Consider the following 57,671-nt stretch of genomic DNA (forward strand, 5'->3'; position numbering starts at 1 on the left):
TCATTCGGATGGTTTTGGGGCTCAAACATATCAAGCACGTGGGGCCTGAATGCCTGGCTGGATTTCACTATGTATGATCCTGCCGGATAACTTTTACCTTCTACTGTAAACGCGGTATTGGCTTTATGAACCAGGATCCCGGATTTAATTAAAGCATTAATAAACTTAACTGCAGTTGGAAAATCGGCCTGATCCGATGAAATGATGAAACCTCGGGGATCTCTCAAGACGGGATTTGTGTAAACCGTATCATAGAGATTCTGAGGAATGATGTTGGCTCCAAATCTGGCATTAGCAATACTGTCTGTGCGGGGACGTGCAGCAGCAGCTTTTTTATACGCTTCAAACCCGGATGTAACTGCTTCTGAGAACTTAGGATATAATGTCCAGTAGTCTTTGTTGCCGCGTTCAATGGAATTGCGCCCCATCTTGTAAATATTATACAAAAGCACATCACCATTCCGCATAGCATAATTGAGGATGCCATAGTTAAGTGAAACAGAATAATCAATTGACCTGCGAAACTGCCATTTTTGCGGCATCACGGGGAAGGGCGTCGCGTTGTTGGGTATAAGCCTATCAGGTACCAGCGGAATCGTGGAGGGTGTAGGATTACCGGTAATTTCCGTCAGGATACCAATCATATTATGGAAGTAAGGCGTAGTCCTCAATCCGCCGTTCCACCAGGTTGAATACGCCGAGCCCGAAAGACGTGTATACCCCGGTTTGTCTTCTACGTTAAGGCGATTGATCATGGCTGCTGCAACACCGTCTATTCCTGTGATCAGCAATGGATCCAGCACATGGTTAAATGGGTCCCTATATGGTGGACCCGCCACAACCGCACCGGCTGGTGAGGTTTGGTGATGGTTATAAATGATCTGAGGAAGCCACTCCACGTACTGCTGCAAAGATGTATTGGTGGTCTCTTTCATGTTCATCATGAAAAAGTCCCGATTGTTGTCATGACCGATATACTTTTGGTACAGTCTCGGAATGTTCATGTTTCTTTTCTTAGGATCTTTCTCACTCATATACCAACCAGATACCAGTTCGTGACCATCAGGATTTACCTGAGAAAGCAGAATGATCACGTTGTCCAGAATCTTCATTGTTTCCGGATCTTTTCGACTTACAAGTTGATAAAGTGTTTCAATCAACTGGTGTGAACCCACAGTCTCAGTTGCATGCAATCCCCCATCAATCCATACAACAGGTTTCCCCTCTGCAACCAGTGCTTTTGCCTCTTGTTCACTTACCTCCGCCCTGCCAAGCTTTTGAGAGATCTCTTTATAACGATCAATTTTTTTGAGGTTTTCAGGGGATGTGATAATCATCATAGGTTGCCTGCGGCCTTCTTCCGTTGGACCTATATCCACAAACTTTACTCTATCAGATACAGCAGCCACTTTTTTGAAATAAGCTTCGGCCTGTGTAAAAGTTGTGAGCATGTAGTCGTCGCCGATATCAAAACCGAAATGTTCTTTGGGTGTCGGGATAACCTGCGCCTGAACAAGCGAAATAGAAAACAGCAGAAGTAGGGCAAATAGACGTATACAAATCATAGAAAAAGCATCGGAGTAAGGAATAGAATCTTTTTACTGCAAACAAATTATCAAAACATTCATGAATATATTATTGATCTGACAATTATAATATACTGAATATAAAAGTTATAGTTTATTATTAGATAAGCACTAAAACACCCATTATTATACATTAGCTCATTCATAAATACAATAACAATGAATGAAATAGAAAGCTGGAACAATGAAGTTCCAGACTACATCGGTACAGTATTTTTGTACAAACTGATTTGAAATAACTCCTAATAAACAAACCATGAAAAACAAGGAACTTGGAAGATATGCTACGGCTGCGATTGTTATCGGAGGAATTGTTGGTACTTACTTTTTTAGCAGGCCACGGAAAAACGCAGTAAAAACCTATCTGGATATAAAGCGACAAAAGAAAGTGGATCGGAACCTGCTTACGCCTGCTAATGCCACATTTGGAATTGTTTGGTCTACTATCTACGCAGGAACTATTGCACTGGCCGTTCATCAGGCGCTTCCAGATCAGCTCAACAACCCACGTTATCAGAAAGCACAGCCATGGCTCAGACTCAATTATTTATTGACAATGATTTTTGGTTTTTTCTTTTCCAAATCAGAAAAAAAGCATCGGATAGGTGCTGCCATCACTACAATTTCAATGTTGCCTGCGGCAATCGGTCTGCATAGGGCGTTGGATGCAGGCGGAGTATCTGTAGCAGAACCGGAAAATACTTTGCGTAAGTTTATTGGAATATATACAGGATGGCTTACAGCTGCGTCAGCTATAAGCACTACCACTCTATTGCAGGAAAGTGGTTATCTGAAAAAACCTACAGAAATTAAACAATGGACCAGCGCCGCGTTGCCGCTCACAAGCGGTATTGCAATATGGGCCTCAAGGCAACTGAATGATCCAAGTTATCTGCTTCCTATTGCAACAGCTCTGGCAGGAATTGCAGCAAAACAGAAAGATACCAATAAAGAAGTCAGTATGCTGGCAGCGGGATTGGCAGCTGCGTTGGCGGGAGTTATCATCCACGATACGCAATCTGTATAATATCACTCAAACAAAATACATCAGTAAAGTCCGGCTGAATGGTCGGACTATTTTCCAAGTTTGGCTGCAGCCTGCTTCAAAAGTTGCTCATCCTCTGTAACCCTTTTGTTTACTTTTGCGGCCTCCAGGTAAACGCTAAGCGGATATTTCCCATCAAAGTCCGGGTCAATCTCAACCATGGGTACCTTCAAGCGGACGTGCTTTATACTTTCAAGATGCGTGATAGATACGTAGCTTAGCTCAGGAGTACCCTGCCCCAGGTCACAGATGCCATAGGCTATATGATTTGCTGCGTCCATCTCTGACAAAAGCCAGATACCTTTGCCATATTTGGAGTGTAATTTCACAACTGGTTCATGATCTTTACCAAGTCCGGTTTGAGCTTCCGTGGCATTGTGAATCATGATTTCCTCTAAATTTTCGGGGATCATTTTTGACATATTGCAAAGATACTGCTTGTACAACGCTCTGCAAACCCGAACCCCTAATTCGCACTAAGCTTCCTCCTCACTTTACTTAGAAATTCCGGAGAAAAGCCCAGATAAGATGCAATGTAATGCTGTGCTACACGCTGCGGGATAGCCGGATAACGATTGAGAAAATCGAGGTATTTTTCAACTGCTGTCGTAGATATCGTTCTGAAAAGTCGCTCCTGAGTCTGTGCAAGATTGCGTTGCACCATCAACCTGAACATACGTTCAAATCCGGGGACTCTGGCAAGTAACTTTTCTTTGGTTTCAAGCGTAAGTATGAGCAGCTCACAATTTTCGAGCGTTTCAATATAGACCATACTCGGCTTCTGTTCTGTAAAACTGGTAATGTCACTCACCCACCAGTCTTCCACTGCAAATTGCAAAGTAACTTCAGCGCCGGCGTGGTCGATGTGGTAGGTTCGGATACAACCTTTCAGTATAAATGCCTCAAAATTACATACCTCTCCTTCCTGCAACAGGAAAGTCTTTTTACGCTGCTTTTTGAACTGAAGTACAGAATTAAAAAATTCCAGATCTTCATCTGTAAATGGCAGACATCGCTTTGCGTAAGCATTAATTTCTTCAAACATATCAGCAATCAGTATTTAAACAAGCAAAAAACTCATCTTCCAAACTGGTAGATGAGTTTTAAAATTAGTGTCAGTATCTGATATTATCAAAAACACACCGATCAATACATCGCCTTACTTTAATATTTTTCTGTTAATGATAGCAATCTCTTCTTCTGAAATCGTATGCGGACGCCCCGGATAGATTGCAGAATTCACCTGTGCATTCAGATTTTTCAGCACTGTAATACTTTCCTCGACGCGACTTACCGGCACGTGCGGATCAAGATCACCGGTTGATATAAATACAGGTGTTCCCCCAAAGTCACCGGTATAGTTTGATTTCAGTAGCACTTCACCAATAAGCCCCCCGGTAAGTGCGATAATCCCTGCATACTTTTTGGCGTGACGCGCCGTGTATTCCAGCGTGAGACAAGCACCCTGTGAAAATCCTGCAAAATAAATCTGATCAGCCGCTATACCTGCTGCTTCTATTTCCTTTACAGCATCATCAATAAGCGTCAGCGCCGAATCCAATGAAGGCTGGTTTTTTTCAACTGGCGCCATGAAACTGAAGGGGTACCAACTATTATTGGTAGCCGCGGGAGCAATAAGGGCTACATTATCCAGATTCAGATAACGTTTGAGAGAAATGATATCCTCTGGTGCAGCACCTCTGCCATGAATCATAACGATGGCCTTTTTGGCATCCTGCAAAGCTACTCCGGCTTTCACGATCTGTTTTGTATGCTGGTACATTTTCAATTACTGATAAAATGAAAAATCATTTAGAGCAAAGAGCTGGTTACTTCCAGGCCTTTGCTGATATGCTGTTTATTTCAAAACAGGCAGCACTTTTTCAATCTGAGCTCTGCGTGGCTCGTACTGAGGAGGCAACATTAATCCACTGCCTAATTCAGCTACAGTTTCGTCAGTGGCAAAGCCAGGATTGTCACTTGCGATTTCAAAAAGTACGCCACCTGGTTCACGGAAATAAAGTGAATAGAAATAATTTCTATCAATTTTATCAGTGATCTGATGACCTGCTTCCACGACTTTTTTACGGAATTCCATCAAAATATCATCGTTAGCCACTCTGAATGCCACATGGTGTACCGAACCTCCCGCAACATGTCCTGCACGCTCGCCAGGCACTTCCACAAGATCCACAATAGACGCCTGCTCCACCGCATCGGTTATAAATCTAAATCGGTTCACATGCTGTTCCACCAATTTATATCCGAAAATGTCCGTCAGGATTTTAGCTGTTTCTTCAATTTTATTGCTGGTAATCGTGATATGGTGAAATCCTCTGGTGGCGTGTTCCGCTTTTACTTCATCCGTTTCCCAAGGTTTGCGATTGTCTGCTTTTTTAGGAACAGTCAATTCAAATTTCAAACCATCAGGATCAAGGAAAGTAAGATATTGCTCACCGAATTTTTCAGCTACTTTGTTATAAGTCACTTTGTTGTCGTGCAATCTTTTTTCCCAGAAATCCAGGCTTCCCTCAGGAACAGAATAACCAATTTCGGTTACCTGACGTGTACCTCTTCTTCCTGCCGGAATCTGATCTCCCCATGGAAAGAAGGTAAGTATAGTACCAGGTGTTCCGTTTTCATCTCCATAATAAAAGTGATAGGTGTTAGGATCATCGAAATTGACGGTTTTTTTGACCATTCTTAATCCAAGAATACGAGTGTAAAAATCATAATTTCTTTTAGCGTCTCCGGCGATAGCAGTGATATGGTGGATGCCGTTTATTGTATTTTCCATTTTCGTATCTGTTTAATTGTTCTCGTTTTGATGATACAAATGTACACTGCCCTCATGGGCGAAAACATTGAACTAGGACAAGAAAAACGAGTCATACTATTTTTTGCTGTATTGATGAAAATACGAAGCTGTAGTGAGGCGTAAAGTCTTAAAGCCAGTTGAAAACAACAAATAGAGTCATCAATTCAAGCTAATTGTATAAACTTCATAGTTTTACCAAAACGAAAATGATATTTTTGTCATTTACCAATCATGATCACAATGCCCGAACAGATTGCCTTTCTTGAAGAATGGGGAACTTATGGACTGGAATTCTTAAAAAAGGAAAATAACGGAGACGCTACTTCCACTCACTTTATTGTTACAGCCCTGCTCCTGTCAAAGAAAGATGTGGAGCAAGCAAACCATATGCTGGGTGTAATAGCCAGGAAGCATTTTGAAGATGGAATCATTAATTCGGCAGCCGTACACAATGATCATGAGAAAAGAAAACAGCTATTGACTGAGGTACTTTCGGCACCTTTCAGAATATTCGCTCTGGTGGTAGACAAACGGCAGCTGATTGGTGAAGGCTTGCGTTACAAAGGATCCTTGCATAAGTTCTTACACGGTTTAGCAGATCGGGAGTTACATGGGCTTTTTAACAACCTCGAACTCGTAGCAAATCCTAAAAACAGCGACAGTTTTATGGAAGGCTTTATCAAATACACGCATCAGAATCACATCCCCAACCTGTTCAACGAATCGACTTTTGGTTTCGTGAAGCCACATGGTGATTTTATACTTCAGGTGGCCGATTTCATAGCCGGAACCATGGCGCGCTGTTATGATGAACACTTGCTTACAGACCAACGTCAGGATTTCGTTGAACTGATACAGCCCTCTTTACTGACCATGAAGTTCTGGCCCGATGTATTTGCGCCGTATCTGGTGAAGGTAAATACGAAAGAACTTCGTTATAATGAAGAACTGGCTAATCTGAGTGTGAAACTTGCCAACGATTTCATTAACCGAAAATCCGGTATTCAGGCTCCTCATATATCGGATCAGCTTGCATGTCTGGGATTTTTACTTTTTCATTTCAGACACATCAGCCCTACCCGTTACATCTCCAGTTTCGAGATAATAGAACATATACGGGTTCGGAGAGGTCAGTCTGTTTCACTTCATTATTTCCAGACCAAAGTAATTGCACCGCTCAGGGATGCCGGTGTACTTATTGCCAGTAGCTCGCGCGGATATAAACTGCCAGCTAGTGAAGGAGATTTGTATGACTTTATTAATCATAGTAATACAATCGTAGAACCTATGCTTTCGCGTATTAAAAAATTCAGGGACCAGATCAGCCATGCTACGAATGGAAAACTGGATGTTCTTGACAGGGATGAATATGCGGTGATCCGAAAAATACTGGATTAGGTACTGATATTAAATTCCGATAAGCTCTTCAATCGTATCAATAAACTTTCGTTCTTCAAATGGCTTTCTGATCACGCCATTCATTCCTGCATGTATATACTGATGTTGGCTACCCGTCGTAGAACTACCGGTAAAACCGAGGATCGGAGTGATTGCCTTTAGTTTTCCTTCCTGCTTACGAATCCTTGCTGCCAGTTCAATACCATTCATGACCGGCATGTGAATATCTGTAATCACCAGATCATAATGATTAGCCTGGAAAAGGTTATAGGCCTCCTGCCCATCACTCGTCAGATCATAACCTGCTCCGTACTTGTCGAGAATTTTCCCGACCAAAATAAGATTCATTTTAGTATCATCTGCTACCAAAATCTTCTTCCCGGAAAGTAATCCGTTCCGCTTAGGTGACAATAATTTAGTTTTTATTGCCTCATCTGCCTTCGGAGCCATTGTCAAGGGAATTTCTACTGTGAACTCAGATCCTTTTCCCAGTTCACTATTCACCTTAATTTGTCCTGCATGGAGATCGACAATTCGCTTGCATATCGCAAGTCCCAAGCCCGTACCAGCCTGTCTTGAAGTGTTTTCGGTATTTTCTACCTGTACAAAATCATCAAAAATTGCATCCAGATATTCACCAGCAATACCTACACCCGAATCTCTCACTGCAATCCGTAGCAAACCAGTTGTTCCGCTTTTGTTATCAAATGCACCAGCCAAAGTAATATGACCCCGCTCAGGCGTAAATTTTATTGCGTTGGAAAGCAGATTAATCACAACCTGCTTGATCCGGAATCCATCTCCCACAAAATACAGATCATCCGCCAGATTGAAATTGGTATGAATATTAATATTTTTATCATGGGCCAGCACAGACAACATCCCTCCTGCATCCTCAAGCATTTCTTTGGGAGAGAACGGAACATTAACCAGCGATATTTTGCCACTTTCAAATTTCGAAAAGTCAAGAATCTCATTGACAAGCACCAGCAATGTTTTGGATGAACTTTTGATGGCGTTGATGTTCAGTTTAAGTTCTTCGTCTAGTTTTTCAGAGTCAATCAGTTGAGAAAAACCGATGATGGCATTAAGTGGTGTACGAATTTCATGTGCAACCTGCGCCATAAATTCGGCCTTTTTCTTGCTTGTATCGGTGGTTAGCCGTGCATACCTGAGCAAAGCATTTTCTTGCCGGTATAATCTGATCAGGTTCCAGATAATCATGGCTGTAAGCGCCAGAACGATAAAAATATTTCCGGAAGAAAGCCTGTTCACTTCATCCAGCTGTACCTGAGTCGTTTCTACAAGTGAATTCCGGATCGCTTTCAAGGTTTTGTCTTCTTCCATTTTCATATGGGCAAGAATACCTTTCAGACTGGCAAAAAGACGACTATTGATAAACAGCATCTGGCGTTCCGTATCGTTAAGCTGGCGACGCGCATTTTCATATTGTTCAAAAAGATTCAGCGGAGTTATCGTGCTCTCATTTGATGATGAAATCACTGAATCCTTAATGGTAACCGTACTTTCAGATTTGGCCAATGCTTTGTCTTCTTCCTCTTTGTTAGATATAGCATCGGCAATACGTCGCAAAAGACGTTTTTTATTCTTTTGGGGCTCAATAAGTATAGAATCCGTCTTAGCAATTTTGCGTGTCGTAGTAACTGCCTGCACATGCCTTGGTATATTAACAGACTTGATGCTTTGTGTTTGAAATGAAAACATTAATAGGCTGTCCACCATCATTTTCATATCCACAAACTGCTCGTCCTTTAGCCTTTTATCTGCAATCAGGTTGGACAAGGGTAATCCGAGACGGCTGCGGGATGACTCATAGTCCGACAGTAGTCTGGACACCGTTCCCAATTGATTTTTATAGATACGGAGATAAGCAGAGTCCAGCGTTGTTACAAATAATCTGCTGTTGTTTTCCGCATCATAAAGTATAGCAACACAACTATCCAGCTTTTGATAATTGTCACTTTCACTTCTCAGTGCAGAAATGCTGCTTCGCAGAACACGGGATTTGGAATCTTTGGTAAGCGTTACAAATACAAAACATACCAAAATAACAATGAGCAGTATAATCCAGATGAATGAAGACAGAGATGCTTTTTTAAGCGGGTTTTTCATGGTATAGGTGTTGCTAATGACATCCCCTGGAGCCGTTTCACCTGAAACGTGAAAGCGGCCTTAATTTGAACAGGAATTCGCCCCTACAGGACGAGAAAAATAGTACTTCATTTGGATAATACATTTGATTTCGATAGCTACAGCCTTATCGGATATGTAAATCTATTAAAAGTATCGCAATTTCATGACCAAAGTAGTTCAGTTATGAGAAGTAATAATCTTGACCCGGTATACAACTTAGTTAGTAAAACTAGAACGAATTCTTTCTTAAACGTAGAAGTTACTTCCAATAATATACCGCAGTCACCTATTAAGTTACTAATTCTGATTTGCCCGCGAGATTATAATTTACTTTAATCCATGTCGTTGCTTACTCAGAGTTACTTAACATATATGTCCCTTACATTACAACACAGCTATCATTTCTCAAGAATGCAAGAAGAAAAGAAACCTAGCGTATACCATCAGTTTTCATATGTCTTTTACTTTGCGGTCATGGTATTGGTCGTAGCTTTGGTAATCATTCAGGTTAAACCATTCAGCAGGTTTTCTAACAACATGTCCGCTCCAAAAGGCGTGGCGGTCGATTCGGATTCATGCAAACTTGGCCCCAAAATATTATCGGTCAGCAACATTTCTACTACCCAATTGAATGGTCAGTTTTACGGAACAGACGTTTTTCAAATTACGTGGCTAATCCGTGATGCCAGTGGAAAGAACGTTCGTCAGGGAGAATTATCCCCGCAAAACAGCAACCCCAGAATTGATTTCGAAGCCCTCCCGTTCGGAAAATATACACTTACCTATACCGGTAAAAGCTGCACATCCTCTCCCAGCACCATGCCTTTTGAAATTTCCGCTACCAGTGGTAACCCCAATTCCCGAAAGGGTGCTTTTATACCCAAAGCAATAGCGAAAGGGCTTGATGAACACATGGAACTTAGCTTCGTTCCAAGCGGCAACGGATATCTCGTTTCAGACCATGCTCAGGTAATTCCTGGTGATGGTTATGAGTTCAGATATATGATCGGTGCTGAAGTAATTACCTCTGATAAACCGTTAAGTAATTATTTTTATGCCGGAGGAAGGATGCTCAGGGTTTGGAAAATGAAAACCAAAAAGGGTCTGGAAAATACAGCCCGTTGGTCTGACAAGGATAATAACTGGTACTACAGCACAACTGCAGGAGAAGGATTTTCTTACAACACCACTGCTGCATTTCAAACATTAATCTTTCCGGAGAAGAAAAATCAGAGTTTTAATATTGTTATCCCCGATGCATTTGACCCATCCACCCAGGTAACACAATGGGCCGACATAGCACCTGATATGAAGCTTCCGACAGGGCATGTCTGGGTGGCCAGTGCGGGAGATTGGTCTATACAAAAAATCATGAGCAAAGGTGTTACGCATATAGCTCACCATGCTCTTCCCTGGGAAAATAATGCGAGCGTACAACGTTATAAAAACGCCGGAATCACCTACAACAATGTCCCTCGTATTGAACATTTTCTTCACCTGAATCCTCAGGGAGCTGACAACTTCAAAAACGGTTACAACCTGCGCTATTGGCCTAATGGTCCGCTTACCAGAGAACAGGCTATACAGAAAGCCAACGAAGCAGACATCTCCGATGCAGTGTGGATTGGTGAAACCATGGAAGGAACATCTTTTATGCCAGCCGAAGCAGAAATGTGGGGCCATTTTTACAAAAGGTTGCATGAGCGTTACCAAGAGAAATGGGGAACAAGAAAAATCCCCTACTATATCGCGCATAATTACTTCATGTTCTGGCCTTCGGAAATGTCCCTGTCGGGCAAAAAAAGCAGAGAGCATTTCAAGGTTCTTTTACATCTCGCTCCAAACAAGTTACCGAAAACCAATTTTTCGCCTGGAGGTTCACTGTCATCTACAACCCTCATCCCCGAAGCTGTATATCTGGGCGCTCCTGATACTCAACAGGGACAGGTATACGAATCTGTTTACAGGATGCACCTGATCAGACAGATGGGTTATGAAACTGGTATTTTTCTTTTTGGAGTCCACGAATGGCGTCCCAATAATTTGTATCAGTACAAATATCCGGAAGGTTTATTTTACAATTACAGCAAACTTCCTCTGGATCCAAATGTGGTAATAGCAAACGGATTTATCGCTCAGATTTTTGGTAAGCTCTATGTGGAGTGGGGAGGATCAGGCAAAACGTCCAACAAAAACTTTGATCCGGAATGGTATAAAGGGATATGGTTTCCTAATGGCGCGGACCAGCCGCAGGATGGATTTCCACATTACGCAAAATCTCCATCTTATCCCGGGTATTCCGGAAGCAGCGACCTCTCCTATTTTAGTCAGAAGTTATACAATGATACCTTCGGAAAGGTAACTGGTGGGAACAGGAAATTCCTGAAGTACCGTTTGGACAACGGGATATGGATTACACCTTCTCAGTTCAGTGCAGAGGAAATAGTAGATGCCTATCACGACAAGCGGGGATTTGTATACGCTGAAACTAAAAATGGCACAACAGCATGGTTTTACCTCAACTCTTTCTCTGACAACAAACTGCATGAAATTGAGGTAGAACTACCATCAGGAGCAAATGTCAAAGCGCAGGTATCTGGCAATGGCGTTCATGCCCGGATCAATTGAAATGCAAAAGGGTTCAGCTTGTAACCTAAACTGAACCCTTGCTCTTTTATGCCTCGGTATGCTTCTTAAAGTTGTCAAGAATCGCCTGCCATCCATCTTTTTGCATCTCTATCGGGTTTTGATCTTCTGCATCAAAACTTTCTATCACTTTAGTCTGATCTCCCTGTTTTTCAAAAATAATCCTGACCTGCCTGCCATCTGCAATGGAATAGGCAATCAGCGCTAGTGGTTGCACCTCGTCATAGACACCTTCGAAATCAAAGCCAAAACTGCCATCACGGGCTTCCATTCTGGATGAAAACTTACCTCCTGTGCGGGGATCATTTTCTGCCTTAGGCGTATGCCAATCGTCAGAAGCGCTGTTCCATTGTACGATATGTTCGGGGGAAGTCCAGTAATCCCATACCTTCTCCACCGGAGCATTGACTGTTGTTTCTACAGTAATTACGGTTCTTTCCTGATCTGCCATTTGTTCGTTAAGGTTTGGTTGTTGCAAAAAATGAATCTAATACAAACTGATTGAGCAAGTTATACATATAAACAAAATATTAAATTGGAATTTATCCAATTTTTGGAATATATCCACTAATTTTGGTTTGTAATTCAAACGGTGATACCGGAAGAATTGGAATTAAGGTTGTATTGGTGCAACAGCTTGCCGGTTTCTGCTGGCAAGTTGTTTTGTTTTTAAATCACTGTTTTTTTGCCCAATCAATAATATCAGGATATAAATCTGCTACAGTTTGTCCGCTTTTTCTGTTTTTGTACAGATTGAGAAGTGCCTGGTTGAAAGCTTTGAACCGCTGAAATCCCCGCCTGTCTTCCATATTACTTTCGATATTTTCATTCAGAGTGCCGAAAGATTTTTTATCAAACACATCTGAGTAATAAAGTGTTACCAGTCCATAGTTCATATACTCTTCAAAACACATCAAAGGGCTGTTGTAGGTGGAAGATGGCTTACCGGCCGTAGTCCATTGTTCAAGTTTACCAAATACATTATCAATATCTGCTCTATATTTTTCTGCTTCCGGATTCAGGTAAGCATGGTTGATTTCAGTAAAAGCGATCGTCATACGACCTCCTTTGACTACATCAGCAGGTTTGGATTTATCACTGCTTGTAAGAAAAGGGAAATTCACATGTGCCTGCGATTCTGAAAAACCATTATCACTGAATATATTGGCAGACTGATTCCACCCTACCAAAGGGGAAAAAATCACTTTTGTGGCATCATACTTTGTCGAAGGAAACTGTTTTTCAAGCCACTGAATCATTCCGGCAATGCCTGTTTCCTTTTTGTATTCAGCAATTAAACTGTTGTAATAAGTACTGTTGTTTTTAAAAAACTTTCGAAAATCCGTCTTACCGGCAAAATCGGACAGCAAAGGAATAAATAATGTGAGCTCGTTTCGGTCACCCCAGCTGACATGATCGTACACCCCGCCATTTACGATTTTATCCCCCTGAAAAACGAATGCATAACTATCCATTTTCATCCGATTGTAATAATACGCCGGAGAAAGCTTCAACAAGGAATCAACCGTGCGTACAGCCTGATGGTTTTTGTAACCAGCAAACTGCTTCATCATCTTCTTATAATAATCTGTATCCTTGTAAATGGCTTGTGTTTTACCATAATCCGTAAGTGCAAAAATCACGTTCATTAACTCGTAGACTTCCGGAACTTCAACCAGTATTTTACCCTTATTTTCCGCCTTATAAGCCGCCGAAAAAGTCGCAGCCTTTACTTTTCTTTCCGGACTGAAACCACAAAGCACCGTATCCTCCGAACTTTCCCTGACAATCATAAACCGGGTTGTCTGACCGGAACGAAGCAAAAGCGCTATGGAATCCTTTTCAGAAACAAGTACAAGAGGAAGGGAGTCTTTTTCAACAACAAAACTAAAATCAAACTGTTTGTTTATTTTGTTGATGCCATTCATGTCGTCCTTTTCTCCATCCAGATATAAAGTAATGCGGTCACGAGCCGTACGCACTACAGGAACATCCTTTTTCTGAGCGATGGAATCTGCTCCCGAAAGTATTAATATCAAACAGATACAAATTGATCTCATCATAGCCAAACATGTTAAAAGCCTAATTTTAACAAAAAAGGTTATAGAATACAAAACTGTGACAACTTGCCAGGTCTCTTGCATTTCGTTGCTCATTTTCAATACCGGGCAACCTGTTCATAAACCGCATCATCCTTACTCGATTTTGATAGGGATAAAAAATTAAAAGAATTACCTTTGCACCATAAAACGATACTATGATTTATTTCTTCGCCGACGATCAGAATACTGTGTATGCAGTGCAACTGGAGCGAACGCTCACATCGTCAGATACTTCAAAACTTATATGGCTGTTTGCAGGAGCTGAACTTAGCCAGGAAACTGTTCTCACTGATTCTTTCGTTGGTCCGCGTGCTGCCATGATTACCCCATGGAGCACCAATGCTGTTGAAATTACCCAGAACATGGGGATTGAAGGCATTATCAGGATTGAAGAATTCAAACGCGTAGAGCCGGTATTTTCTGATTTCGACCCTATGCTTTCTCAAAAGTATACGGCTCTGGGTCAGGATTTGTACACGATCAGTATTGCTCCTGAGCCGGTTTTAGCTATTGACAACATCGCTGAATACAACAAGCAGGAAGGTCTGTCGCTGAGCGACGAGGAAGTTGAATACCTGAACGACCTTGCTGAAAAGCTGGAAAGAAAACTGACGGATTCTGAAGTTTTTGGTTTCTCGCAGGTCAACTCAGAGCACTGCCGCCACAAGATATTCAACGGTGTATTTGTGATTGATGGTGATGAGCAGCCCGTTTCGTTGTTTAAGCTGATCCGCAAAACGTCAGAGGCAAATCCGAATGGAATTGTTTCTGCCTATAAAGATAACGTTGCATTTCTTGAAGGACCGGTTGTACAGCAGTTTGCACCGAAACGTCCGGATGTTCCGGATTACTACGAAATCAAAGATTTTAAATCTGTTATCTCTCTTAAAGCGGAAACGCACAATTTTCCTACCACAGTGGAGCCTTTCAACGGTGCTGCTACAGGTTCGGGAGGTGAAATCAGAGACAGACTTGCAGGTGGACAGGGTTCATTGCCATTGGCAGGAACGGCTGTGTACATGACCGCACTTTCCCGTCTGGAGGATAACCGTCCATGGGAAAAAGGTGTGGAAGAGAGAGCATGGTTATATCAAACGCCAATGGATATCCTGATCAAGGCTTCCAATGGTGCTACAGACTTCGGCAACAAATTTGGTCAGCCTTTGATCACCGGATCTGTATTAACTTTCGAACACGAAGAAGGAAACCGCAAGCTGGGTTACGATAAAGTGATTATGCAAGCGGGTGGTATCGGTTACGGAAAGGCGGATCAGGCTAAAAAAGCCACTCCTGAACCTGGTGATAAAATCGTGGTTTTGGGTGGTGAAAACTACCGTATCGGTATGGGTGGTGCAGCGGTGTCATCTGCTGACACAGGAGCTTTCGGATCGGGCATTGAGTTGAATGCAATCCAGCGTTCAAATCCTGAAATGCAGAAGCGTGTTGCCAATGCAGTACGCGGTATGGTGGAGAGCGACAACAATACCATCATTTCTATTCACGATCACGGCGCAGGTGGACATTTAAACTGTCTTTCTGAACTCGTAGAAGAAACCGGAGGAAAGATTGATCTGGACAAATTGCCGGTTGGCGACCCTACCCTTTCCGCTAAAGAAATCATCGGAAATGAGTCTCAGGAACGCATGGGGCTTGTGATCGACAAAGAAAATATTGAAACGTTGCGTAAAATCGCGGAACGTGAGCGCGCACCGATGTATACTGTAGGTGATGTAACGGGCGATCACCGTTTCACTTTCGAATCGGCTGAGACAGGAGCCAAGCCTATGGATCTTGAAATGGGCGATATGTTTGGCAGCTCGCCGAAGGTGTATATGCACGACAAAACAGTAGAAAGACAATACGCACCGATTGCTTATTCAACAGAAAAACTGAGTGAGTATCTGGAGCAGGTGCTTCAACTGGAAGCGGTGGCGAGTAAAGACTGGCTTACCAATAAGGTAGACCGTTGTGTAGGTGGCCGTGTTGCAAAACAACAAAATGCCGGCCCTCTGCAATTGCCGTTGAACAACGTGGGCGTAATGGCACTGGATTTCCAGGGTAAAGATGGTATCGCTACTTCAATCGGGCACGCTCCGTTGTCAGCATTGATTGATCCTGCTGCCGGAAGCCGTAATGCTATTGCGGAATCACTTTCTAATCTGGTGTGGGCACCGCTACAGCTGGGCTTGAAAGGAGTTTCTCTTTCTGCCAACTGGATGTGGGCTTGTAAAAATGAAGGTGAAGATGCACGCTTGTACAAAGCAGTGAAAGCGTGTTCTGACTTCGCGATCAGCCTGGGAATCAATATTCCAACCGGAAAGGATTCTCTTTCCATGAAGCAGAAATACAAAGATTCTGAGGTGATTGCACCTGGAACTGTCATTATATCTGCTGCCGGACATTGCGATGACATCACTTCGGTAGTGGAGCCTGTATTGCGTAAAACAGGAGGCGCAATCTATTATGTTAATCTTTCGGGAGATCAATATAAACTGGGCGGTTCTTCATTCGCTCAGATCTTAAATAAAATCGGAACTGAAACGCCGGATGTAGTAAATGCTGAAAGTTTCGCAACTGCATTCAATACGATTCAGGATTTGATCAAAGCAGGAAAAATTCAGGCGGGTCACGATATTGGCAGCGGTGGATTGATTACCACCTTGCTTGAAATGTGTTTTGCAGACCGTGAACTGGGTGCAAACATCGATCTTTCAGCTTTAGGTGCTCAGGACATTATCACCAAACTATTTGCTGAAAACATTGCCATCGTATTCCAGGCCGATGCTTCTGCCGAAGCTGTATTGACTGGGGCCGGTGTTGACTTCCATAAAATCGGAACTGTTACCAACCAGGCAGGATTGCAGATTCAGGATGGTGGACAAACATGGAATTTTGACATAGATCGCCTGCGTGATGTATGGTTCAAAACTTCTTACCTTCTGGACCGCAAACAAAGTGGATCGGCGAAGGCACTTGAGCGTTTTGAAAACTATAAAAACCAGCCGCTGAAATACAATTTCCCTGCTCAGTTTGATGGTAAAAAACCTGTAGTCGATGCATCAAAACCGCGTCCGAAAGCAGCTATTCTTCGCGAAAAAGGAAGCAATTCTGAAAGAGAAGTAGCGAATGCGATGTATCTGGCAGGGTTTGATGTGAAAGATGTTCACATGACCGACCTTATCTCGGGACGTGAAACGCTGGAAGATATTCAATTTATCGGTGCAGTGGGAGGTTTCTCCAACTCTGATGTATTGGGATCTGCAAAAGGATGGGCAGGTGCTTTCCTTTACAATGAAAAAGCAAGAACAGCGTTGGAGAACTTCTTTAAGAGAGAAGATACTTTGTCTGTTGGTATCTGTAATGGTTGCCAGTTGTTTGTAGAGCTTGGGCTGATCAATCCTGATCATACCGAGAAGCCAAAGATGCTGCATAACGAGAGCCACAAACACGAGAGTATTTTCACTTCTCTGAAGGTACAGGAAAACAATTCTGTGATGCTTTCAACACTTGCAGGAAGTACTTTGGGTGTATGGGTGTCTCACGGAGAAGGCCGTTTCCAATTGCCTTATTCAGAAGATCAATATAAAATCGTTGCCAAATACGGTTATGAAAGCTATCCGGCCAGTCCGAATGGATCAGCCTATAACACAGCTATGCTATGCGACGAAACAGGTCGCCATTTGGTGATGATGCCACACATCGAGAGATCGTTGTTCCAGTGGCATTGGGCGAATTATCCTGAAGGGCGCAAAGACGAAGTATCTCCATGGATGGAAGCTTTCGTAAATGCGAGAAAATGGGTAGAATCGGTTAACCAGTAATCGGAATTATATAAAGTAGTCGGGCTGCCTTGTTTCCAGGGCAGCCCGATTTGCTTTTAAACTGTATACAAAGACTTCCCTCCTAATCCACCGGCCAGAAAGGCGATTCGGTTCTTGCTGTCGAAAGATACTTTTCAATCGTTTTCAGTACATCCGGATTTTGAGAGGCAACATCACTGGTCTCGCTCAGATCCTTTTCTATATCATATAGTTCGGTTTTTCCTTTGGTTTTAATCGCCTTCCATTTTCCATATCTGACAGATTGTTCAAAACCTTTCTCAAAAAATTCCCAATACAGGAAACGTGGTTTAGCCGACTTCTGCTCTTTGGCAAATGGTAAAACACTGACTCCATCCGTTTGATATTTTACCTTCGATTTGGCGATATCAGCAAATGTAGGCATCAGATCGGCAAAATAACCCGGCTCTTTACTCACTGTTCCTGCCTTGATCAAACCCGGCGCCCAAACCAGCATTGGTACTCTGATACCACCTTCATACAGATCGCGCTTATAACCACGAAGTGCTCCGTTCGAATCAAAGAAATCGGCTACAGCGGTTTGCTGCGGTGAAGGTTCTGACCTTGGGCCATTATCGGAACAGAAGAAAACGATCGTATTCTTTGATAATCCGCTTTCGATCAGGTAGCGTTTGATTTTCCCTACATTTTCATCCAGATGATGCACCATTGCACCATATATCTTCATGTCCTCAGGCCAGTTCTCATTCTTGTAAATCGTACTGTCTACCGCATCCAAAGGCGAGTGAGGACTGTTGTAATTGATCATCAGCAGAAACGGCTTTGTCGCATTCTTTTGTTTTGACAAAAATGCCAGGCTTTCATCTGTACAGATATCATCGGTGTAATATCCTTTCTTACCGGACGCATTGCGGGGAACTTCCAGCAATTTCCCATCCGTGTAACGTTGAGCGGGCCAGTGACCATTCGCATAGGTTCCCGTATAACTGATCAGCCAGCCAGAGAAAGTATCAAAACCCCTGTGAATGGGGGTTGCCAATGTATCATAACCATCCAAATGCCATTTACCCATCAAAGCCGTTGTGTAACCTGACTGCTGCATCAGATTCCCTACAGTGAAATCATCTTTTGCAAGATTGGTACGGTAAACGGTTGACTTTCCTTTTGTACCGGCTATACCGCCCTGCTTGGTTGCATTGCCCCGAACGGTAGTATGCCCCGTATGCAAACCGGTAATGAGCACACTACGTGAAGGCGAACACACAGGAGCTCCGGCGTGAAAATCGGTAAACCTCGCTCCTTCTTTCGCGAGTGCATCAATATTGGGTGTTTTAATCTTCGTTTGTCCATGTATGCCAATATCTCCATAGCCAAGATCATCGGCCAGGATGAAAACGATATTGGGTGACTGCTGCGCAAAAGATTGTGCGGCCATCAGCAGGCCGCACAATACTGCGCTCACATTTTTGAGCATTCTGTTCATTATTTATCTATTAGTTGTAACCCGGATTCTGGTATTTGGCAGCTTGCGCTTGATCCAAAGGAGCACCTTTTTCGTCTGTTAGCATATTAATATAAGATTGCGGGAACGGCTTGAAGGTATCCTTCGCCTGAAACACCCCTTTTCCATTTCCATTCTGTCCGTTGCTATTTACAGGATTATCGGATACCGGCCAGTTGCCCACTTTTGAAGAAGCCAGCTGATTGTGATGTAAAACCCTTTCAAGCTGAATTCCTGCGTGGTGAATTCCCTCATATACAATTTGCTCCGAATTGAATTCTCTTGAATATTCATTGTATATAAAATGAATAAAACGCTGCGCTGCCGTTACTGCTTCTGTCGGATAGTTTTCCAATTTCGACTTGGCAGATGCTCCGTCCCAGTAAGATGCATCTGCTTTAATTTTACTGTAAGTATCTGCAGAAGCTGAGTATGGGTATGTTTTCTCCGACTTCGATAAACTTTCTGAGCCAGGATAAATGCGCGCCAGTACCTCTGCTCTCGACTCCCCTGCTTTGTACGCTGCTCTTGCTCTCACAACGTTAATATCATTCAGGGCAGCACCATAATTCCCTTGTCTTCCCAATACCTCAGCACGAATCAGGTACGTTTCAGCCAATCTGAAAATCGCTACGTCTCTTGTACCAAAGTGATTGTCCACTGTACTGCGGTTAGGATCTATGAACTTCCGTGAAGAAGGACGTAACGTTCTGCCTAAAAGCAATCCTGTGTTTGAAGACAATCTGTCTACACCTGTTTTGCGGTAGTAGTAGGCTCCGTCTTTTTTCACCCAACGCGGATACAGGACATAAGGCTGGGACACTGCCTCCAGATAGTCAATGGCAGTTTCCTTTGTATTTTCAAGAAATACCAATCCAAGATCTCCCTGTCCGATTTTCCTCTGCCCTAACACTGCTTTTCTTCCGCCCCAGGACGTACGGTTATAATCCGGTTGGATATTCGCATTGAAGTAAGCCACCTCCTCAGCAGTCCATGCTAACGATTTGTTATTCGCATCCGTGTAGGCAAGTCCCGGACCATCCTGCAATGTTCCGTTATTGAACGATGCACTTTCATATTCGATCTGAAAGCTCTTCTCAAATCTAGAATCATTTACCTTGTCCGTAAAAACGTCGTAACCCCAGTCGGTTGGTAAAAATCCTGTTCCTTTTCTCAAACCATAAGCCCATGTTTTAGACGGTAAATTCCAGGCTGCATTGGTGTAATCACAAGTGAACGCCGCAGTGGTACGCATCCCATAGCGACCATTGTCCAGATTATTTCCATACGAAGCCTGAAGAATGATCTCAGCATTACTTTCGTTGCTCCAATCTCCGCGTGCCGTTTTGAACAAGCTCCAGTAATCAGCAGCCAAACCGCCGTATTGACCACCGTTTGAAGCTGAAAGACCATTGATCACTTCTGTTGAGAAAATTTTAGCCGAGTCAAGGTCATTTGCACCTTTGCCTTTGTAAAGCAATCCTAAATGTGCGTTGGCATCATTGTTATTGACAGTCCCGTCAGCATTACGATATTGTCCGAAATCCTTAGCCTGGTCTCTTTGCAAATACAGTTTTGCCAATAAATGCGCTACAGCATACTTGGTAATACGCCCTCTCTCAGCCTGTGTGGTGGGCAGATTGGCATGTGCAAATCTCAGATCACCGATGATTCTTGCATAAATCTCAGCTGATGTAGATTTAGGAAAATTGAACGCCGCAGGAAGCGAATTGTTGCTCGCCAAAGGCATAGGAACATCGCCCAACTGCGTTACAAGCATATAGTACGTCCAGGCGCGAAGGAAATATACCTCCGAAAGCCTTCTGTTCGCAAAATCCTTGTCCGTTCCGAATTTGCCGGGTGCAAGTTTGGTAATGATTTCAATCGCTTTATTACAATCGTTAATGATCGGATATCCACCAAGCAATTGCGTAGCGTAATAGCCCATCAGGTTATTGGAGTAACTCCCTGCTTCTCCCGTCGGGGCCCACACTGCCGGACTGATCGTTGCCCAGTTGTTGTCTGTCGGCTCAGTAATATCTGTACCGGTTTCAAACATATAGGGACCTTCCATAAATCCGTACTTCCAGCGAAGCGTATTATAGGACGCAACTACGAGTTCTTCTGCCCCTTTTTCCGATTCGAAATAATCCTGTGTAATGGTAGATACCATTTTCTCTTCAAGGAAATTCTCGCAGGAAGCCAGTGGTATCAATGATAAAATGGGTATGATATATTTTTTCATTTTGATCTTACTCTAAAAGTTAAAGCGTTACTCTCAATCCCAATACGAAACTGCGATTCAAAATTGTGTTATTGGTTTGTCCTCCCGATTGCGCTCCTGCAGTAGTATCCCAGCCTGTGATATCTTCTGTGTTCAAGCCAGTTTTCACGGCCTCTCCACCCCAAAGGAATGGGTTCAATACCTGCGTGTAAACCTGGAAGTTGCCCAGTTTGTAGCGATCCGCCAGTGACTGAGGAAGCGTATAGGTGAGAGAGATATTACGTAGTGCTACAAGCGAGCCGTTGGCGTAGTTGCGTACATTATTGTAGTTGGTAAATGTAGCTGTAGTCGGTTGTGGGTAAGCAGCTCCGGTGTTTTCAGGGCTCCATGTATCCGTTTCCACGCGACGTCCATAGGTTTGCAAAGCACCATAGTACAGATTATTGATACGTGCTTGCAAAAAGAAAGTAAGTTCGAAATTTCTATAACCGAATGTATTGGTAAGTCCGGCTGTCCATGCAGGACGATTGCTTCCCAAGATTGCTTTATCACTATCGTTAATCACCCCAAATCCATTGTCGACATAAGTGACAACTTCACCGCTGGCGAGCGTCACAGATTTTGTATTGGCTTCTCCGCTTGTTGCCGTGATCAAAGGCTGATCTTTAATTTTCACCTGGCCAGGCAATGCCGTGATGTTTCCAATCTTTTTGTAAAGCTCAATCAAACGTGCATCTTCGGCTGTATTCTGCCAAAGTCTGTCATACTGATAATCTCTGAATACAGATATCGGCTGACCGATGTACCAGCCATTCGCAAGATCATCTACTGCACCACTTGTCAGTTCAAGAATTTTTTCTTTGTTAGTCGACCAGTTGAAGTCTGTTTTCCAGGTAAAGTTCTTGCTGTGTACATTCACGGACGAAATGGATATCTCTACCCCGCTGTTTTGCGTACGTCCAATATTGCTCAGAATGCTGGTGTAGCCCAAAACCGGAGGAATGGATCTTGACATCAACAAATCACTGGTTTCGGCACGGTAGGCTTCAAGAGATCCCGATATGCGGTTTTTAAACAGAGCGAAGTCCAGACCGATATTTTGCTGAGCCGTTTTCTCCCAACGCAGATCCTGATTGGGCATGGAAGCCGACTTGTAACCAGCAGCCTGGGTTTCATTGAATACATAGCCTGCACCGATGATAGAACCACCTGTTGAATAAGCTGCCACCGATGAGTTACCGGTCCTCCCCCAGCTATAACGCAATTTCAACTGACTAACCCAGTCAATTTGTTTAATAAATGCCTCTTCTTCAAGTTTCCACGCTACAGCTGCAGACGGGAAAAATGCCCACTTGTTGCCTCTCGCGAGAACCGAAGCTCCATCCCAACGACCTGAAAGTGTCAGCAGGAACCGGTCCATCAAGCCATAGTTGATACGTCCCATGTAGGACGCCAGTGCCGAACGACTGTAGGATGTACCGTATCCCATCGGAATCCCGGTTGCATTGGCTGCCAGGTTATACCATTGAGAAGAAGGAAATGTAATCCCCTGCGCACGAATATTGATTCCGTTATTGGTATTCTGTTGTGAAGATTGAAGTGCGGTGATTCCGATACTGTGAACACCAAATTGTTTATTCAGGAAAAGTAAGTTTTCCAGCGTCCAGCCCAGACTCTTATTATGCGAATTGTATCCGATCAGCGGTGCAGTACCTACGGCGCTGAAAGGATTGGTGTAATTGGGCCCAAAGAAAGAACCATATTCTTTGTCGCTATACTGCGCACCGAATTTTGAAGAAAATTTCAACCAATCGGTAAATCGGATTTCCGCAAACAGGTTGGATAAAACTGAAGCAAGCTTATGTTCATTCGTAGAATTCTCAATATTTAAAAGTACGTTATGCGCGGAAAGTCCTTCTCTGTTGGTGTTAAGATACTGACCATTCGCATCGAATGCACTTGCGTACGGCATCAGAGCCAAGGCTTGTCCGTAAGAATCTTTAGCACCACTGTTGGATGAGTTTTCAGAAGTTCCGTAATTCTGTTTAGAATAAACACCGTTCAGTGCAAGACCTACAGTAAGCCATTTCCGTGGTGTAATATCCCCTTTCAGGTTCAGAGAATATCTGTTAAAATCCTGATCTTTCAATGTTCCCAGCTGGTTCAGATAACCAAGAGAAAGATACACACGGGAATTATCGCTACCGGATGAAAGTGAAAGCTGGTGGTTTTGCGTTCTTCCTGTTCTTGCTACAAGATCCCTCCAGTTCTGGTCAAACAGATTTTCCGAATTGTAAACCGGCACACTGGCGGCGTAGCCTGCTGCAACCTCGTCAGCAGTCGCTGCTCTCATTTGTACTGTACCATCAGCATTCCACTGGTACGCGGTACGAATATTATTGATACCTGACTCCTCACCTCCTCCGAAAGTTTGTACATCAAAATCAGGATCAGGAGCGGTGCCGTATTTCCCTGTGTAAGTACCACCGTTGATATGCGCTTGTCGTTGCCAGTTGAGCAATTGTCCGGCATTCATCCAATCGGTAGTGGAGTGGATTTTAGCAGAGGTATAGCTTACATCATAGTTAATAGAAGTTTTGCCTTTTTTACCTTCTTTATAGTTGATCAGAATAACACCATTGGCTCCTCTGGAACCATAAATAGCTGTTGCAGAAGCATCCTTAAGTACTTCAACGGAAGCAATATCATTGGGATTAATCGCTGCTACTTCACTAGCTGAAAGAGGAATACCATCGATTACATAAAGCGGTTCGTTGGAAGCATTAATAGACCTGTTTCCACGAATACGGATTCTGCCTACTTCCCCCGGACGCTGATTGGATGTAATATCTACCCCGGACACTTTTCCCTGCAACGCCTGTACGACGTTTTGTACTGGTCTTTCACGAATTTGCTGCTCAGTCAAACTGGAAATAGCCCCTGTTAAGTCACTTTTTTTCTGAGTTCCGTAACCTACCACAACCAGTTCTTCCAATGATTTGGTGTCTGGCAACAGCACTACATCTAATGCCGAGCGACTATCCAAAACGACCTGCTGCTGCACATATCCTACAAATGAGAATATCAGCGTACCACCTTGCTCAGGAGCAGTAAACTCAAATTTCCCGTTTACATCCGTAGACGTTCCTCGTGTGGTACCCTTCAGGACAATACTAACGCCGGGAAGTGCTTCCCCCTTGTCATCTTTGACCACTCCACGGATTGTACGGTCCACAGCAAAATGCCGCAGTGTACCTATCCGTTCTGCCTGGACCACCCTTCCCTGTCCGGTGAGGGCGAAAGCAATTACTAACCCACTGAAAACTTTTTTCATAAAAAATAGCCCCTGTTTTTCTTAATTGAATTGATGTAGTTCAGATTATCTGATAGCATTAAAATATAAATTCTATATATTAAATAGGATAAATAAAATCGTCACTTAATTCAGTACATATCTGATTATCCATATTCGTTTTTTTCTATTTCAGGGGCCAGGTTTTATGTGCCATCCAACTTCTCGAATCCAATCCAACACGCACTTTTTATTATTGAAGCTAATATTGTATTTAAAAAATCCTATTAATGAAGATTTAATTGTTAGTATGACACAAATGTAATTATTCTATTTAATCTACAAGATTAATATAGTAAAAAAATTACCTATTTGTACAGGAGAAGAACATGATATATTCAGGTAAGGAGGTAAAGGACGAGACCGAAGTGCACTGTGTGGCAGATGAAGATCATGAAACTTTTTTCGTCATCCTCTTGCAAAATACCGAAACATATTTTTAACTTTGAAACACAAAGTACTTTTATGAAAACAGAGCAAGAATACATCAAAGACCTTACCGAGATCCGTTCTATGATGGAGCGATCAACCAAATTTCTGTCTCTTTCAGGCATGTCGGGGGTGATGGCAGGGGTTTATGCGTTGGTAGGGGCGATTCTGGTCCGACAGTCTTTTTACGCGCGTTACACGGGTACAATTCTGGATTATTCGGCTGTTTCACGCGAGGATATAACAGGCAATACTGACCTTTTTGTAATCACCTTGTCGATGCTCGTTCTTGCAATCGGAACAGCTATTTTTCTTGCTCATCGGAAATCCGGCAGGAATGGTGAAAAGTTGTGGAATGCAGCGGCGAGAAGACTTGTGATCAATATGGCCATACCGCTCGTAACAGGTGGAATTTTTATCCTGATCCTTTTTGCAAAAGGAATGCTGGTTTTAATCGCACCTGCCACGTTACTATTTTACGGTTTAGCACTTATTAATGCCAGCAGATTTACTTATGACGATCTGAGATACCTTGGCTTTATACAAATTGTACTTGGCTTGATAGCCACCTATTTTGTGGAACATGCACTTCTGCTATGGGCTATTGGTTTTGGAATTATGCACATTGTGTATGGTATTATCATGCACCTGAAATACGAAAAGTGAAAGCAATCATTCATGCACTTAATAAAACTTTTGAGAGCAGAGTCAGGCTGGGCATCATGTCTGTTCTGGCTGTGAATGACGCGCTTAACTTTAATAGTTTGAAAGAATATCTGGAACTAACAGATGGCAATCTGGCAAGTCACCTGAAGGCACTGGAAAAGGAAGAGCTAATTGGAATCAACAAAACTTTTATCGGTCGTAAGCCTAACACGAGCTATTTCATTACCAAAGCAGGCCGGGAAGCTTTTGAAGAGCATTTGGCAGCACTGGAAGGTCTGATCAAGAGTCAGAAGTAAAACAGCTATTTTTTTATCATTTTACTTTGCAATTCAAAGTACTTTTAATCAAACTTAATTACATCCATGAAAGAACAGATTATCGCCAACCTGGAAAATCCTAAACGGCTCGAAGCTTTGTACAGAGAAGACAAGGCAAGTTTTCGGAGATCATTTGCGCAGCTCACACCCGACCTTCACGACAATAAAACTGTTCAGATATGGCACGAAAGGCTAAATTTTGACAATCAGGAAGCATTATGGAACCTAAATAAAGACCTTCCGTTTGTTTTCTTCCTTTGCCTGATCGCAGGGTTAATCGCAAAAATCCCCCATCTCACATCTGTAGATCCGGAGTACTTTTATTCCCGTAATGTTCCTTTTGTTGTTTTTCCCGCTCTTACCGCCTTCTTTATCTGGAAGCAACATCTGTTTTCTATCCGCCAAATCCTTGGCTTTGCAGCAGCTTTTTTAATACCGGCAATTTACATCAATTTACTCCCCGGAAATGAGAAAACCGACACCTTTGTATTGGCATGCATTCACCTTCCCATGTTGCTTTGGGGCATTCTCGGCTACGTTTTTATTGGTGGCGATAATAAGGACTACACCAAAAAGATTGACTTTCTGAGGTTTAACGGAGACTTTGTAGTAATGACCGGGCTGATTCTGATCGCAGGATTTATCATGACTGGAATGACAATCGGGCTGTTCTCTGTCATCGGAATAAAGATTGAAACCTATTATTTCAAATACATGGGTATTTGGGGACTTAGCGCAGCGCCGGTTATCGCTACGTACCTTGTTCGGAGTAATCCTAATTTGGTAGGAAAAGTATCGCCTGTTATTGCAAGAATATTCGCCCCCATTGTTCTTCTAATCCTGACCGTGTACCTGGGAACTGTATTTTACACAGGTAAAGATCCATACAATGATCGGGAGTTTCTGTTGATTTTTAATCTGCTTTTAGTGGGTGTGATGGCACTTATTCTTTTTTCTGTTGTTGAGATAGCCCGTAAATCTGCCGATAAAATTGGGACAATTATCCTGTTTGCACTTGCAGTAATAACCATTGCTGTAAACAGTGTTGCCTTGTCAGCCATCATGTTCAGGATTGCCAATTGGGGCGTCACCCCTAACCGACTCGCAGTATTGGGGAGTAACATACTGATTCTTGCCCATTTGTTAGTGGTCACCTACCAGCTCTTCAAAACCATAGGCATACCAGGAAGAATTGAGAATGTAAAAAAGAGTATTACTACCTTTCTTCCCATTTATCTGGTTTGGACTATAATCGTGATCTTCGTTCTCCCTTATCTGTTTGGTTTCAAATAAATAATAAAAATAACTGCTTATTTCGAAAAAAATTGAGCGAAAGCAGCAAAGCAAATAACATCAGGATAACACACTGTTTCACTTAACATTAACTCACAAAAATGTAAATTTAATACGCCGGAACATCAGAAGAAAGCTGTTTGGGCACATTAAATTTATTAAAAAAACATGCAGATAAATTTGCAGAACACTTGCATGTAAAGAATTTGTTATTACCTTTGCACCACGTTTCGGATACGCCGAAACACTTAGAGAGATGGCAGAGTGGTCGATTGCGACGGTCTTGAAAACCGTTGACTGTAACAGGTCCGGGGGTTCGAATCCCTCTCTCTCTGCTGGTACGCTTACCAAAACATTCAAAACCCCGTTTAAATGATTTAAACGGGGTTTTTTGTTTTTCTGCAACTACCAAAATCTGCAAAATTTCCCATAATTAATGTGCAAAATCGTGGGAGTTTTTTACCCCGTTAAATTCTCACACGAATAAGTACGTAATAATCTGATAATGAAGATGTTTACCTGATTTACATCTTTACTTTCTGAAGTATCAATCCGAGATTTGTTCATCTTAAACATTAACGATTATGTTAGAAACAAGCTTCGGGTTAATTTTCTTCCTGAGAAAACCCCGCCCAGAAAATGCCGAAGGCACTCATTATTTGTATTGCAGAATTACCGTTAATGGGCTAGCCAAGGAATTTTCTTTGAAACAATTATGGCATCCTTCCCGATGGAACATCAGACTCGGAAGACCTAATGGCAATAAAGAAGATGCACGAGCATTGAATGCTTACATAGACTCAATAACCGCAAAGATTTATGAGGCTAAAAAATCATTGATTGATGACCGTAAATCCGTCAGCGCTATATCAATTTTTAATATTATCCATGGCAAGCAAGGAGATAAAAAAACTATCCTTGCAGTATTTAAGCATCACAATGATCAGATGTCTGCCTTGATAGGCTCTGAATTTGCTCCAGGCACATTAGAGCGCTATGCTACTTCCTTGGACCACACACGCTCTTTTATTAAATGGAAATACAAGCAAGACGATATTGAGATAGACTTGCTGGATTACGATTTTATATCACAGTATGAATTCTGGTTTAAGTCTGTCCGCAAATGCAGCCACAATACAACTATCAAGTACCTAGCTAATTTCAAGAAGATCGTACTTATTTGTATAAAGCAAGGATGGCTAACGCGTGATCCGTTTCATGCGTTTAAAATGACGAAACGCGAAGTCGAAAGAGAAGCACTTACAGATACCGAGTTAAAAAAAATAAGAAATAAGGATTTTGGTAATGGGAGGCTCTCACAAGTAAGGGACATATTCCTATTCTGTTGTTACACAGGATTGGCATATGCCGACGTCCATAAGCTACGTCGTATGGAAATAATTGAAGGTATGGATGGAGGCAAGTGGATAACCACAACACGAAAAAAAACGGATTCGTCATCAAGAATTCCAATATTACCAGTGGCCCAGGAAATAATGGATAAATATCAAGACCATCCTCAATGTGAATCTGAAGGCAGAGTACTTCCTGTTCTTTCCAACCAAAAAATGAACTCCTACTTGAAAGAAATTGCGGATTTGACAGGAATTCAAAAGAATATCACCTTTCACTTGGCAAGGCACACGTTTGCTACCACCGTTACACTCACCAATGGTGTACCAATTGAAAGTGTATCCAAAATGCTAGGGCACCGGAATATCAAAACAACTCAGCAGTATGCAAAAATTGTTGACAAGAAAGTAAGCGATGATATGGCTCGACTGCGGGATATCCTAAACAGATAACGATAATACTGATGCTTTCGCCTGATAGTACTGCTCTATTCAAATTGGCGAAAGCATTAGTATCAATATTGTAATTTAGTCTGAAGCACACCCTCCAAGATGTTGGGACATCGCAATATAAAGACTACTCAGCAGTATGCGAAAATTGTGGATAGGAAGATCAGTGATGATATGGCAAGGTTAAAGCATATCTTGACTCGATAGTCAGATAGAAGACTCCCCCCAAAAGTCCAGCCATAGTTGAATTGGCTTGACTTTATACGTACAAGGCCCTCATTTGTGAAACTTTATGGCAAGAGTGGAAATTGTACGCAACAAGCCAGTCGATGGAGGGACTTCAACCCGAGCCATGTAAGACAGTGCTCGCAATTTCGAGCTTCAATATGTTGCCGTCCCTTCGTAGCTACTACTTATGTACCCGTTTACCGTATAATAAATTGTCATTACCTTTAAGTAAATATCCGTGTGCTTCTTTATATCTTAGAGATTTAACAGAACCTCTAAAATTCTATCATGTTTAAGTATCAATCTTCACTTATCATTGTTGACCATACTGATGCTATTATCAGGCACTCAGTGCTATCTCCATCGAGAATTTGGACCTAGCATCGATTTAATATCAATAAACATCTTGTGATTTAGAACCCGTCAAGGTGACAGATATCGAAGTTCTGCTTCATCAGCGATATTTTTCAAATCGCTCGGACAAATCCGACAACAAAGTTTTACCATCGGTGAAAGCTAGATATTCCTATGCTCTCACGGAATACTGTCAACACGAACAATACAATTTTAACTAACCTAACTCATGGAATTTGACGAACTTATACAAGATACCCTTTCTGACAATATTGTGGTCTTCGAGAGGATCAAATCAGAATTGCAAAATGCCAGGAAGCAAATACTTGTCGCAATGTCTTGGTTTACCGATCAGGAATTATTCAGTGTCTTGGAAGAAAAGGCACAACAGGGAATTGAGATATCAATTATACTCTCTGATCAACCGGATAACTACAAATTAAACTTTGAGACACTACAACCTCTTGGCGTAGAGGTGGTCAGGGTCAAAAATGTTGGATGGGGTTTGATGCACCAGAAATTTTGCGTGATCGACGAGGAATTGGCGATAACAGGATCATACAATTGGAGCGTCAACGCTAGAACAAACAATCACGAATCTGTCATAGTTACCAACCTTCCAAAAACAGTGTCTCAATTAATCGCCATTTTCAATGACATCAAGACTCGTGCTTCAAGGCTGGCAGGTGGGGAATCAATAGACGACATAGAAAGCACTACTTTGGCATCTCGCGCAATAACTAATGCAGGCGCAACTTCGGAGCAGAAGCGCACAAAACCACAGAGCTTTGAAGAGCAATCGCTCACTGATTTTAAGACAGTTCTCGATACCCTGATAGACTCTGAGGTGGCTAGTTTTGACCAGGACATGCTAAAAAATATTGGCTACATCCGATCCAAAACTAATAATGGAGATTTTCAGATCATTCCTCAGGCAATGGACAGTCTATATCATAATTTCATCAATGATGTAGATGTTATTGAGGAGAAAAAGAAGCGCCTGTACAACAAAATACAGGAACAACAGAAATTGGTTATTTCCACTGTTGAAACTAATACCGAATCTGAAATAAGAAAACAAAAAGAAAATTCGGCGATTTTATTAGAATCCGAGCAGAAAGATATTGAAAGGATAGAGACTGAAATAGAGACGCTAGGTATTGAAAATGAGTTAATCATTGAAACAAAAATCCCGTTTGTAGAGTTAGAGATAAATAATTTGAAACAAAAAATCTCAGAATACAAAATTGAGTTTGTAAAACCACCCATCAATTGGCCAATGTTTACTCTATGCATATCTATGCTAGTATTTTTGGTTTTATATATCTTTGTTTTCTATTCATCAGTCGCATATATTTTTATTTTCTCTCAACAAGACATCAAGGAGCAGATTGCGCGGGCTATCACTACCGAAACGCCCGACGTATTTAACCCATACGCTCTGACAAAAGTATGGAGCAAAGGAGTCGGAGGGATAATGTTTCTGTTTTTGTTTGTGTCAATTCCACTGGTCTTAGGTATGATAAACCTATTTACAAAGAAATCAGAAGCCGATACAGTAAATGTTGAGAGTAACTGGATATCTATAATCTGGTCCAAAATAGCGCCACACAAAGGACTAATATTGATATTGGTGGTTGACACATTCATTGCTTATAAGGTGGCAAAAAATGTTAACAATATAGAATATTTGACCAATGCAACTGACAAACAGCTCGACGCACTCGATCTACTCACAACTGATAACTTTTGGCTAGTTTTTATCTTGGGAACTTTGGGTGTTTACCTGTTTGAAAAAGTTATTAACAAGCTTTTCGAACTACTGGAGGCAAGAAACCCAACACTTCAACAGAATAAGAGCAAGGTACAAATTAATGAATACGAACGACTTATCGAAGATAAAAATACCAGAATAGCCGACTTAAAAGTAAAAATATCTGAAAATAAATCTTCCATTACTCAAAAGAATTTAGAAAAAAGGGCAAAAGAATTACTTATTCGTGAAATTCCTTCAAAATTGAATGACAGTCTCAGTGCGTTAAATCAGGACTTAATTCGATTTAAGGAACGCATTGTAAATTTATCGAATATATATTTAAGTCAAATTGACAATGACAAAATACCGATATCAGTTGATGCGCTTCATGATAGGATTAATATTTTTCTTGAAGGATGGAGTAAATACCTACACGAAGTGTTTTCGACCCTTATAGCCGAAAGAAAAACATTGGAAGCCATAACAGAAGTTGATAGGTGGAAACAAGTAAAATCGATTAAACACCAAGTCATTTAGTTTTATCATGAGTATCAGAAAAATCGCATATTTGTTTTTAGCATTGTCTTTTTGGGGATGTAGCTCGGGAGATTCTAAGACAGAAGAGCAGGTTTCAGAGTCCAAACCAGAAAATATAGTAATAAATAATTTCAATATCCTTCTCGTTCCCGACCTCTCAAATAGAATAAATCCTAAAATTCACCCCAAACCAGTACATGATACGATACTGTTAAGTTATTTTGTGGATAATATTAGACAGTTTCTTGCAATAGGTAACAGAAAAATGAATCAAAAGGACATCTTTACAATTGACTTCATGAATCGAACAGTTCTGAATGCGGGCATTGTAAGTGCGAAAGACATGCAGATTAACTTTGACGCGTTTGAAAACAAACCACGTGATCGATCGGACTATGTAAGGTATAATCTCGTGAAAGATCAAGCCAAACTGAAAAACGAAATTAGTAAGTTATACAAGTATTCACTGAGAAATTATTCAGGCTCCGATATTTGGACTTATTTCAACCAAACAATTCATCAGTCTTTGGTTAATCGTCCCAAACAAGTCGAAAAAATCAGTGACGAAACTACGGCAAATATAGTCATGAAGAATGTGGCAGTAATCTTCACTGATGGTTATATTGAAAATGCCAATCATACCTCAGGTTACTCATTAAGATATTCGGTTATTAGGGAAGCGAGAGATGAATACAACAAGGTCGGAGGCGATATTGAGCAATTCATTTCGAAGAACCCCAAGTATCAGATCAAGCGGACAACCAGATCCTTGAAAGGGCTTAGCGTTATGGTGGTCGAGTTCGTAGATAGGTCACGAAATGCACAAGGTGTTGCCATGGAGCACCCAAATGATTACCAGATAATGAGAGCTATTTGGAAAAAGTGGCTTTTAGATTCGGGGGCGGATGCATGTGAGGTGTACGAATCGGTTAAACAACCAACAGAATTCATAGACAACTTCATGAAATTTACGGAGGCCATTTCTCGTCGATAGGGCACTAATAGGTGTACTAACGGTAAAACGATTATATTTTAAGGAACGACAAGAGAATTAATGGGAACAGAATACTACTGCGCCGGCTTCACCTGGAATGATGGTAAGGATAGTCAGCTACGGCGTTCTGTCCGAGATGGAAGAGAGTGGCTTCTCAAAAGAGCATTGATTTGATTTTTGGAGACAAGTCCAGCCAAGAGATGAATAACGTGGAATTAGAGCCAGACTACATTCCACAGGATTTCCCGTTGAACCAAATCCTATACGGCCCGCCCGGAACTGGAAAGACTTATTTGACGATTGAAAAGGCAGTGGCGATAGTCGATGGTTTGGACAATGAAGAGCTGGCTGACAAAACTCGGAAAGATCTTAAAATCCGCTTTGAAGAATTAAAGAATATAGGGCAGATAGTATTTTGCAACTTTCATCAAAGCATGTCATATGAAGACTTTATTGAAGGCATCAAGCCTAGGATAAGTGCAAATGATCAAGTTGTCTATGACATTCAACCTGGTGTATTTAAGCGTTTGGCCGCAAAAGCTAATGACAATTTGTTTTTTGCAAATTCAAGCGACTCGCGTCAGATCACATTTGGCGAAGCGTTCGAGATGCTGCAAAATGATTGGGAAGAAGATAAGGACATGAAACTCCCCTTAGTTCGCGAGGACAAAGCCTATACAATTTTAGGGTTTACCAACTCGTCAATACGATTCAAAAAAGCGAGTGGAGGCGTGATCCATACCCTAAGTATAATAACATTGAAAGATCAGTTTTATAGTAGAAGGGAAGTTCCAAGAACAGGTATTGGGATATACTACCCTGGAATCCTGAAAAAATTACTGTCTTACAAAGCCTCTGAACCGGTAGATAAGGAGGAGAAGCGCTACGTCCTAATCATCGACGAAATCAACCGCGGAAACGTCTCTCAAATATTCGGTGAGCTTATCACTCTGATTGAAGATGATAAGCGCCTGGGTGCTTCCGAAACGCTGGAAGCGACACTACCATATAGCAGGGAGAAGTTCGGCGTTCCTTCCAATTTGTACATTATCGGTACGATGAACACAGCAGATCAGAGCGTAGAAGCGTTAGATACAGCATTGCGGCGCCGGTTCAGCTTCCATGAGATTTCTCCGGATCCGGAAGTGCTTGAAAAAGATATAGAAGGTTTCCCATTAAAGGATATTCTAAAAACCATCAACAAACGAATCGAAAAGTTGCTGGACCGAGACCATCTTATTGGGCATAGCTACTTTTTGGCTGTCCATAGCCTCTTTGATCTCAAACTCACCTTTAAAAATAAAATTATCCCACTGTTGCAGGAGTATTTTTTTGGAGACTACGGGAAGATCGGATTAGTTCTTGGTCAGGGGTTTATTAATGTTGAAGAAGTAACAGAGCCCAACCTATTTGCAAAGTTTGCTTATTCGGATTCCGAGGCATTCAGCGAGCGATTTACACCTTGCAAAATGCTTCAGCTATGTCTGACGAAGCTTTTGTTCCGGCTTCGCAAACTATTAATGAATAAATAGTTTGCGAAGCCGGAACAAGCATATCACAGTTTTTGAGCACCAGTGCCTTCGGTTGAACGACTGGCGTGAAGACGTTGTCTTTGATCAACCTAAACTTCTCGCATTACAGTCATTCTATGGAACCGGTCAATTTTGATTTGAGACGCCCTCCCAATATTTATTTATGTCGATCAGGCCTATCCCTGGCGTGTTGCTCTCCAGCAGAGCACGGTTCCGTTGTGCCTTTTAATAGACAAGTTACAATAATCTACCCTTTCGCTTGCATTTTAACATAGAAACAAGTTCTTAGTTAGGCGGATAGTGAGGAAAATCAACAAGCTACACTATTTCTTAAGAGGAAGTGATATTCGGTGTCGCGCCAAAACCTTACTTCCTAAAAAATCGGACGGGGAAGCATTTACAACTTGCCCACTTGATTTAGTTCTATGAGTGCTATGAACTAGAACACAGCATTCCTTAGCTCTTGTCAACCCGACATAATGCAAATTCAAATCTTGTGCCCGATCGCCGTTGAACATTGGCATTATGTGCTGATATAAATCAAGGTGGAAGACAATGTCAAATTCTAAGCCTTTGGATTTATGCAATGTCATAATTTGAATCTCATTCATACCTGCAGGCTTGTAGGAATTTAATTTATCTTCACTAGTTAATACGTCACGAAGAAGGCCAATCGATTTTAAACTATAGCCTAATGGGCTAAGAACATACGCAATGCTTTCCATTTCCGATATAATCAAGTTTGCGTCAAATGAATCTTTATTAATTGAAGTAGTCAAACCTTCAATTGACTTTAAAACTTTTTTAGCTTTTGTTCTCTCGCTAGATGTGTCTAAATAATTATCTAGAAACTCTGCTCGAGAGGATTTCTTATTGAAGAAAAGACTTAGTAACTGTCGAAAGATGTCTGACCAAATTGTAAAATCTTCATCCAAAGCAGTAGGCTCAAAAAATTTGTGTGATAAGCCAAGATTCTGGCTGATTGCCACACCAGTACGTCTCCCACGGATCAGAATACCAACTTTGTTTAGTTGGTCAGTCTTAAATTTGGCGACAAACCTGGGGATCAATCGACCAATCCAATTCCCGACCGCTTCCTCAGAACCAGTGACCCTCTTTTCGTAAACTCGCAGTTCATCACTGTCAAGAGTTACAGCCGCTTCATTCAGAAGAAGTAGTGAGTAATTGATGATTGAAGGATGGCATCGGTGATTGTAGTTCAGTGGATATAATGTAAAATCTGAAAAGCTTCCCGCCAAATCCAACAAAAACTCAGCACTTTTTCCAGAGAATTTAAAAATTGACTGGTTAGCATCTCCGACTGCAATAGCTGTAACATCAAGATTTCGAATCTTCAAAAACAGATCATGTTGCTCTACTCCACAATCTTGATACTCATCGATGAATATGTGACTATATCTTGCCTTGATGTAATTTCTGCAAGCAAGTGAATTATCGAAAATGTAAACAGAAAGTACACCAACCGTTTCAAGCAATATTTTGCCACGCTTGAACAAATTTATCAACACTCGAAAGTTTTCTGGATTGAGGGCATCAAAATCTGCTCCTTCTCCCCCGATGAGTTCTTGCGCCAGACCTGGTTCTAAATCCGATTCCCGGACTATACGAATTTCGCATTCCGGGACGCCAAATAACTGCTTACCAAAAGGAATTATTATTTCCGACAAATAAAACTTATCCATTGTACCAAAGAATGAGGCTTTTGACCCAACGCCGTTTGATAGACATCGTGTCCGTAATTCAAGTGAGGCTTTATTTGTATAAGAAATAGCAACAACCCCCTTGTGATCTAATAAGCCAGGTAATATTTTCTTGATCTTTTCTGATATTACAAAAGTCTTACCACTTCCTGGGTTAGCGACAATCACTAAATTTCCCGACGAATCAAGAATCGCCTGTTGCTCTTTTGTCGGCTTCATTGTAATCAAATAGTAATTAAGTTACAACATGCTTTGAGTTGTTTAGCAAGCTCCGAATCCTTCAACACTGTTAAGGATTCGTGATTTTTCTGGATAAAATTGAACATGTGTGTTGCCTTCTTCTTCTGCATGATCGCCAAGGCTTCTATCCTAGTGTCAGCGTCGAAGAATTCAATTAGACTGTCCTCCAATCCCTGATCCATCAAATCGGTCTCCAAATCTTTCCTTGCAATAAAAATATTTCCAGTCTTAAGGATTTTTATTATTCTTTCTGCGGCTACCTGACTTTCACTTGGCGGTGCTGCCAGAGGAAACCCAGCTAACAGACTTCTGTTTGCTTCAATAATTTTTTCCTCCTCTTCTAAAAGATCATAATGGGCTTCGTACATCGCGAGACCTCGTTGTACACCCGCCATCCGAAACTCGGATCGTCTGGGAACCTTAAAAATGTCGTTGTCAGTTCTCACAACCCAGTCTATATCTAACGCTGTCAATATTTTTGTAAATATCTTAAAACCAATCCCATCAGCCATTAAAATACTCAGATTTAGCCTATCTAAATCTATATCTAACTGCTTAGCCAAGGCCTTGAAAAATATAACCTCTGATATCCCTTCGACGAGGAAGACTGCATTTGAAAAAAAAGCTTCTGCTGCTACGACATTCAGCCTGTAACCAAAATCAAGGAATGATTGTTCAATGATGTTGCTGCATCCATTACTTGCAGCCCTTGCTCCTTTCTTCCCTTCCTGAAAAAGCCTAACAATAGAGTTTGGCGAAAATTCAGCTGCAATCTGTGGAGAATGGGACGTAATAAACACCTGTCCTTTAAGCTTTTCTATTAAGTACTGTGCTAACTTTCTTTGCTGATGAGGATGTAAATGAGCCTCAGGCTCCTCAATACAGTAGAAAACTACCTCCAAAGGATTGACATCTTGTATCTCATTTCTGGCTGCCCAAAGAGCCAGAAAAATTTGATTATTACGTCCATCACCTCCGATGGTCAAATTCGAACTTCCTACCTGGGAGGATAAATGCAAATTTTCAACGAACGAGTTTAGATCGGAAGCTCCTACATCAAAAACTATATTCTGATCGGAATGGTGGATAGACAATTCCTTTAACTCAGAATTTATAACCTCTGTGGCGCTTTTCACATATTTCAGGTTAGAAACATCACTATTTGTTTTTAATAAATCTTTTTCAATAATCCCTAAACTTAAATCATCTTGTTTAACCTCCTCCTCGGTCCGGTTCTCTTTTGCTTCTTTCAACAAATTCCGCTTCTCTTTCCTAACATAGCTGCTTAGATCTCTATTGCTGCTAATATATTTCAAATGCAACACCTTCCTGTAAAATCTTTCCTGAATTTCCTCCAAAGCTTCAATTGAATGTCCAGCATAGAATTTATATTCGTGCGAGTTTCTCCATGCGCGATAAGCGAGATATAGCACGCCATCATCACTAACCTTGCCAGGTAATTTGGAAATGACACAATCATCAGTAACGTCTTCAAATTTCACAATTATTTCAAGTTGGGAAGTCTCTTCATGACAAAAGAAATCACTATCCTTTGGTTCAATGTCTAAGTCAGACAAACCTCTATCCAACAAAATTCTCAATGCGTAAAGAAGATTGGTTTTACCAATATCATTCGAGCCAATGATAAGGGTTTTATTTGCAACCTTGATGGTCGCCTTTTTGAAATTTCGAAATCCCTCTAATCGGATTTGTGATATTTTCATAGGGAAGGTTTGATTATGTATAAGAAGGGGTAATATACAGAATATCTAAGATATTCATTTAAATAGCTTGTATTAGAGCTGTCTAATAATAAGTAGATCAGCTATTTTTCCCGGCATAATATCGTTATAGATTAACCAACCAAAAATATCCCACACCTCACCGAACAATTCTTAGCACTAACTCAGAACCTTCCCAAATTATGGAAAACTCTTGTTCTCACAAAAACTTCATCTAATAAAAATCATCGTGCAAGCATCGGGACTGGCATCAAAGCGGTGTAGCAGGTTATCATCATTTAGGATTTGTCAATTGATACAAACTACGTGTTGGAGCGAGCGCATCGCCACTCGATGTCCGACCATGACTAAAATTCATTCAATATCCAGCAACTATCTCAAATCAATAGTGGGCGTCTTTGAGATCAACAATTGCGGTAGACCTTTTTTTAACAGAATATTAAGAAATATCCATTAAAATACCTACTGTTTTAGTTAGAAGAAGCAGGACCGAAAAATCTAAATCATAATCTTAGGATGGGTTTGATAAGGTCCCAAGCATCCAGTTTGATCTTCTTCGCTAAGAAATGGAAAGGAGTAAGTGATAAAACGTACAAACAAAAATGAAATAGTCTGTAAAAAACCCTGATGATGCTGTATGGGTACTGCTACTTCTCACTATCGTAGTAAATTTTGTAATACTTTCTACCATCCGTTTCCACTCCTTTTTCAATCAAGTTTTTGTCCCCATGTATATAGATATCAAAGTTTTTATCTAATTTCAAAACGCTTCTAAATATTCTAGACTGCTTTTTTACAGCTTGCGAGGAGATAGGGAAATTATGGATGGGCTGCAGCTCATTTTCCTGCCTATATTCGCTGTCAAATTTTCTAAATGACTCTATTAAGTTACTATCATCAAATACCTGAGTTTCGAACTCTGCATTGTCAAATAATTCATGATTTTTGAAGTATTCGACTGATTTGTTTAAAAAATCAATCTGTTCAGTCTTGGACACCTCAAAATTTTCAGCAAGCTGTTTTGTAACAAACTGTTTAGTAATATTCAAAAACTGATTCGTTTCATGATACTCGTCTTTCCTAGGATGCAAGCTTAAAAAATCCTCTTTCCAATACTGTGCATCGGTTGTTCTGTTTGTATTGTCAAGTACAGAAACAATAAAACCCTCTTCCTTATGAGTGTTAAACACCAGGCAACATTTATCCAGCTTGTTTGTATTAAGGCCAACAACATCACTTAAACCGATCCCATTTGATGTTGTACTAATCTTCAAAATTGTATCTTTATTCTCAGATTTAAATATCGCCACCGCATCAACTACCTCATCTTCGACTTGACAATCTTTCAAATAGATAATGCATAATTCACCAGGTTTGATATTTGGATGTGTACTTTTATCATAAAGGTACCTACCTAAATTTTTTGACTGCTCGACAAAAGTATCTTCATTCTGAAATACATAACTAACAAACTGATATACAGGATTTAATTCAACAGTTGAATTAAAATAAAACTGATATAATTCGTCTGATTTTAAACCACTCTGTAATAGCTTATTTAGATAAGTTTCAATTTTATGAAATTCAACTAAATCTTCTGAAAACTTTACTCCGTCTCCATTATTTTTGTTTCCTACTAAATGTATAATGATCTTATCGATCCTACCTATTACTATTTTTTGCATTATGTCAATCGTTATAAATATCCCGTGGTATCAGTCCTGTACCTTCAACAAACTCATCGACAGTATGAAAATGGTTTAAATCTTCCTCCAACCAATACTCTTTGGGAGCATGCTCAACCATAAATATTTGAAAATTTACCTTTTTAACATTAGTAATATATTCAATAAAGGAATTTAGCAAAGTAAAAGCGTCTATTAATTTCGATTTATCATCATTTCCCTTATTGTTATCTCCTGTATAATAAGGTATACTAGGCTGATCAATAAAAAGAAATCTTGGCACATGTTCTTGCTCAATATTGATCATGTGCTCATGTAAACCTAGATACACACACAAATGCATAAACATGTAATTCGACTTACTCCCAACGTTGTCTAATGGAAAAAGATATCCGTCTGGATAGAGTTCCAAAATCATCTTCTCGGGATTGAAAGCCACTTTACTATACCTGTAAGCAGTCGGAGACTTCAAAAGGTTAAAATTGCGCTGAATGCTATCATCAAGTAGATTCAGCATGCTATGCTTTATTTCAAAAGTGTCAGCCGGAATTTTCAATAACTCCTGCCTTTCCTCCATAAGTTCGTTCAATCTTACCGAATCAATAAGTTTTGGCACTTCTTTTTTTCTAGCTTGCTCAAAAGCATATTTAATCTCACCAATCTTTATAAGCCGCTGATTTTCTGAAAAGTAGGTCTTGTCAATATTTTCTAGTTCCTCAATTCGATTCTTAGTTACTTTAAGCAAGCCTCTCAGTTCTTCTATATCTCCCTCAACTTTAACAGGTTCAGTTGTCTTATGGGATAGAGATGTCTTAATACGGTTTAGAGACGTCTCTAAGGATTCCATAAACAACCTAGTATCGTACGAGTCAATTAACTGATCTGAGAGCTTCTGATTTAAAAATTGTATAGGTTGCAAACTATCCGCCGACTTCCCTAAACCTTTTCTATACAGATCATACTCTCGTTGGTATTGAGATACCGCTCGAATTTGTAACTGAATCCGGAGTCGCTCCTTGTACAAGGCTTCAAGCTCGTTAAACAAAAGTGTGTTCGAAACTCCATTCGTTTTAACATCTATTAGTTCAAAGAGAATAGCAACAGCCTCATCCAGACTTTGAGGTTTCTGAGTATAATCTATCAAATTGCTGCGCCTACAAAGATCTACCAGACGATAAATCTCCGTTTCAAAACCCCTAACCCTGTTTTGATTGCCTTTTTCCACTCGTTGTATCGACAATAGCTCTCTGTCTATCTCTCCTAATCTTTCCTGAGCTTTGAGATTATCCATATCATTAACACCAATGACAAGATCGAAAATGTGTGACAGTACCTTATCATATTCATCTTTACCAAAAAATGTGGTATCAAAGTACGTCTCAGGAGCGCCAATGACTGTTTCTGTCAAAGCATTAAACAGTAAAAAATGCCTGTAAGACAGACTAAGTGGCACCTTACCGAATTCTATTCCATGCGGAAATCTCAACTTATCAGTAATCCCAAACTCCTTATCAAGAAAGGCTTTTACTTCAGCAACAGAATTATCACTCTCCATATTCTGAGGAAAATCTCCAAAACTTAAAATCACTTCGGATGACACGGCCCCCCTATCTGGTGCTTTTCTAATTATTGATACATCCTTATCATTAATGGATAACTTGATGCCGAACCATAACACCTTTTCAAAAATTGTGTTGGGAATGCTTACTTTACCTGATAAAAGACAATAATCAATGATACTCCAAAAGCTTGATTTACCAGTCGTTGCATCACCTGTGATGACATTTACCTTATTGGGCTTAAATTTATAACTCTTTGGTTCAACGGACTCCTTCTTGAACCAAAGCTTTATTTCATGGAGAATAAACTTCATAGTTGGATTCTGAAAAATTTATAAAGTTGTTCAGTAGTTTTGTCTTCTATTAGATTTAGGAACAGCGGTATAACATTATTAATTTTAAGAAACCGATCTCCTAAACTCGCAATATCAAGATCTATACTAATACTTGAAACTATTTGACTCTGGATCTGAATTTGCCCTGCATCTCTAAGGATCATCAAAGAGTTAACCATTACTGGAAGTAATGACAGGTATCTTTTGTTGAATGAAGAAAAAATCTTCTGTTGGGAGCCAACCAGCTCAAACAAACTCAGTGAAGCAGTGTAATTCTTTGAAAGATAGTTAACCGTACGATCATCTAGTAAAAACGGTAAAACTAGGCAACATCGAGACATGTCGATTTCGCCTAAATTTTCAATCACAGACAGAAGTATACAACTAGATATCGCCTCATTATTGTACACATAATAAATATCCTTCATCAATTCTTATATTTACTCTCCCAATTCAAATGCCAACCTATTTCCATACTATTTGACAAAGCATAGAAGTGTCCATTACTCGAGGGTATACCCAAAGAATAATCTCCCAAGATATTTAGATTTTGCTCTCGTATAAAATCAACTAATTGGATTCCCATAGCACATATTTCGTCCTCCAGATCGTCAATAGATTCACCACAATTGATCTTACTTTGGATTGTTCTGTACCTTGCCTTAAATCCATTCTTCCAACGCTGAAGACTATCTTGCCTGAATGAGGCCACTTCTGTAGGAAGCAAAAAATTATCTTCTACCCAATAGTTGAAATCGTTTAAAAACTTTAACATATATGTTGTATAATCTCGTATATCGGTTGAACCGGCCGATACCTCACCGATATCCAAAAGTTGTCTAATGAAAGGTTGATCCTCTAGATTTTCTGGTAATAATATGTCTATATTTCTAGTAGGTAAAGGTCTCTTCTCAAACGCTACTTGGAAACACTTTCCAAACCTTGTAGTAAAATCATCGAAGCTAATTTCAAACTTCTTCCTCTCTTTGATATCAGTATACTTAGCCAAGTGCATATTAGAGGAAAGTCTTTCAAAAATTGGATCAACAAATCTCTGTTGTCTAGCTAATTCAAGTATTCGGCATTTTATCTTTTCTACAATAGCATCCGCTCCAGTCTCTACGGTCAATTTCAATACAAACATTCGCAATCCACTCTTGCCGAGAGATTTGACATTATTGATATACTTTTTTATCGTAGAATCTTGTGTTCTTTGCGACAAACTAGATATTTCATACCAAACTCCATTAAAGTCTCCATCTATCATAAATTTTGATACAGCATCGACGAAGCTATTGCCCCGATTACTCTTATTCGTAACCATTATAAAGGTATTATTCCTTAAAAATGCGCCTTTGTCAAGTGCTTGTTTGGTAAAACTGGCCCAGTTACTCAATGTTTTCCATAAATCAGAATCCAAATCTGACAAATTTTGAGTCGAACCATCACTATTTGTGACTATTGAATGTTTAGTTTGAAGCAAAATTGACGTTCCATCTGGCATATCAATATGAATATCTTCTTTTACTTCAAAGCCGATTTTTTGCCCATTTTTCAATCTTAAGGACAGTAACATGAAATAATAAAACTGATAATCGAAACCTACAGACTGCGGTCCAGCTGTATGCTGTTCTTGTTTTAGTGTTACTTCGTCCATCTCAACTTTCTAAAATATCCAACTAATTACTCACTATTCGCAAAGTATAGAGTATGCAAATTGACGCATTTATAAGTTCTTCACCCTCATATTTGAGGAAAATATTTTAATATTCACACAATTTATTCTTAATTTTTCACAAAACAAGCTTCTGCACGATCAAAACAATCTTAACACTTAAAGAACTGCGAATTTACAGGCATAAACACTTCCGTAGTAATCATACTACACAGAGTTATAATTAATGAATTATGATACTAGAAATTCCGCTTTTTGTTGACATACCTATTTGCAGATCAAACCGTAGCGAGCTATTTCAATATATGCTATCATATTCTAAGCAAGTTAATGAATACCTACCTTTCGATATGCCGCCTCTAAGATGAATCCTAAAATAGCAAAGAACTGCTTAGATCGAAATCTGCTATGAAATTCAACTAGACGTCTATATCTCCTTCGATAAGGACAAGTCAAAAGCATATAATAAACTTAATCACAGGATATCTGACAGAGGATGTAGGCACTCCCAAGCCTGACATTTTAATCTATTAACATATCTGTCAACTATATAATATTTGTTAAATATCTTTTTAAGTCAGAAGATATTCAACAAATATCATATACGGTAAGTAGCAATCTCGTAAAATATTGTGGAGCACTGCATTATCATATTTCAGTTGTTAGTTGGGGATACAATCGAAATATATAATTTATATCAAATAAAACCTGCACCTTAAAACTAGGTTTTTATTAATAGTATATCCTGACGAATTCATACTACCAAACACCTGTCTCTCACCGATAAACTTTTTCACATTGTGAGTACCTTCAGATAAGTCACACTCTTGACTGAAAAGTTACCTATTTTCTAATGATCAAACCCATGAGGGCTGGATCTCCACTCAATTTTTCCATCTCCGACACAATAATATCCTGCACATCCTGCTTGATCTGATTATAATTCCTCTGAATCATAACCTGATCGACCTTTCGTATCTCCGGAATTGGAAGGTACGCATCCTCTTCCTTTCTAAGTGATTCATGATTATTCTGTATCTCGCAATGAAAAGCTTTTAAAGCGATCTTGTTAGTCGGATCATCTGCCACCATACCTACAAACTCCCCTGAAGAAAGAGCTGAAATCTTCGATGGCGGTACTGCCGATTCAAGCTGCTGTGACCTGCTTATGGATGTGTCCGAGCTATTGATCGAAAGACTTTCCCGGTCCTGCATGATTTTCCCGAAGCGTTCAGAAAGCTGTTTTGCCGTATCGCCTGTGACCTGACCTGACACGACATTGCCGACAATGTTCATGATTACATCCGCCTGCTCACGCCCGTAATCCTTTTTCAACTGACTAAAATCTTGAATGCCGAGCGTCGTAGCAACTTTGTTACTACGTGCAGTTGCAATCAAACTATCCATATTATTCAGATAAATCGTCGGAAACTCATCGAATAGCAGACTACTTTTCAGCTTGCCCTTCTGGTTCACCAGCTTGACCAAGCGGTTCACATACAGAGACAGAACTGCTCCATATATCTGTATCTTCTGCGGATTATTTCCAACGCAAACAAGTTTTGGCTCATCGGGATTATTGATATCCAAAGTAAAATCCGAGCCCGACAAAACATAGTAAAGCTGTGGAGAGGAAAGCCTTGCCATAGATATTTTTGCCGATGCAATCTGACCTTCAAGCTGCTCCATAACATCATTCATATATGCGTTCACAAACGGATTAATCAGCACCTCTATCTCCTTTTCTGTTCTTAGGATTGTGAACAAACTATCGTAATCCACCTGCATTAATTCGATTACATGAGGTAATGTACAGAATGCTCCATCCTGGTAACGGCGTAGATACCAGATAATCGCCGAAAGAAAATTGATTGGAGATTCAACAAAAAAATCACCCTGCTTTTTGATCCATTCTCGGTTTAGTCCGAGCAGTATGGTTCGAGCAGATTCAGACGCATCCGTTATATCCTGCATCCCGGAAGGATTCAAAGGATTGCACCGGTGGCTTCTGGTGAGGTCATCAAAATTGATCACGTAGAACTTTGGTTCCACCTTAAATAGGTGTTTGTTCTTTAACCATGTATTGTATACGATGACTGATAAGTCTGGGTATTTGAAATCATAAACGAACATCGAAAAGCCTTTCTTGATATGCTGGGTGATCACATGCCGGATGACAAAATAGCTCTTCCCTGCCCCCGGCGTACCCAAAACCAACAAGCCTCTGAACGGGTTTATGATGTTGACCCAACTGTTTCTTCGTTTGCTTTTCAGCTGATATTTCGCAGGAAGGTTAATCGAATATTCATTCTCAAGAAGCCGCTCTTCCTGAGGAAAAGTCTCATTCTCTAAGTTGAAAATATCCTTTTTCAGCTTGTCGGTAATGATACGTGAAAGGATCGTACCACCCTTTAGAATAGTTAGATACCCTGTCAACAACCCTGCCGTATAAAGAATCGTTCTGCCTACTACGGGCAAACCTGCATACAATAAATAGTAGCTCAAAAAGTAAATAACCAGACCTGCTACCAGATAAACTATTGCGTTTTTATAATGCAGTTTTTCGCTCTTTCTTCCCTTCGATCCTATCAGTGAGATGCATAGAAATCCTAAAGCAAAGAGCTTGGATTTTGAAAAGCTGTTGAATAATCCGGTTGCAGCTACATTGAGAAGCAACCTGTCTGAGAAAGCCGAAACGAGCTGCCAATGTTTGAATGCCCCGTAGCAATAATAGTAAAGGTGCAGTCCTAATAATACGAAACTTATCATGCGTGTCATATCCAGAATCTTTCGTAGCGCCTGCTCATTCTCCCCTGTCTGGTGTGCCATTTTCTTCTGCGTTTTAGAGGTTATTTGACTGATTTCTTCTTTTCTTTCTTCTTCTTGCTTTCCACTGACCGGGCAGATAATCCGCTCCGTATTCCACTTTCAAAAGCTCATCGATAACACCTGATTGATTTTCAGATCCTGCCGGAGCTACCAAAAAATCGCTTCGTTCTGCATGCACGTTATGAGATTGTGAGGCTGGAATTTTGCCCTTAGAAAGATCTGGATTTATGAAGTCAGGGATCTTTTCTGCCTGCTTGCAGCGGGAAAGAATTCCGATCGCGCTATACTGTTTTCCCAAATCACTTCCATTGAAAACTGCCTTCGTCTGATGATCAATGAAGGTGATTCCATATAGGATCCCTTGCTGATTTTCCCTGAGAACGGTAGCTATTCCTTTGCCATTTAGCTCTTTGATCATGTCTTGCAGCGTAGTGCGCTGCGCATTGATCAGCGCAAAATCGATGGCCGCTTTGATCCTTTTTTTATCAGCTTGCCTGAGCGTTTCGTTGATCAGAAACCTGCTTTCTATATACTTCAGCGTATGTCTTCCAGAGAAGCTGTCAGGAAACAAACTTGCCTTAATTGGTACACCGACAGGCCTGCCTTCACCATCCAATACGCGGTATAAAAGCCCCCTATTCTGATGAGTCCTTGAACCCTCACTGCCCCTTTCAGCCGTTACATTGTATAGTCTGAGCACAGCATTTAGCTCCGCGAGCGAGGTGTATTTATAAGGTTTCAGAACTGTGCACAGCACATTATAAATCGCGCGGCGCGTCTCTGCTTTGCCATACCCTACCCTCGATGCGCTGACGGGTTTCAGCTCTGTTAAAGGGTTAGCTTGCTGCTCTGCTTTAACGAGTCCGTATTTGATTTCAATAGCTTTTCTGGCAGCCTGCGATTGTACTTTCCCGATATTGTTCATATCAATTCGGCTTCCATCAAGGCGCACTTTCACGCTCACTATGTGTAGGTGCTGGTGGGCAACGTCTTTATGTTCGTAGACCAAAAATGGCTGCCTACCAAAGCCTATTCCTTCCATGTACTCAGTTGCAATAGCTGTCAATTTCTCCTTTTCAAGCTGCTCTCCCGGCGCAAAATTCAAAGAAATATGAACGCTGTTTCGCCTGACATTGTCATTGTTAGCAGCTGTTTTCAGAAGCATATTAAGCCGGTGTACCTGGCTTAAATCCGCCGTATCCATCGGATAATTGCCGGCTAAGATTAAATCCGCTACACCCTCGGCGACCTTATTTTCATTGTACATAAATGCCGCACGGATCGATTTTCCTGTGTTTATGACTGCAACCATAATTCCGCCGCCTGTTTGATATAAGATTTGATTTCTGCTACATCTTCCAGCAGCTTCTTACGGTCTATATCATACGTTATCAGCCAGGTGATGTACTCAGGTGTATCGCGGAGGGTATGTAGTTTGTGAACTGCCTGATTATAGTTGTTGGTTAGCCCGTTCAGATCATTTTGTAGCCTTGTCAGTATTGTGATCACATCTTCCAGCGACTGATTGTGATAGGTAATCACTACGGGTTTTTGAAGAATTACCTTTCTTAAATAGCCGCTTAGCTTCCGGTCCTTTGAGCGGGCAAACAGGTTTTGGATTTGCTTCTGCTCGATCTCATCAATACGGATATGAAGCCATTTGTCTTTTACATTTTTGTTCTCTTTCATCTCGAATCTTTTTCACAGTTTGAACATTCTTGCTTAAATCAAATCACTGCCCACGACTTCGGAGTGAGGGCAGAAAAAGCGAAAGTGATACTTTCGGACATCTTGCCATTTTCGGTACACCGGAAAATCCCGCCGCCTTTCAGCAGGCGTTTAAGAATTAGGCAAGGCTGGTGAGGGCAATCTTGATTGAGCTATCTCATCAGCCTGACTTCACCCCTCGTCTGTGTCGTTTCGTCAGATTGTTTTTGCGGGCTAAAAGAAAATCATTTAGATCTTCGAATCCCTGGTAAAGGCTGCTTTCGTCTTTGAAACTGTCTGAAGCCGACAACGCTTTTCGGGTGCATTTTCTACCTGCATCATTGTTATCCAGATAAAGGTGGACTCTCTTGTAGCTCTGAACTGCTACCATGGCCTTTTCAAAAAATGAAAGTGAATTCAGGATCAGGTAATCCGTAGGCGTTTTGTCTAGCTCCTGCTGCAAAGTCTGGTAGGAAAGGAAATCAAAGAAGCCTTCGAAGACTGATAGGGCTTCTGATCCAGTTCTCAATGTAGTGACGTCTTTCGGTGAGCTGCCAGATTTGAAGTAGGCATTACGGATTTCATATCCGCCCGAGTCATTCCGAAAGCCGATTCCGAAATATTTTTTGCCGCTGAGCTCAAACCGTACCTCACTACAGTATTGATCAGCGGTTGACACCAGGATCCCCCTGCTTTCAATGTAGCTCAGAAGCGACGGTGAGCTAAGTTTAGATTCGGAGACAATTTTTACCTTGCTAGCTTCTCTTACGTTGTCTGCTTGAAGATTCTGATGTAAGTGAAGAGTTGGAACGTAATCACCATCAGATAGTAATTGTAATAACCCGGGAATGGTGGTCTTATGGTAGAGGATACCAAAGTCGATAATCGATCCACCCTTTCCAATCCCGAAATCATACCATACGTTTTTGTTTTGGTTAACAACAAATGACGGAGTTTTCTCCAGGTGCAGTGGCGAGTGATACCAGTGACCATTGTTTCTTACTTTGGAGGATTTGTAGCCCAGCGAAGCCAGGTATTCTACCAAATCAATTTGCTTGGCCTGCTCAATGGCTAGCCTGTTTTTTCTGAAGTCCATACAGCACAATTTTCGTTTCACAATTCAGTAATGTGATACGAAGGTATTTTCATGCTTTGGAAAGATTGCTACCTATACAGATACTGATCGGGTTGATCCATCGCAGGAAGACTCTATACTTCAAAGGATAAAACTGGCCCGGAAAAACGCTTAATGCGCCGCGGACTTAGAAAAGAAATTCATGACAAAAACTCCGCCAACGATCATCACTATTCCAATGATAGCAGCTGTATCCAAAGCTTGTTTGAAAACAAAAACTGATACCAGTGCTGTCAATACGATGCCAAGTCCGCCCCATATGGCGTAAGCCACTCCCAATGGTAAGGACTTTAGAGCCTGCGACAAAAAGAAAAAACAGGCCAGATATGCTAAGACTGTTACCGTAGTGGGCACTAACTTGGAGAAGCCATCCGAAGCCTTCATGAAACTGGAGCCGATCACTTCAAGAATAATGGCCGATGCTAAAAAAAGATATTTCATTGTTTGTCTTTGTTTTGCAAGCAAAGTAACAAGAAAACGACCCTGACTATTTTGACAAAAGTCAAAATCACCAACGCTTCCTGATCCTACTGAGCGTCTCCTGCTTCATCCCAAGATAGGAAGCGATGTGCCCCAGCGAAATCCGTTTGACTGCATCAGGGTATTCGGCCAAAAGTTCATCATAGCGCTGCTGTCCGGTTTTGGTCTGTAGGGAAAAAGTACGTTCTTCCAGAATACGGCAATAGTCTTCAGCCCATCGTCTTCCTATCACGTTCATTTCATGCGACTTTCTGTAGAGCTCATTCAAGTCAAGCCCTGAAATATACCAGACGGTAGACTGCTCGAGAAACTGGATATTCTCAATAGAAGGTTTATTGAAAAACAATGGCATCACAGAGCCAATGAGCACATTCTCAAAACCAAACCATACATTAATCTCCTGGTCGCTTCCAGAGTAAAATGCACGGACCAAACCTTTTTCTATCACAAAAACATTTGATGTAAGCTGCCCTTCCCTTAGAAAGTAATCTCCTTTCTCTCTGGTAATACACCTGGTCTTAGCAGTAATCTCAGATACCAGCTCCGGACTTAGCTTGCCATAACGCTGCAGTTCTTGTATCAAAGGGTTCATAATGCAATCAGTAAAGTAACGCCGTAAAGCTACAAAAATAGCCCAGTTGGAAAATTTCCCATACTGTGCTGGCTCAATATGCTTCCATTGGTAGACAAAGAGTCACAACAACCAGTACAAATTACGATCTGGTGCAGCATATGACAGTATCGTATCTTCGCAAGGTGAAGTTGAACCAATAAACAGAGGCGAATGATGACAAATGAACAAGTAGCAAGAGTGTATGATACACTGCTTTGCATTCCGGGAATGAACGATCAGATAAAGCTGGATTTAAAAATCAGCCGCAGGCAGATACTTCTTCTAACCCAGGTAATAGAAAAAGGTCTTTACCTGGAACTAGAAAATCCCGCTGGAATACTCACGGTCGCAAAGCAAGATGGTGAAGAGTTAAAATCGATTGCAAAAGACTGCCTTGAAAAAGCCGGGCTGATAAAGTTAAGCGGAAAGCTAAGAGCCCTTGCCAGCAAATGAGTTTGAGTTTTAATGACAGGTCGCATCCAATTCAATCTTTGCGACCTACTAAAAGACTAATAGTCTGTACCAGGTCATCGAGCTCTTCGCTCGTCAATGGCAGATTCTGTAGATCTAGCATCGGGTGAGATTTTGGACAAGCAGGCCCCGAGTCCTTTATCGGGTCGAGATTGTGCTGTTTGCCAACTGAACATGAATCACAATAATGTTTAATAGATGCGGCTCTAGCACGTGGATTTCTTTCATATCCCGTCTCATTAAGCTCATTTGCGAAACCTTCGCTGCAAGTCTTTAAAGATCGATCCGTTTAAAGTTGACACAAGGATTCTGCTTTACTCAAAACTTCAGACGTTGAGTATTACCCTTCCCTATTTTGGTTTTTCATGACCTATCTGGTAACACTTTGATCATTGATTGGTCCTTTTGCATTTTGCCTAAACGAAAGTTGCTTCTTGATAGACTTCAGTAAGAGTTGGAATCATTCAGGTAGCTTCAACAATCCTGCCGTAGGCATCGCCCTTTCTTTTGTTTCTTTTCTTTGGGCGAGCAAAGAAAAGAAATGCGGCCATGTAAGGCAGACCTGCAGTCAGCCTTACATGGCCGCGACGGTTTTACCGTGACCAGGGTACCTTTTACTTTGGCTCATCCAAAAAGAACTATTATCAGCAGCAGTATACCACAAAGTATCAGTATAGCCGAAATAGCCGCTGCAACAGATTCAAGAAAAGTAATGATCAAAAAAGACCAAAAGCTGTTAAAGCGCTGCAAGCCTGCTGAGCCTCTTCTTTCGAACCTTCTTTTCCCGATCATCAGCCGCAACAAGATTCCGGCTAAAACTGATAACGAGCCGAGCACAGTAACGGTATTGAAAGGATTTGCCATAAGGGTTGGCTTTACGGGTGAAATAAAAAATCAGTAGCCTGGGTGAATTTATCATCGGGGTGTTTTCTGACCTTGGTGTAGCTTTGGACGCAGTCGGTAGTGAAAACGGCAAAGTCCCCGCTGAAAAGCCTCTGGGCAAACAGCTCCGGCTCGGCTGTGATGCCCTCGCCGTTCTGTGCGATACGGGCAAAAATGATCTGAGCGAGTGTGAGCCATCTGTCAAAATCCATGACCTGATACTGCCACCGGCTTCTAAGAAGCTGCTCATCTTCGATGATGGTCAGACAAACGGCTTCTATGAACCTGACCAGCTCAGGGATATGCTCAGGAAAAAGCTGATGCATCAGTCTGGCTTTGTCTTTGTTGCTCATTTGGTGAAATGGTCTCATAACGTGACTGGATTGTGACGGCAGCCAAAGCTGCCGTCAGGTTTGAAAATAACCTTACTGCAAACTCTGGGCACCATAGCGGACGAAGGCATTACATAGATCAAATGCTTTCTGGGTGCGCAGCGCGCCCGTGCCTCCCATCAGAATCGATTTGAGTTTGGCCTCTTCGTTTTTATAGCTGCGTACATTCTGAAAAAAACCAGTAACCGCGTTATAGGCCCCGAAGACTGTGCCTTTTGTCGTTTCAAGCTGCTGGGTTTCGTTTTCCATACAGTAGGCGAAGGCGTCCTCACACTGGTTTTTGAATACGGTGGAAAGCTGCTCTTCTCTGCCCTCTTTGACATTTCCCAAAATTTCAGCGTTAGAAGCCAGCGCCATTCGGATGAGTTTGTGCACCTCTTTGTCTGTGATCCTGACCTTTGCCCACTGGTTAAAAATCCCTTCCATTTCGATGCTCAGACGGTTAGAAAGCCCCATTACTTTATGGGCTTGTTCGAGGCGGTGTTTAGCGTTGACGGTATGGCGTATACGAACAACATTTGCCATGTTCTGAAGCGCTGCACCAAGCGTGTTGGCGCAGACAATTCTGACGGGTGTGAAGGCTGCTGTGATACTGCCACTTCCGTCGTGGGAGGTGGTAAGGAAAATATATTTTTCAATCAGATCATCGTTTCCGACTTTGATGTAATCGGGCAGTTTGGCAGTGATAAAAATCCGCTCCCCCTGCCCTAGCGCGCCGGCGGTCTCGTAGATGATGCCATCGCCTCCACCGACAATACTGTCAAAGAAAGAGAAGGCTTCGCGGTTTTGAAGCACGTGATAGTCTTTTCCGACCACGCCCAAAGGCGCTCCGTTATCAGTCCGCACCGTGGCAAAGTGCTCAGGCACTGGCGTGAGGATTGTCTGGGCATCTACAGAGCTGTCTCTTATGAAAAGTGGGCGTTTGATGATCTGGTAGTCAAGCCCTGCATGAATGATCGCCTGCTCAGAAGTGGGGTGCTCAGAAATAACCTGCCCAAGCCCGTGCCACGCCTTCTGCTTGACCGAGAAAAATGAATGTTTACCTATGGATTCGTTGTAGTTGAGATTGTGAGACATGATTGAAATGGTTTGAAAGTGAGAAAATCAGACTAAAAAAACGGCTCAGAGCCTAGAATGGCAGATCGTCTTCCTTCTGCTGCGTCATTTGGGGCTTTTCGCTACCTGCCGATTCAGGTTTCGCGGCGGCGGCTCTAGCGCCCCCACCAAGTATTTTGATATTGGAGGTGTGAAACTGAAGTGATGCCTTTGGATTGCCGTCAGAGTCCTGCCATGCCTGCGTGCTGATGCGCCCGAAAAGCTGAACGATTGTACCTTTGGTAAGTACGGCAGCGACTGCGGGAGTAATCCAGTAAGAGCAGCGAATGTATTCTGTAACTTCTTTCTTCTCGCCTGCTTTGGTCTGATAGCGCTCGTTGACCGCGATATTAAAATTGACCACCTGTTTGTCTGATTTAGTGGTGAAGGTGCTTGCGTCCTGGGTGATCCGTCCTGTGATTTCCATAATTGTTTTTGTTTTTTTTAATTGTACAATTGATTTAAGCTGTTTTTCAGATGCTGGTAAGATGTCCTGGCTGTTTTCATTGCTTCTGATTTTTTTGTAGGAAAATGTCTAATGCAGCTGCCTTGACGGCAAGGGAACCGTGGAATAGCGCACGCGCAGCGAGCATATGCCGCGAAAGTCCCTTGCCGTCAAATAGGCAGCTGCATTATTTTTCGGAGAAAACAAACAGAAGGAAAACAGCTGCGGATGAAACCGCCATCTGGGATACACCAAAATGATTTACCTTGTCATCTAAACAAATTCTTATGAAGACAACTGGACACTTTCTGGCAGACATTTTTAAAAGCAAAGACTTCTCGGGTGAAGAGCAGCAGCGGATTATTTCAAGCTTCAGAAAGGTCACTTTTAGAAAAAACGAATACTTTATTAAGGAAAGCGAGATTGAGAACAACTACTGGTTCATTGAAAGCGGCTTTGCACGCAGCTATGTTGTAGATACATCAGGAAATGACCTTACAACCGACTTTTTTACCACCAACAATATTGTGATCGACTGGTCATCATTTTTCCTGAGAGTTACTACGCAAGAGAACATTCAGGCACTTACCGATTGCAGCTGCTGGCAATTGGATTTCGATTCATTTCAAGAGTTGTTTCACTCTATCCAAACTTTCAGAGAACACGGCAGAGGAAGGTTAGTAGCCGGATATCAATCTATTAAAAACCAACGCATATCAATCGTTGCTGATAAAGCCAAGGAGAGGTATATAAAGCTATTGGAAGAAAAGCCATACATCGTACAGAATGTGTCCCTGAAACATATTGCAACATTTTTGGGTATCACAGATACCTCGCTCAGCAGGATCAGAAAAGAGATTTCAGAAGCGTGACGCTTTATTGTCTTATGGCAAGTTGATTTCTAAGAGCGCTTTTTACCTTTGTCAAGGTAGCCGGCGACAGATCTAGCGGCAAGAGAATTATCACTAGCCAAGTTAAAATTATCCTTATGATGTTGCAGATTGTTTTCAGCGCTATATCAATTCTCTCCCTGCTGCTATTTTTCTATGCAACAGGAAAAGACAAAAGAGTCCTGCTTGCAGGCTTATTGTGGATGGCCGTTGTAGGTGCAGTAAGTTACAGCGGATATTTTCAGGATACCACATCCTTGCCGCCGCGTTTTATTTGGATTATTCTGCCAGCCCTAACCTTATCGATCTTAACTTATAGAAAGGTCAGGCAAAACAAAACCGACATCCGCTATTTGTTGGCCATACACATCTTACGACTACCTGTAGAGCTTGTTTTGTATGAACTGTATCTTAGAAAACAGGTTCCTATAGAAATGACATTCCAAGGCTGGAACTTTGATATTATCATGGGATTGTCGGCTAGCATTATGCTGATCTACTATGTTTTGTCAGCAGAACGGCCAGGCATCGTGTTATTGTTCGTCTGGAATGTCGCCGGAATGCTGCTGTTGACCACGATCGTTATCATCGCCATTTTCTCATCCCCACTGCCATTCCAGCAACTGGCTTTCGAGCAACCAAATCTCGCCGTTTTACAGTTTCCTTTTGCCTTTCTGCCAGCCATCGTTGTTCCAATTGTATTCCTGTCGCATGTTCTGATCATAAAAATTATTTTACGATAATATCAGTACAATTAGAAGCCAAATAAACTCAGTCATCCTTTGCCATCTGTTCAGCAAAATAGTTATTTGATTGTATTGCAGTCCAGTCATGTTCGTTGATGATACCGGAATCTAAGTTTGTGTCAATTCCATAAGTAGCCAGCAGTTCTTTTAACTTAAAGATGTTTTCTTCCAGCTCGTGCGCAGAATACTCAGCATCCGGGGATGAAAGGATTTCTTCAACTCTGTCAGACATATGTCTATTTATTAGACGTGAAAATATTTCTTCAACCTCTATCCTTTGCTCATTACTCATTTGCTTTACAAAATCCGGTTTAAATCTTGTAAGGACAATCTGAAGCACCTGCAGTGCGTCATCTGAATTTTCGGAACTACATAGAATAGCGAGGAACAATCCCGCACATTGTGAACTTACTGTAGAAAAAACATCGCCAGGTTCAAGCTCTTCAAGAAATAATTTCCCTGCCAGATACATATCGATCTCTCCCTCGATAAATCCCCAGTTGGCAATTTGAGATAAGAGTTCACAAACAAGACTGTTTGTTTTGGGTTCTTTAACATAATAAAATAAAATCAGGGCTAAAACAAACTTGGACTTATCCTGATCTTCTGCATCAACATACAATTGCCATTGTGAAAGAAGCTTTTTACTTAGCAATGGGCTTACGAAAGCTTTTCGATGCCGCTGTGTAATTGGGAATAATCTTGGGGTTAGCTGGTCAAGGGATATCGCTGCTTCAGATATCCTGGCGCCCTCCCCTTCAATAGTTTTAATATAATTGACCAGAAAATCAATGAGTGATGGATTTATAAATTCATAGTACCCATCGTCAAAATACCTTTCCTTTACCACAAAACCGTCTGTCAATCTGCGCAACGATCTTTGAAAAGAATTGACTTTCCTCATGAAGCCCCCAAACTCCACTTCATAATTTATCCTGGCATCAAATGCCTTTTCCAGCATGGAGATATATACACCATCTCCGAAGCTGACCATCGTGTTCAGAAATAACCTATCGGCTTCATCAATCTGTTGCTCATAAGCGTGTTGCCAGATCTTATCAGGGTAATTGAAGTTTGATATTATAAAATCTCTAAACTCTTTTACATTAAAATGGCCTACATGATAACCGGAAGTTATAAATTCAACAGATCTTGGAGAGAAATTAGGGTGATAGACAATAAAATCACGAACCTTTGATTCCCTGAGAACATTCTTTAAACTGGGTTCTATATCGCTTTGATCACAGTGATTTTCAAGCATTTGAAATTTCAGCTCACCGGACAATTCCTTAATTTCCACTGTAGCCACATAAGAAGATAACGCGGCATTCCTGAGCCTCTCGGAAGCTTCCAAAGCACTGTTTAGAATAAAGGTTCTTGTAGAGACAATTAGTTTCTTATTTGGCCTTCGGCTTATTAGTTTGAAAATTCTCAGTATTGCCGACTCCGAGCCTTTCGATTTCCGAATCTCTTCCTCAGTCGAACCTAAAAAGTCATCAAAATAGAACACCTGCTTACTTTCGTCGTCCAGAAGTATTTTTTCGGCCTCCTTTATGTCGTCATATATGTATGTAAGATGATAATCCTGCCCGATGAGCTCATACAATAAGATTTCTGCTGTAGTTGTCTTACCCACCCCAGGCTCTCCCTGAAGAATAAGAATATTTCCGTTTTGCAGAGACTCTCTTCCCTTTGAAAGAGAAGAAGTTTCGACATATATCCGCAGCTGGCGTTTTATATCAATTTCAACAAATTCTGTTGAGCGGCCTTCAATTACATAGTTCAGTATTTTTCTTAAAACAGCGGTGGATGCAAACCACAATTTGAAATGCGAAGAAAGCACTTCTGGAAACCTATCTAAAAGGCTGTTAAGATCCTTTTTTCCGTAAACATCTGAAACTGAAAGAAAGGGGGACATCGCATTAACAAGATCACGTGTATTCTGATAGCTTAGGTCTACTGAAGTAACTAAAATATAACGTCCAGGCTTTAACTTTTCAACCTTGGGTTTTTCCTTTTTTTTAATATCTCTGAGCAAAACATTAAAACCCGAGCCCAGATAATGCTTCACCTGACCAATTACCTCAAAACTCAATTCTTTGATTGAGTAGTGAAAATCAACACCTTTATCTTTACCCGCCTTATATGTTTTGAACTTTACATTGCTTTTTTCGGAATGCTCCTGTGCATTCAGCAAATCACAGGCAAGGTTCTCAAGATCCGTACTATTGAGAGTTGAAAAGTCAAATTCTGCCATATTCTAAAAAATATCATCAATCAATAAATTTAAGGCGTAAACATTGAAAATGTATATTACATATACTATATTTTAGTAAAAGGCATTCTTGCCAGACCATAATTGCGCAAAAAACACCACAACTGCCAATAGTAAATCCAGTGGCTGTTTTCGCGCCACTGGATTTGAAAGCTAAAAGCTATTTTTACATTAACCCATCATCAACAAATGAAAGAAAGCCTTCACTGGTCAGGATCAG

At 41.2% G+C, this 57,671-nt stretch carries 43 protein-coding genes and 1 tRNA gene (2 of these 44 cut by a window edge); 16 read left to right on the forward strand and 28 right to left on the reverse strand.

The annotated features are described in order from the left end of the window. Nucleotides 1-1,565, reverse strand: partial view of a M14 family metallopeptidase gene (locus tag AC1XUE_RS15100; RefSeq protein WP_483356813.1) — the 5' portion only. 1,186 nt of this gene lie to the left of the window's left edge; only the first 1,565 of its 2,751 coding nucleotides appear in the window; its start codon is at nt 1,563-1,565; its stop codon lies beyond the left edge, outside the window. 277 nt (nt 1,566-1,842) lie between these two features. Between AC1XUE_RS15100 and AC1XUE_RS15105 the strand changes: the two genes are divergently transcribed. Beyond that, nucleotides 1,843-2,613, forward strand: a complete 771-nt coding sequence (locus tag AC1XUE_RS15105) for a hypothetical protein (RefSeq protein ID WP_483356814.1) — start codon at nt 1,843-1,845, stop codon at nt 2,611-2,613. Between the two features lie 47 nt (nt 2,614-2,660). Here AC1XUE_RS15105 and AC1XUE_RS15110 read toward each other — a convergent pair whose 3' ends face one another. From AC1XUE_RS15110 to AC1XUE_RS15125, 4 genes are all read right to left on the reverse strand, one after another. Then, nucleotides 2,661-3,044, reverse strand: coding sequence for a DUF2958 domain-containing protein (locus AC1XUE_RS15110; protein ID WP_483356815.1), 384 nt, complete (start codon nt 3,042-3,044; stop codon nt 2,661-2,663). Between the two features lie 53 nt (nt 3,045-3,097). After that, on the reverse strand, nt 3,098-3,676 hold the full coding sequence (locus AC1XUE_RS15115) for a Crp/Fnr family transcriptional regulator (RefSeq protein WP_483356816.1): 579 nt from the start codon (nt 3,674-3,676) through the stop codon (nt 3,098-3,100). A 114-nt stretch (nt 3,677-3,790) separates the two neighbouring features. Continuing rightward, on the reverse strand, nt 3,791-4,414 hold the full coding sequence (locus tag AC1XUE_RS15120; RefSeq protein WP_483356817.1) for an alpha/beta hydrolase: 624 nt from the start codon (nt 4,412-4,414) through the stop codon (nt 3,791-3,793). A gap of 75 nt (nt 4,415-4,489) precedes the next feature. Next, nucleotides 4,490-5,428, reverse strand: coding sequence for a ring-cleaving dioxygenase (locus AC1XUE_RS15125; protein ID WP_483356818.1), 939 nt, complete (start codon nt 5,426-5,428; stop codon nt 4,490-4,492). 261 nt (nt 5,429-5,689) lie between these two features. On the opposite strand from AC1XUE_RS15125, the gene AC1XUE_RS15130 reads away from it, so the two are divergent. Beyond that, a complete protein-coding gene (locus AC1XUE_RS15130) occupies nt 5,690-6,847 on the forward strand; it encodes a DUF3800 domain-containing protein (RefSeq protein ID WP_483356819.1) in 1,158 nt (385 codons plus the stop codon). 9 nt (nt 6,848-6,856) lie between these two features. Here the strand turns inward: AC1XUE_RS15130 and AC1XUE_RS15135 are convergent, their stop codons facing one another. Next, a complete protein-coding gene (locus AC1XUE_RS15135) occupies nt 6,857-8,980 on the reverse strand; it encodes an ATP-binding protein (protein ID WP_483356820.1) in 2,124 nt (707 codons plus the stop codon). A 432-nt stretch (nt 8,981-9,412) separates the two neighbouring features. Between AC1XUE_RS15135 and AC1XUE_RS15140 the strand changes: the two genes are divergently transcribed. Next, nucleotides 9,413-11,629: a hypothetical protein gene (locus tag AC1XUE_RS15140; RefSeq protein WP_483356821.1), complete on the forward strand. Its 2,217-nt coding sequence runs from the start codon at nt 9,413-9,415 to the stop codon at nt 11,627-11,629. Nucleotides 11,630-11,675: 46 nt separating this feature from the next. On the opposite strand, the gene AC1XUE_RS15145 is transcribed toward AC1XUE_RS15140, so the two are convergent. Together AC1XUE_RS15145 and AC1XUE_RS15150 are read right to left on the reverse strand one after the other, a co-directional pair. Next, a complete protein-coding gene (locus tag AC1XUE_RS15145; protein WP_483356822.1) occupies nt 11,676-12,098 on the reverse strand; it encodes an SRPBCC family protein in 423 nt (140 codons plus the stop codon). A 223-nt stretch (nt 12,099-12,321) separates the two neighbouring features. After that, the gene (locus AC1XUE_RS15150; RefSeq protein ID WP_483356823.1) at nt 12,322-13,710 is read right to left on the reverse strand and encodes a DUF4932 domain-containing protein; all 1,389 of its coding nucleotides are present in this window, start codon (nt 13,708-13,710) and stop codon (nt 12,322-12,324) included. 194 nt (nt 13,711-13,904) lie between these two features. Between AC1XUE_RS15150 and purL the strand changes: the two genes are divergently transcribed. Further along, complete coding sequence (gene purL / locus AC1XUE_RS15155; RefSeq protein ID WP_483356824.1) at nt 13,905-17,570, forward strand: phosphoribosylformylglycinamidine synthase; 3,666 nt, start codon at nt 13,905-13,907, stop codon at nt 17,568-17,570. An 82-nt stretch (nt 17,571-17,652) separates the two neighbouring features. On the opposite strand, the gene AC1XUE_RS15160 is transcribed toward purL, so the two are convergent. The 3 genes from AC1XUE_RS15160 to AC1XUE_RS15170 are packed head-to-tail and all read right to left on the reverse strand — an operon-like array spanning nt 17,653 to nt 24,608. Then, nucleotides 17,653-19,032 carry an arylsulfatase gene (locus tag AC1XUE_RS15160; protein ID WP_483356825.1) on the reverse strand — a complete coding sequence of 460 codons (1,380 nt, stop codon included), beginning with the start codon at nt 19,030-19,032 and terminating at the stop codon, nt 17,653-17,655. 10 nt (nt 19,033-19,042) lie between these two features. Beyond that, nucleotides 19,043-21,295 (reverse strand): RagB/SusD family nutrient uptake outer membrane protein, encoded by a 2,253-nt coding sequence (locus AC1XUE_RS15165; RefSeq protein WP_483356826.1) that lies wholly within the window; start codon nt 21,293-21,295, stop codon nt 19,043-19,045. Nucleotides 21,296-21,314: 19 nt separating this feature from the next. Continuing rightward, on the reverse strand, nt 21,315-24,608 hold the full coding sequence (locus tag AC1XUE_RS15170) for a SusC/RagA family TonB-linked outer membrane protein (protein ID WP_483356827.1): 3,294 nt from the start codon (nt 24,606-24,608) through the stop codon (nt 21,315-21,317). 483 nt (nt 24,609-25,091) lie between these two features. On the opposite strand from AC1XUE_RS15170, the gene AC1XUE_RS15175 reads away from it, so the two are divergent. The 8 genes from AC1XUE_RS15175 (at nt 25,092) to AC1XUE_RS15210 (ending at nt 34,534) form a co-directional block, all read left to right on the forward strand. Further along, complete coding sequence (locus tag AC1XUE_RS15175) at nt 25,092-25,721, forward strand: hypothetical protein (protein WP_483356828.1); 630 nt, start codon at nt 25,092-25,094, stop codon at nt 25,719-25,721. Further along, nucleotides 25,718-26,017 (forward strand): winged helix-turn-helix domain-containing protein, encoded by a 300-nt coding sequence (locus AC1XUE_RS15180; RefSeq protein WP_483356829.1) that lies wholly within the window; start codon nt 25,718-25,720, stop codon nt 26,015-26,017. The genes AC1XUE_RS15175 and AC1XUE_RS15180 overlap by 4 nt, the downstream gene beginning before the upstream one ends. A 66-nt stretch (nt 26,018-26,083) precedes the next feature. Then, nucleotides 26,084-27,331, forward strand: coding sequence for a hypothetical protein (locus AC1XUE_RS15185; RefSeq protein ID WP_483356830.1), 1,248 nt, complete (start codon nt 26,084-26,086; stop codon nt 27,329-27,331). Nucleotides 27,332-27,581: 250 nt separating this feature from the next. Next, nucleotides 27,582-27,666 (forward strand) — tRNA-Ser (locus tag AC1XUE_RS15190). 249 nt (nt 27,667-27,915) lie between these two features. Then, nucleotides 27,916-29,136: a site-specific integrase gene (locus AC1XUE_RS15195; RefSeq protein WP_483356831.1), complete on the forward strand. Its 1,221-nt coding sequence runs from the start codon at nt 27,916-27,918 to the stop codon at nt 29,134-29,136. Nucleotides 29,137-29,944: 808 nt separating this feature from the next. Then, on the forward strand, nt 29,945-32,008 hold the full coding sequence (locus AC1XUE_RS15200; protein WP_483356832.1) for a phospholipase D-like domain-containing protein: 2,064 nt from the start codon (nt 29,945-29,947) through the stop codon (nt 32,006-32,008). Nucleotides 32,009-32,306: 298 nt separating this feature from the next. Continuing rightward, nucleotides 32,307-33,002 (forward strand): hypothetical protein, encoded by a 696-nt coding sequence (locus AC1XUE_RS15205; RefSeq protein ID WP_483356833.1) that lies wholly within the window; start codon nt 32,307-32,309, stop codon nt 33,000-33,002. Between the two features lie 170 nt (nt 33,003-33,172). Then, on the forward strand, nt 33,173-34,534 hold the full coding sequence (locus tag AC1XUE_RS15210; protein ID WP_483356834.1) for an McrB family protein: 1,362 nt from the start codon (nt 33,173-33,175) through the stop codon (nt 34,532-34,534). A gap of 323 nt (nt 34,535-34,857) precedes the next feature. Here AC1XUE_RS15210 and AC1XUE_RS15215 read toward each other — a convergent pair whose 3' ends face one another. The 12 genes from AC1XUE_RS15215 to AC1XUE_RS15270 form a co-directional block, all read right to left on the reverse strand. After that, nucleotides 34,858-36,474, reverse strand: coding sequence for a UvrD-helicase domain-containing protein (locus tag AC1XUE_RS15215; protein ID WP_483356835.1), 1,617 nt, complete (start codon nt 36,472-36,474; stop codon nt 34,858-34,860). Nucleotides 36,475-36,479: 5 nt separating this feature from the next. Then, on the reverse strand, nt 36,480-38,219 hold the full coding sequence (locus tag AC1XUE_RS15220) for an ATP-dependent nuclease (protein WP_483356836.1): 1,740 nt from the start codon (nt 38,217-38,219) through the stop codon (nt 36,480-36,482). Between the two features lie 665 nt (nt 38,220-38,884). Next, nucleotides 38,885-39,922: a nucleoid-associated protein gene (locus AC1XUE_RS15225; RefSeq protein ID WP_483356837.1), complete on the reverse strand. Its 1,038-nt coding sequence runs from the start codon at nt 39,920-39,922 to the stop codon at nt 38,885-38,887. A 4-nt stretch (nt 39,923-39,926) separates the two neighbouring features. Next, the gene (locus AC1XUE_RS15230; protein ID WP_483356838.1) at nt 39,927-41,795 is read right to left on the reverse strand and encodes a DUF3732 domain-containing protein; all 1,869 of its coding nucleotides are present in this window, start codon (nt 41,793-41,795) and stop codon (nt 39,927-39,929) included. Then, complete coding sequence (locus AC1XUE_RS15235) at nt 41,792-42,244, reverse strand: three component ABC system middle component (protein WP_483356839.1); 453 nt, start codon at nt 42,242-42,244, stop codon at nt 41,792-41,794. Before AC1XUE_RS15235 ends, AC1XUE_RS15230 begins: the two co-directional genes overlap by 4 nt. Continuing rightward, on the reverse strand, nt 42,244-43,473 hold the full coding sequence (locus AC1XUE_RS15240; protein WP_483356840.1) for a hypothetical protein: 1,230 nt from the start codon (nt 43,471-43,473) through the stop codon (nt 42,244-42,246). Before AC1XUE_RS15240 ends, AC1XUE_RS15235 begins: the two co-directional genes overlap by 1 nt. Before the next feature lie 861 nt (nt 43,474-44,334). After that, on the reverse strand, nt 44,335-46,320 hold the full coding sequence (mobC, locus tag AC1XUE_RS15245; protein ID WP_483356841.1) for a conjugal transfer protein MobC: 1,986 nt from the start codon (nt 46,318-46,320) through the stop codon (nt 44,335-44,337). A gap of 13 nt (nt 46,321-46,333) precedes the next feature. Beyond that, the gene (locus AC1XUE_RS15250) at nt 46,334-47,632 is read right to left on the reverse strand and encodes a relaxase/mobilization nuclease domain-containing protein (protein ID WP_483356842.1); all 1,299 of its coding nucleotides are present in this window, start codon (nt 47,630-47,632) and stop codon (nt 46,334-46,336) included. Beyond that, on the reverse strand, nt 47,617-48,009 hold the full coding sequence (locus AC1XUE_RS15255; protein WP_483356843.1) for a plasmid mobilization protein: 393 nt from the start codon (nt 48,007-48,009) through the stop codon (nt 47,617-47,619). Before AC1XUE_RS15255 ends, AC1XUE_RS15250 begins: the two co-directional genes overlap by 16 nt. Before the next feature lie 199 nt (nt 48,010-48,208). Next, nucleotides 48,209-49,123: a toprim domain-containing protein gene (locus tag AC1XUE_RS15260; protein ID WP_483356844.1), complete on the reverse strand. Its 915-nt coding sequence runs from the start codon at nt 49,121-49,123 to the stop codon at nt 48,209-48,211. 150 nt (nt 49,124-49,273) lie between these two features. After that, a complete protein-coding gene (locus tag AC1XUE_RS15265; protein WP_483356845.1) occupies nt 49,274-49,603 on the reverse strand; it encodes a DMT family transporter in 330 nt (109 codons plus the stop codon). Between the two features lie 67 nt (nt 49,604-49,670). Continuing rightward, nucleotides 49,671-50,234, reverse strand: coding sequence for a Crp/Fnr family transcriptional regulator (locus AC1XUE_RS15270; RefSeq protein ID WP_483356846.1), 564 nt, complete (start codon nt 50,232-50,234; stop codon nt 49,671-49,673). 192 nt (nt 50,235-50,426) lie between these two features. Between AC1XUE_RS15270 and AC1XUE_RS15275 the strand changes: the two genes are divergently transcribed. Both AC1XUE_RS15275 and AC1XUE_RS15280 read left to right on the forward strand, forming a co-directional pair. Next, a complete protein-coding gene (locus tag AC1XUE_RS15275) occupies nt 50,427-50,708 on the forward strand; it encodes a hypothetical protein (RefSeq protein WP_483356847.1) in 282 nt (93 codons plus the stop codon). A gap of 559 nt (nt 50,709-51,267) precedes the next feature. Beyond that, nucleotides 51,268-51,627 carry a hypothetical protein gene (locus AC1XUE_RS15280; protein ID WP_483356848.1) on the forward strand — a complete coding sequence of 120 codons (360 nt, stop codon included), beginning with the start codon at nt 51,268-51,270 and terminating at the stop codon, nt 51,625-51,627. On the opposite strand, the gene AC1XUE_RS15285 is transcribed toward AC1XUE_RS15280, so the two are convergent. The 3 genes from AC1XUE_RS15285 to AC1XUE_RS15295 are packed head-to-tail and all read right to left on the reverse strand — an operon-like array spanning nt 51,602 to nt 53,522. Continuing rightward, on the reverse strand, nt 51,602-51,979 hold the full coding sequence (locus tag AC1XUE_RS15285; protein ID WP_483356849.1) for a hypothetical protein: 378 nt from the start codon (nt 51,977-51,979) through the stop codon (nt 51,602-51,604). The genes AC1XUE_RS15280 and AC1XUE_RS15285 overlap by 26 nt on opposite strands. Nucleotides 51,980-52,033: 54 nt before the next feature. Further along, complete coding sequence (locus AC1XUE_RS15290) at nt 52,034-53,077, reverse strand: DUF932 domain-containing protein (protein ID WP_483356850.1); 1,044 nt, start codon at nt 53,075-53,077, stop codon at nt 52,034-52,036. Between the two features lie 52 nt (nt 53,078-53,129). Continuing rightward, nucleotides 53,130-53,522 carry a single-stranded DNA-binding protein gene (locus AC1XUE_RS15295; protein ID WP_483356851.1) on the reverse strand — a complete coding sequence of 131 codons (393 nt, stop codon included), beginning with the start codon at nt 53,520-53,522 and terminating at the stop codon, nt 53,130-53,132. A gap of 305 nt (nt 53,523-53,827) precedes the next feature. Between AC1XUE_RS15295 and AC1XUE_RS15300 the strand changes: the two genes are divergently transcribed. After that, nucleotides 53,828-54,412 (forward strand): Crp/Fnr family transcriptional regulator, encoded by a 585-nt coding sequence (locus AC1XUE_RS15300; RefSeq protein ID WP_483356852.1) that lies wholly within the window; start codon nt 53,828-53,830, stop codon nt 54,410-54,412. A 116-nt stretch (nt 54,413-54,528) separates the two neighbouring features. Continuing rightward, complete coding sequence (locus AC1XUE_RS15305) at nt 54,529-55,173, forward strand: hypothetical protein (protein ID WP_483356853.1); 645 nt, start codon at nt 54,529-54,531, stop codon at nt 55,171-55,173. Between the two features lie 28 nt (nt 55,174-55,201). Here the strand turns inward: AC1XUE_RS15305 and AC1XUE_RS15310 are convergent, their stop codons facing one another. Next, nucleotides 55,202-57,433, reverse strand: a complete 2,232-nt coding sequence (locus AC1XUE_RS15310) for an ATP-binding protein (protein WP_483356854.1) — start codon at nt 57,431-57,433, stop codon at nt 55,202-55,204. Nucleotides 57,434-57,617: 184 nt separating this feature from the next. Further along, nucleotides 57,618-57,671: the 3' portion of a JAB domain-containing protein gene (locus AC1XUE_RS15315; RefSeq protein WP_483356855.1), read on the reverse strand. Its footprint extends 417 nt past the window's final position; only the last 54 of its 471 coding nucleotides appear in the window; the start codon falls outside the window, past its right edge; it ends in the stop codon at nt 57,618-57,620.

Source organism: Dyadobacter sp. HNCC25DJ187 (assembly GCF_056895255.1).

Bases quoted from the DNA above. Each gene is read 5' to 3' on its own strand.
- AC1XUE_RS15160 (WP_483356825.1), bottom strand. From the start codon at position 19,032: ATGAACAGAATGCTCAAAAATGTGAGCGCAGTATTGTGCGGCCTGCTG.
- AC1XUE_RS15270 (WP_483356846.1), bottom strand. From the start codon at position 50,234: ATGAACCCTTTGATACAAGAACTGCAGCGTTATGGCAAGCTAAGTCCG.
- AC1XUE_RS15305 (WP_483356853.1), top strand. From the start codon at position 54,529: ATGATGTTGCAGATTGTTTTCAGCGCTATATCAATTCTCTCCCTGCTG.
- AC1XUE_RS15215 (WP_483356835.1), bottom strand. From the start codon at position 36,474: ATGAAGCCGACAAAAGAGCAACAGGCGATTCTTGATTCGTCGGGAAAT.
- AC1XUE_RS15175 (WP_483356828.1), top strand. From the start codon at position 25,092: ATGAAAACAGAGCAAGAATACATCAAAGACCTTACCGAGATCCGTTCT.
- AC1XUE_RS15290 (WP_483356850.1), bottom strand. From the start codon at position 53,077: ATGTCTCACAATCTCAACTACAACGAATCCATAGGTAAACATTCATTT.
- AC1XUE_RS15115 (WP_483356816.1), bottom strand. From the start codon at position 3,676: ATGTTTGAAGAAATTAATGCTTACGCAAAGCGATGTCTGCCATTTACA.
- AC1XUE_RS15130 (WP_483356819.1), top strand. From the start codon at position 5,690: ATGCCCGAACAGATTGCCTTTCTTGAAGAATGGGGAACTTATGGACTG.
- AC1XUE_RS15230 (WP_483356838.1), bottom strand. From the start codon at position 41,795: ATGAAGTTTATTCTCCATGAAATAAAGCTTTGGTTCAAGAAGGAGTCC.
- AC1XUE_RS15295 (WP_483356851.1), bottom strand. From the start codon at position 53,522: ATGGAAATCACAGGACGGATCACCCAGGACGCAAGCACCTTCACCACT.
- AC1XUE_RS15225 (WP_483356837.1), bottom strand. From the start codon at position 39,922: ATGCAAAAAATAGTAATAGGTAGGATCGATAAGATCATTATACATTTA.
- AC1XUE_RS15240 (WP_483356840.1), bottom strand. From the start codon at position 43,473: ATGGACGAAGTAACACTAAAACAAGAACAGCATACAGCTGGACCGCAG.
- AC1XUE_RS15260 (WP_483356844.1), bottom strand. From the start codon at position 49,123: ATGGACTTCAGAAAAAACAGGCTAGCCATTGAGCAGGCCAAGCAAATT.
- AC1XUE_RS15125 (WP_483356818.1), bottom strand. From the start codon at position 5,428: ATGGAAAATACAATAAACGGCATCCACCATATCACTGCTATCGCCGGA.
- AC1XUE_RS15120 (WP_483356817.1), bottom strand. From the start codon at position 4,414: ATGTACCAGCATACAAAACAGATCGTGAAAGCCGGAGTAGCTTTGCAG.
- purL (WP_483356824.1), top strand. From the start codon at position 13,905: ATGATTTATTTCTTCGCCGACGATCAGAATACTGTGTATGCAGTGCAA.
- AC1XUE_RS15135 (WP_483356820.1), bottom strand. From the start codon at position 8,980: ATGAAAAACCCGCTTAAAAAAGCATCTCTGTCTTCATTCATCTGGATT.
- AC1XUE_RS15300 (WP_483356852.1), top strand. From the start codon at position 53,828: ATGAAGACAACTGGACACTTTCTGGCAGACATTTTTAAAAGCAAAGAC.
- AC1XUE_RS15140 (WP_483356821.1), top strand. From the start codon at position 9,413: ATGCAAGAAGAAAAGAAACCTAGCGTATACCATCAGTTTTCATATGTC.
- AC1XUE_RS15280 (WP_483356848.1), top strand. From the start codon at position 51,268: ATGCGGCCATGTAAGGCAGACCTGCAGTCAGCCTTACATGGCCGCGAC.
- AC1XUE_RS15275 (WP_483356847.1), top strand. From the start codon at position 50,427: ATGATGACAAATGAACAAGTAGCAAGAGTGTATGATACACTGCTTTGC.
- AC1XUE_RS15235 (WP_483356839.1), bottom strand. From the start codon at position 42,244: ATGAAGGATATTTATTATGTGTACAATAATGAGGCGATATCTAGTTGT.
- AC1XUE_RS15265 (WP_483356845.1), bottom strand. From the start codon at position 49,603: ATGAAATATCTTTTTTTAGCATCGGCCATTATTCTTGAAGTGATCGGC.
- AC1XUE_RS15285 (WP_483356849.1), bottom strand. From the start codon at position 51,979: ATGAGACCATTTCACCAAATGAGCAACAAAGACAAAGCCAGACTGATG.
- AC1XUE_RS15250 (WP_483356842.1), bottom strand. From the start codon at position 47,632: ATGGTTGCAGTCATAAACACAGGAAAATCGATCCGTGCGGCATTTATG.
- AC1XUE_RS15310 (WP_483356854.1), bottom strand. From the start codon at position 57,433: ATGGCAGAATTTGACTTTTCAACTCTCAATAGTACGGATCTTGAGAAC.
- AC1XUE_RS15110 (WP_483356815.1), bottom strand. From the start codon at position 3,044: ATGATCCCCGAAAATTTAGAGGAAATCATGATTCACAATGCCACGGAA.
- AC1XUE_RS15205 (WP_483356833.1), top strand. From the start codon at position 32,307: ATGAATCGAACAGTTCTGAATGCGGGCATTGTAAGTGCGAAAGACATG.
- AC1XUE_RS15185 (WP_483356830.1), top strand. From the start codon at position 26,084: ATGAAAGAACAGATTATCGCCAACCTGGAAAATCCTAAACGGCTCGAA.
- AC1XUE_RS15255 (WP_483356843.1), bottom strand. From the start codon at position 48,009: ATGAAAGAGAACAAAAATGTAAAAGACAAATGGCTTCATATCCGTATT.
- AC1XUE_RS15170 (WP_483356827.1), bottom strand. From the start codon at position 24,608: ATGAAAAAAGTTTTCAGTGGGTTAGTAATTGCTTTCGCCCTCACCGGA.
- AC1XUE_RS15195 (WP_483356831.1), top strand. From the start codon at position 27,916: ATGTTAGAAACAAGCTTCGGGTTAATTTTCTTCCTGAGAAAACCCCGC.
- mobC (WP_483356841.1), bottom strand. From the start codon at position 46,320: ATGGCACACCAGACAGGGGAGAATGAGCAGGCGCTACGAAAGATTCTG.
- AC1XUE_RS15145 (WP_483356822.1), bottom strand. From the start codon at position 12,098: ATGGCAGATCAGGAAAGAACCGTAATTACTGTAGAAACAACAGTCAAT.
- AC1XUE_RS15150 (WP_483356823.1), bottom strand. From the start codon at position 13,710: ATGATGAGATCAATTTGTATCTGTTTGATATTAATACTTTCGGGAGCA.
- AC1XUE_RS15105 (WP_483356814.1), top strand. From the start codon at position 1,843: ATGAAAAACAAGGAACTTGGAAGATATGCTACGGCTGCGATTGTTATC.
- AC1XUE_RS15220 (WP_483356836.1), bottom strand. From the start codon at position 38,219: ATGAAAATATCACAAATCCGATTAGAGGGATTTCGAAATTTCAAAAAG.
- AC1XUE_RS15200 (WP_483356832.1), top strand. From the start codon at position 29,945: ATGGAATTTGACGAACTTATACAAGATACCCTTTCTGACAATATTGTG.
- AC1XUE_RS15165 (WP_483356826.1), bottom strand. From the start codon at position 21,295: ATGAAAAAATATATCATACCCATTTTATCATTGATACCACTGGCTTCC.